Source organism: Terasakiella sp. (assembly GCF_048267425.1).
GTDB lineage: Bacteria > Pseudomonadota > Alphaproteobacteria > Rhodospirillales > Terasakiellaceae > Terasakiella.
The window spans coordinates 1-53750 of sequence record NZ_JBLWXN010000014.1; the positions used below are offsets into that span (position 1 = coordinate 1).

48 protein-coding genes, 1 tRNA gene and 1 pseudogene are annotated in these 53750 nt (G+C 48.0%); 15 read left to right on the top strand and 35 right to left on the bottom strand.

Features of this window, described 5'->3' with window-relative positions; translation table 11 throughout:
• Positions 1-502: 502 nt before the first annotated feature.
• Positions 503-1864, top strand: coding sequence for a peptidoglycan DD-metalloendopeptidase family protein (locus tag ACN0VA_RS16265; RefSeq protein ID WP_417822179.1), 1362 nt, complete (start codon positions 503-505; stop codon positions 1862-1864).
• Here ACN0VA_RS16265 and ACN0VA_RS16270 read toward each other — a convergent pair.
• The 3 genes from ACN0VA_RS16270 to clpB all read right to left on the bottom strand — a co-directional run bounded on the left by ACN0VA_RS16270 (position 1847) and on the right by clpB (position 5657).
• Positions 1847-2212 (bottom strand): flagellar biosynthesis regulator FlaF, encoded by a 366-nt coding sequence (locus ACN0VA_RS16270; protein WP_417822180.1) that lies wholly within the window; start codon positions 2210-2212, stop codon positions 1847-1849. The genes ACN0VA_RS16265 and ACN0VA_RS16270 overlap by 18 nt on opposite strands.
• Positions 2213-2224: 12 nt before the next feature.
• Positions 2225-2986: a flagellin gene (locus ACN0VA_RS16275; protein ID WP_417822181.1), complete on the bottom strand. Its 762-nt coding sequence runs from the start codon at positions 2984-2986 to the stop codon at positions 2225-2227.
• Positions 2987-3065: 79 nt separating this feature from the next.
• On the bottom strand, positions 3066-5657 hold the full coding sequence (gene clpB, locus ACN0VA_RS16280) for an ATP-dependent chaperone ClpB (RefSeq protein ID WP_417822182.1): 2592 nt from the start codon (positions 5655-5657) through the stop codon (positions 3066-3068).
• Positions 5658-5853: 196 nt separating this feature from the next.
• Here clpB and ACN0VA_RS16285 point away from each other — a divergent pair, with 196 nt between their 5' ends.
• From ACN0VA_RS16285 to ACN0VA_RS16300, 4 genes are all read left to right on the top strand, one after another.
• Positions 5854-6312, top strand: a complete 459-nt coding sequence (locus ACN0VA_RS16285; protein ID WP_417822183.1) for a c-type cytochrome — start codon at positions 5854-5856, stop codon at positions 6310-6312.
• A gap of 48 nt (positions 6313-6360) precedes the next feature.
• On the top strand, positions 6361-7185 hold the full coding sequence (locus ACN0VA_RS16290; RefSeq protein WP_417822184.1) for a c-type cytochrome: 825 nt from the start codon (positions 6361-6363) through the stop codon (positions 7183-7185).
• A gap of 2 nt (positions 7186-7187) precedes the next feature.
• Entirely contained in the window at positions 7188-8084 is an 897-nt protein-coding gene (locus ACN0VA_RS16295) for a LysR family transcriptional regulator (protein ID WP_417822185.1), read from the top strand.
• A gap of 86 nt (positions 8085-8170) precedes the next feature.
• Positions 8171-9103 carry an AEC family transporter gene (locus tag ACN0VA_RS16300; protein ID WP_417822186.1) on the top strand — a complete coding sequence of 311 codons (933 nt, stop codon included), beginning with the start codon at positions 8171-8173 and terminating at the stop codon, positions 9101-9103.
• A 59-nt stretch (positions 9104-9162) separates the two neighbouring features.
• Here the strand turns inward: ACN0VA_RS16300 and ACN0VA_RS16305 are convergent, their stop codons facing one another.
• From ACN0VA_RS16305 to ACN0VA_RS16355, 11 genes and pseudogenes are all read right to left on the bottom strand, one after another.
• Complete coding sequence (locus ACN0VA_RS16305) at positions 9163-9945, bottom strand: DUF4167 domain-containing protein (RefSeq protein ID WP_417822187.1); 783 nt, start codon at positions 9943-9945, stop codon at positions 9163-9165.
• 207 nt (positions 9946-10152) lie between these two features.
• Positions 10153-11004, bottom strand: a complete 852-nt coding sequence (gene prmC / locus ACN0VA_RS16310) for a peptide chain release factor N(5)-glutamine methyltransferase (protein WP_417822188.1) — start codon at positions 11002-11004, stop codon at positions 10153-10155.
• A gap of 15 nt (positions 11005-11019) precedes the next feature.
• Complete coding sequence (gene prfA, locus ACN0VA_RS16315; protein ID WP_417822189.1) at positions 11020-12093, bottom strand: peptide chain release factor 1; 1074 nt, start codon at positions 12091-12093, stop codon at positions 11020-11022.
• A 9-nt stretch (positions 12094-12102) separates the two neighbouring features.
• Complete coding sequence (gene hemA, locus ACN0VA_RS16320; RefSeq protein ID WP_417822190.1) at positions 12103-13365, bottom strand: glutamyl-tRNA reductase; 1263 nt, start codon at positions 13363-13365, stop codon at positions 12103-12105.
• A gap of 11 nt (positions 13366-13376) precedes the next feature.
• Complete coding sequence (gene hisS, locus ACN0VA_RS16325; protein ID WP_417822191.1) at positions 13377-14627, bottom strand: histidine--tRNA ligase; 1251 nt, start codon at positions 14625-14627, stop codon at positions 13377-13379.
• A 2-nt stretch (positions 14628-14629) separates the two neighbouring features.
• Entirely contained in the window at positions 14630-15736 is a 1107-nt protein-coding gene (gene ispG, locus ACN0VA_RS16330) for a flavodoxin-dependent (E)-4-hydroxy-3-methylbut-2-enyl-diphosphate synthase (RefSeq protein ID WP_417822192.1), read from the bottom strand.
• Between the two features lie 112 nt (positions 15737-15848).
• Positions 15849-16784 carry a RodZ domain-containing protein gene (locus tag ACN0VA_RS16335; protein WP_417822226.1) on the bottom strand — a complete coding sequence of 312 codons (936 nt, stop codon included), beginning with the start codon at positions 16782-16784 and terminating at the stop codon, positions 15849-15851.
• 63 nt (positions 16785-16847) lie between these two features.
• A pseudogene (locus ACN0VA_RS16340) lies at positions 16848-17087 on the bottom strand (helix-turn-helix domain-containing protein); the annotation flags it as partial.
• Between the two features lie 69 nt (positions 17088-17156).
• A complete protein-coding gene (gene ptsP, locus ACN0VA_RS16345; protein WP_417822193.1) occupies positions 17157-19421 on the bottom strand; it encodes a phosphoenolpyruvate--protein phosphotransferase in 2265 nt (754 codons plus the stop codon).
• Between the two features lie 13 nt (positions 19422-19434).
• The gene (locus ACN0VA_RS16350; protein WP_417822194.1) at positions 19435-20457 is read right to left on the bottom strand and encodes an NAD(P)H-dependent flavin oxidoreductase; all 1023 of its coding nucleotides are present in this window, start codon (positions 20455-20457) and stop codon (positions 19435-19437) included.
• Positions 20458-20480: 23 nt separating this feature from the next.
• Positions 20481-21707 (bottom strand): aspartate kinase, encoded by a 1227-nt coding sequence (locus tag ACN0VA_RS16355; protein WP_417822195.1) that lies wholly within the window; start codon positions 21705-21707, stop codon positions 20481-20483.
• A 253-nt stretch (positions 21708-21960) separates the two neighbouring features.
• On the opposite strand from ACN0VA_RS16355, the gene ubiG reads away from it, so the two are divergent.
• Positions 21961-22701, top strand: a complete 741-nt coding sequence (gene ubiG, locus ACN0VA_RS16360) for a bifunctional 2-polyprenyl-6-hydroxyphenol methylase/3-demethylubiquinol 3-O-methyltransferase UbiG (protein WP_417822196.1) — start codon at positions 21961-21963, stop codon at positions 22699-22701.
• A gap of 26 nt (positions 22702-22727) precedes the next feature.
• On the opposite strand, the gene ACN0VA_RS16365 is transcribed toward ubiG, so the two are convergent.
• Complete coding sequence (locus ACN0VA_RS16365; RefSeq protein WP_417822197.1) at positions 22728-23120, bottom strand: VOC family protein; 393 nt, start codon at positions 23118-23120, stop codon at positions 22728-22730.
• 125 nt (positions 23121-23245) lie between these two features.
• Between ACN0VA_RS16365 and ACN0VA_RS16370 the strand changes: the two genes are divergently transcribed.
• Both ACN0VA_RS16370 and ACN0VA_RS16375 read left to right on the top strand, forming a co-directional pair.
• Positions 23246-23470, top strand: a complete 225-nt coding sequence (locus ACN0VA_RS16370) for a hypothetical protein (RefSeq protein ID WP_417822198.1) — start codon at positions 23246-23248, stop codon at positions 23468-23470.
• An 84-nt stretch (positions 23471-23554) separates the two neighbouring features.
• Positions 23555-24781, top strand: coding sequence for a hypothetical protein (locus ACN0VA_RS16375; RefSeq protein WP_417822199.1), 1227 nt, complete (start codon positions 23555-23557; stop codon positions 24779-24781).
• Positions 24782-24840: 59 nt separating this feature from the next.
• On the opposite strand, the gene ACN0VA_RS16380 is transcribed toward ACN0VA_RS16375, so the two are convergent.
• Entirely contained in the window at positions 24841-27261 is a 2421-nt protein-coding gene (locus ACN0VA_RS16380) for a bacteriohemerythrin (RefSeq protein WP_417822200.1), read from the bottom strand.
• Positions 27262-27522: 261 nt separating this feature from the next.
• The gene (locus ACN0VA_RS16385) at positions 27523-28011 is read right to left on the bottom strand and encodes a DUF1178 family protein (protein ID WP_417822201.1); all 489 of its coding nucleotides are present in this window, start codon (positions 28009-28011) and stop codon (positions 27523-27525) included.
• Between the two features lie 154 nt (positions 28012-28165).
• On the opposite strand from ACN0VA_RS16385, the gene ACN0VA_RS16390 reads away from it, so the two are divergent.
• A complete protein-coding gene (locus ACN0VA_RS16390; protein WP_417822202.1) occupies positions 28166-29620 on the top strand; it encodes a M48 family metalloprotease in 1455 nt (484 codons plus the stop codon).
• 243 nt (positions 29621-29863) lie between these two features.
• Here the strand turns inward: ACN0VA_RS16390 and ACN0VA_RS16395 are convergent, their stop codons facing one another.
• The 4 genes from ACN0VA_RS16395 to ACN0VA_RS16410 all read right to left on the bottom strand — a co-directional run bounded on the left by ACN0VA_RS16395 (position 29864) and on the right by ACN0VA_RS16410 (position 32835).
• Positions 29864-30478, bottom strand: a complete 615-nt coding sequence (locus tag ACN0VA_RS16395) for an FMN-dependent NADH-azoreductase (protein ID WP_417822203.1) — start codon at positions 30476-30478, stop codon at positions 29864-29866.
• Between the two features lie 103 nt (positions 30479-30581).
• Positions 30582-31505: a hypothetical protein gene (locus tag ACN0VA_RS16400; RefSeq protein WP_417822204.1), complete on the bottom strand. Its 924-nt coding sequence runs from the start codon at positions 31503-31505 to the stop codon at positions 30582-30584.
• A 30-nt stretch (positions 31506-31535) separates the two neighbouring features.
• Complete coding sequence (locus ACN0VA_RS16405) at positions 31536-32474, bottom strand: radical SAM protein (RefSeq protein WP_417822205.1); 939 nt, start codon at positions 32472-32474, stop codon at positions 31536-31538.
• Positions 32475-32565: 91 nt separating this feature from the next.
• On the bottom strand, positions 32566-32835 hold the full coding sequence (locus ACN0VA_RS16410; protein ID WP_417822206.1) for a hypothetical protein: 270 nt from the start codon (positions 32833-32835) through the stop codon (positions 32566-32568).
• Positions 32836-33048: 213 nt separating this feature from the next.
• On the opposite strand from ACN0VA_RS16410, the gene ACN0VA_RS16415 reads away from it, so the two are divergent.
• Together ACN0VA_RS16415 and ACN0VA_RS16420 are read left to right on the top strand one after the other, a co-directional pair.
• Positions 33049-33122, top strand: a tRNA-Gly gene (locus tag ACN0VA_RS16415).
• Positions 33123-33237: 115 nt separating this feature from the next.
• Positions 33238-33954, top strand: coding sequence for an FkbM family methyltransferase (locus ACN0VA_RS16420; RefSeq protein ID WP_417822207.1), 717 nt, complete (start codon positions 33238-33240; stop codon positions 33952-33954).
• Here the strand turns inward: ACN0VA_RS16420 and ACN0VA_RS16425 are convergent.
• The 10 genes from ACN0VA_RS16425 to cobA form a co-directional block, all read right to left on the bottom strand.
• Entirely contained in the window at positions 33948-35177 is a 1230-nt protein-coding gene (locus ACN0VA_RS16425; RefSeq protein ID WP_417822208.1) for an O-antigen ligase family protein, read from the bottom strand. The two genes, ACN0VA_RS16420 and ACN0VA_RS16425, sit on opposite strands and share 7 nt — an antisense overlap.
• 130 nt (positions 35178-35307) lie before the next feature.
• Positions 35308-36873, bottom strand: a complete 1566-nt coding sequence (locus ACN0VA_RS16430; protein ID WP_417822209.1) for a cytochrome D1 domain-containing protein — start codon at positions 36871-36873, stop codon at positions 35308-35310.
• A 13-nt stretch (positions 36874-36886) separates the two neighbouring features.
• Positions 36887-38053 (bottom strand): heme d1 biosynthesis radical SAM protein NirJ, encoded by a 1167-nt coding sequence (gene nirJ / locus ACN0VA_RS16435; RefSeq protein ID WP_417822210.1) that lies wholly within the window; start codon positions 38051-38053, stop codon positions 36887-36889.
• 22 nt (positions 38054-38075) lie between these two features.
• Positions 38076-38561 carry an Lrp/AsnC family transcriptional regulator gene (locus tag ACN0VA_RS16440; protein WP_417822211.1) on the bottom strand — a complete coding sequence of 162 codons (486 nt, stop codon included), beginning with the start codon at positions 38559-38561 and terminating at the stop codon, positions 38076-38078.
• Positions 38558-39028 carry an Lrp/AsnC family transcriptional regulator gene (locus tag ACN0VA_RS16445; RefSeq protein ID WP_417822212.1) on the bottom strand — a complete coding sequence of 157 codons (471 nt, stop codon included), beginning with the start codon at positions 39026-39028 and terminating at the stop codon, positions 38558-38560. The genes ACN0VA_RS16440 and ACN0VA_RS16445 overlap by 4 nt, the downstream gene beginning before the upstream one ends.
• Positions 39025-39546 carry an AsnC family protein gene (locus tag ACN0VA_RS16450; RefSeq protein WP_417822213.1) on the bottom strand — a complete coding sequence of 174 codons (522 nt, stop codon included), beginning with the start codon at positions 39544-39546 and terminating at the stop codon, positions 39025-39027. The genes ACN0VA_RS16445 and ACN0VA_RS16450 overlap by 4 nt, the downstream gene beginning before the upstream one ends.
• A complete protein-coding gene (locus ACN0VA_RS16455; RefSeq protein WP_417822214.1) occupies positions 39534-40034 on the bottom strand; it encodes an Lrp/AsnC family transcriptional regulator in 501 nt (166 codons plus the stop codon). The genes ACN0VA_RS16450 and ACN0VA_RS16455 overlap by 13 nt, the downstream gene beginning before the upstream one ends.
• Positions 39991-41175 carry a cytochrome D1 domain-containing protein gene (locus ACN0VA_RS16460; RefSeq protein WP_417822215.1) on the bottom strand — a complete coding sequence of 395 codons (1185 nt, stop codon included), beginning with the start codon at positions 41173-41175 and terminating at the stop codon, positions 39991-39993. Before ACN0VA_RS16460 ends, ACN0VA_RS16455 begins: the two co-directional genes overlap by 44 nt.
• Complete coding sequence (locus ACN0VA_RS16465) at positions 41172-41516, bottom strand: c-type cytochrome (protein ID WP_417822216.1); 345 nt, start codon at positions 41514-41516, stop codon at positions 41172-41174. Before ACN0VA_RS16465 ends, ACN0VA_RS16460 begins: the two co-directional genes overlap by 4 nt.
• Positions 41476-42282, bottom strand: coding sequence for a uroporphyrinogen-III C-methyltransferase (cobA, locus tag ACN0VA_RS16470; protein ID WP_417822217.1), 807 nt, complete (start codon positions 42280-42282; stop codon positions 41476-41478). Before cobA ends, ACN0VA_RS16465 begins: the two co-directional genes overlap by 41 nt.
• Before the next feature lie 311 nt (positions 42283-42593).
• On the opposite strand from cobA, the gene ACN0VA_RS16475 reads away from it, so the two are divergent.
• A complete protein-coding gene (locus ACN0VA_RS16475) occupies positions 42594-43352 on the top strand; it encodes a CbiX/SirB N-terminal domain-containing protein (protein ID WP_417822218.1) in 759 nt (252 codons plus the stop codon).
• 2 nt (positions 43353-43354) lie between these two features.
• On the opposite strand, the gene ACN0VA_RS16480 is transcribed toward ACN0VA_RS16475, so the two are convergent.
• From ACN0VA_RS16480 to ACN0VA_RS16490, 3 genes are all read right to left on the bottom strand, one after another.
• A complete protein-coding gene (locus ACN0VA_RS16480; RefSeq protein ID WP_417822219.1) occupies positions 43355-43750 on the bottom strand; it encodes a cupredoxin domain-containing protein in 396 nt (131 codons plus the stop codon).
• A 94-nt stretch (positions 43751-43844) separates the two neighbouring features.
• Positions 43845-46604, bottom strand: coding sequence for a NapC/NirT family cytochrome c (locus ACN0VA_RS16485; protein ID WP_417822220.1), 2760 nt, complete (start codon positions 46602-46604; stop codon positions 43845-43847).
• 144 nt (positions 46605-46748) lie between these two features.
• A complete protein-coding gene (locus tag ACN0VA_RS16490) occupies positions 46749-48359 on the bottom strand; it encodes a cytochrome D1 domain-containing protein (RefSeq protein ID WP_417822221.1) in 1611 nt (536 codons plus the stop codon).
• Positions 48360-48886: 527 nt separating this feature from the next.
• Here ACN0VA_RS16490 and ACN0VA_RS16495 point away from each other — a divergent pair.
• Complete coding sequence (locus ACN0VA_RS16495; RefSeq protein WP_417822222.1) at positions 48887-49663, top strand: substrate-binding periplasmic protein; 777 nt, start codon at positions 48887-48889, stop codon at positions 49661-49663.
• A 13-nt stretch (positions 49664-49676) separates the two neighbouring features.
• On the opposite strand, the gene gph is transcribed toward ACN0VA_RS16495, so the two are convergent.
• Positions 49677-50345, bottom strand: a complete 669-nt coding sequence (gene gph, locus ACN0VA_RS16500; RefSeq protein WP_417822223.1) for a phosphoglycolate phosphatase — start codon at positions 50343-50345, stop codon at positions 49677-49679.
• A 102-nt stretch (positions 50346-50447) separates the two neighbouring features.
• On the opposite strand from gph, the gene glmU reads away from it, so the two are divergent.
• Both glmU and glmS read left to right on the top strand, forming a co-directional pair.
• Positions 50448-51782: a bifunctional UDP-N-acetylglucosamine diphosphorylase/glucosamine-1-phosphate N-acetyltransferase GlmU gene (gene glmU / locus ACN0VA_RS16505; RefSeq protein ID WP_417822224.1), complete on the top strand. Its 1335-nt coding sequence runs from the start codon at positions 50448-50450 to the stop codon at positions 51780-51782.
• Between the two features lie 24 nt (positions 51783-51806).
• The gene (gene glmS, locus ACN0VA_RS16510) at positions 51807-53630 is read left to right on the top strand and encodes a glutamine--fructose-6-phosphate transaminase (isomerizing) (protein WP_417822225.1); all 1824 of its coding nucleotides are present in this window, start codon (positions 51807-51809) and stop codon (positions 53628-53630) included.
• Positions 53631-53750: the final 120 nt, after the last annotated feature.

A 53750-nucleotide genomic window follows, 5' to 3' on the forward strand; every position in this document is an offset into this window, starting at 1 on the left:
TCAGGAGCAGCGCCCCGTCGGTGAAGCCGGGTTATAAAGACCTCAAACCACCCTGTAAACACCTTTTTTCAAAAAAAACGAAAAAACTCATTAATTTCACATAAGCTATTGAATTTAAAGAATATAATCTTTAGCGCTAAAACCACTCCACACGGTGCAAGAATTAACAAAAGGTTACTTTTTACCGTATATCCCATATTCCCTCTCATATGACGCAGGAATCAGCCGCCCGATGATATACAAAGTGTCATATCTTTATTCTTCTATTGATAGAGATCATGGGCGCCGCTTTTTTTCTGGTTTAGAAACCCTTCCTTAATAAAGCCTCATTAGAATAAAACCCAAGGGATTCAATGGATCGAATCCACTTGACAACTGAGCCTTGTACACTCATTGTCCTTGACTGTTTTGTGACACAAGGCCAATGACGGGGCTTTATATATAAAAGATAAACGACTGTCGGACGCCAATGATTAAACGATCACACAGGGGATTTCGAAACATGATACGCCGCCGCTTACCTTTGACGGCCATCATCTCTTCAAGCTTGATCGCAGGTGGGCTCTTTATGCTCGATCTGCCACAAAGCGAAGAGACACCGCAACTTCGCTTGCAGGCACCGGTTACACAGACAGCCCATGTCGAAACACCGACAGTAACAGTCGGGTCCATCGCCAATGCCGCCATTCAGCAAACACCGACAAGTGAACCGCGCAAGCAACTTCCTGAAAGTTATGTGCGTACACTGGAAGTCGGTAGCGGTGATACGCTGATGAAAATTTTGCTGGAGGCCGGCATCAACCGAGGTGACGCCTATACAGCTATTGAAGCGTTGCGCGAAGAATACGACCCCCGTCGTTTGCGTCCAGGACAAAAGATCGAAGTAACCTTCCAGCCCGGCTTACATGAAGATATGCCGCACAGCTTTGAAGAAATGCGACTGAACACCGGTTTTAATCATAATGTATATGTCTCACGCGAAACCGGCGGCGTTTATAAAGCCCATGAAGAAGTCAAAGATCTGGTCACCACATTGCGCCATGCAGAAGGCACAATTGATTCCAGTCTCTATGTTGCCGCAACCGATGCTGGCTTACCGGCTTCTCTTTTGATGGAATTTATCTTTGCCTACTCCTTTGATGTCGATTTCCAACGTGACATTCAAAAAGGCGACCGTTTCCAGATCATGTATGAAGAAGTCGCCACAGAAGACGGCAAACATAAAAAAGTCGGCAATATTTTATTTGCAAGCCTGAAGACCGGTGGCCGTGCATTACCGATTTATCGCTATGAAGATAAAGACGGCCGAGTTGCCTATTATGATGACCAAGGCAAAAGCGCACAAAAAGCCCTGATGCGGACCCCGATCAATGGCGCACGTTTATCATCCGGTTTTGGCAAGCGACGCCACCCGATCCTTGGGTATTCCAAAATGCATACCGGTATTGATTTTGCGGCCCCGTCCGGCACACCAATCTTCGCAGCCGGCGACGGTGTCCTGGATTATGCCGCACGCAAAGGCGGTTATGGCAAATACATTCGTATCCGTCATAATTCAGAATATCAAACCGCTTATGCCCATATGCGCGCTTTCAAAAAAGGTATGTACAAAGGCAAACGGGTGAAGCAAGGCGATATCATTGGTTACGTCGGCACAACAGGTCGTTCCACCGGCCCACACCTTCACTATGAAATCATCAAAAATGGTCGTAAAACCAACCCATTACGCGTTCGTATGCCTGCCGGAAAGAAACTAGCGGGTCAAGAGCTGGATCGTTTTCTTGCGGTGAAAAGCAAATTCGAAACAGAATATGCAAAATTGGCACCGACAACTTCTATTGAACGTCTAGCCAGTGCCGAGTAGGCCCGAGGCAATCTGATAGTTCACATCAATAAGCCCCTGAAGCTTTTGCGGATGGGGCTTTTTTGCGACATCATAACATGTACGATCCACATAAAGACTGAGCGAAAGCAGATTCGTACGGATATCCTCGCTCAAGTGATGGTTCGGTTCTTTCAGGTCCGCCTGCACAATGGTCCAGAGCTTACGGGTATAATCCAGAGCTTCCATCAACAGTCGGCGATTGCCATCAAATTCCTGTGCCTGTTTTAAAAGCTGAACGGCTTTCATAAAGGATTCGCCTTCCAGCGCACGTCCTTTCAAACCGTTTTTATGGGTTTGCTTGTAAGCATCGTATCCGGTTTTAGTCATTCAAAAATACGCTTAAAAAAGTCCCAGAAGCAGGCTTTCACCTTGCGCTAAAATCTTCTGTCCCTGAAAAGACAAATCACTGCGCACTTGCGCGGCCAACAATGTTGCTGCATCTTCATTCAAATCAGCATTGACCAGTTTGTCGACACCATCTTGCAGAATATTGCTTAAATCATCGGTGAAGTTTTCACGCACATTGGAAATAGCGATATCAACCGCATAATCAGATTGCGTACTGCGCACCTGAGAAACCGCACTGTTGACCGAGGCGATTGCCGTGTCGATATCACTCAGTGTCGCAAACCCATTATAGTCGGCATTGGCATCACCGATATTGAGGTCACTCACCGTATTGGATGCGATTAGATTTTTACCGAGAAAAGTTGCGTCACCAACCAAATTGTTAATCTGATTTCGAACTTCATTAAACTGATCGGAAAGTGCTTGGCGTTCCTGTGCAGATTCAGCTGATTTCGCAGCCAGTGCGATCCCTTCCAACTGTTTTCCGAATTTTTCAACCGTATCCAAACCCAGAACCGAGGCTTGGTACCCCCCTTGTTCCAGTTGAAGCGCACCTTTTGCATTCCCAAGATCACTTACACGATCAATAAGGGCCTTGGCACGAAAATAATCGGCAGGGTCGTCATTGGGCTGACTAACACGCAAGCCTGTCGAAAGACGATTCGATCTTTCACGACTGACTTCCGCAATATTTTGTGTATTGCGGACATTGCGGCTAAAAGCTGTGCTTAGAAAGCTGACTTGTTCGACCATCACTTCATCTTTCACCTAATTCGTACCATTAGAATAGCAGAATTAAACAAAAAACATAAGTGATGGCCGTCACAGAGCCTTAAAGGTCGGCGGCACTGCGCCCATTTAGGGTCAAGCCTGCATCATCCGCCCCAATTTGTACGGTCGTTCCATCCTGAATACGTCCTTCCAACATCAAAACAGCCAAAGGATTCTTCAAAGATTTTTGGATCACCCGTTTTAAAGGACGTGCCCCAAAGGCCGGATCATATCCGGCATTGGCCAACCAATGCAGGGCATCTTCGTCCAGTTCCAGCACGATTTTGCGATCACTTAGCAAGCTTTCCAGTCGTTTCAACTGAATATCGACGATACCCGCCATATGTTCGCGGAACAGGCGGTGGAAGAGAATCACTTCATCCAATCGGTTATAAAATTCCGGTCGGAAGGACGCGCGCACCACCTCTAAAACCTCTTCGCGAATTTCGGAAGAATCATGTCCTTCTTCCTGTGCGGCCATAATTTCGGCCCCTAAATTCGACGTTAGGATAATCAGAGTATTTTTGAAATCGACTGTACGGCCCTGACCATCGGTCAAACGTCCCTCATCCAATACTTGCAATAAAATGTTAAAGACATCGGGATGTGCCTTTTCAATCTCGTCAAACAGAACCAATTGATAGGGACGACGGCGCACGGCCTCGGTCAAGGCACCGCCTTCTTCATATCCGACATAGCCCGGGGGCGCACCGATCAAACGGGCAACGGCATGTTTTTCCATATATTCAGACATATCAATGCGCACCAACGCATTTTCATCATCAAACATGAATTCTGCCAAGGCTTTGGTCAGTTCTGTTTTCCCAACCCCAGTCGGCCCCAAAAACAGGAACGATCCAATCGGTCGGTTAGGGTCCTGTAAGCCTGCGCGTGAACGGCGAACCGCATCAGCAACCGCTTGCAAGGCCTCGCGCTGCCCAATCACCCGTTTTGACAATTGGTCTTCCATAAGCACGAGCTTTTCACGTTCACCCTGCAACAATTTATCTACTGGCACACCTGTCCAGCGCGATACGACCGAGGCAATATGTTCTTCACGTACCGCCTGCTCCATCGTGCGTTCCTGCTGCGAACTTTCCGCAAGACGTAATTTTTCTTCTAACGCCGGGATTTCGCCATACAAAAGTTGTGAGGCTTTTTCCAGTTTGCCTTCTCGTTGGGCGATTTCAACATCAATGCGGGCCTGTTCCAAAAGTTCTTTCACTTTGGTTGCATCGGCCAAGGCGTCTTTTTCCTCACGCCATGCTTTTGTCAAGGTCCCGGATTTAATCTCAAGGTCTTCCAGTTCGCTGACAATATCTTCCAGACGATCCTGCGAGGCTTGATCACTTTCTTTTTTCAGGGCTTCGCGTTCAATTTTCAACTGAATAATACGACGATCCAACTCGTCAATTTCTTCGGGCTTGGAATCAACTTCCATACGTAGGCGAGAGGCGGCCTCATCCATCAAGTCAATCGCCTTATCCGGTAAGAAACGGTCCGTGATATAACGATTTGACAATGTTGCAGCCGCGACCAAAGCCGTATCGGTAATACGAACCCCGTGGTGCAATTCATACTTTTCCTTAATACCGCGCAAAATGGAAATACTGTCTTCCACTGTCGGTTCCGACACAAAAACAGGCTGGAACCGACGGGCAAAGGCTGCATCCTTTTCCACATATTTACGATATTCTGCCAAGGTCGTCGCACCCACACAGTGCAAATCCCCACGTGCCAAGGCTGGTTTCAAAAGGTTGGATGCATCCATTGATCCTTCGGACGCACCTGCCCCGACCAAAGTGTGCATTTCATCGATAAACAGAATAATGTCGCCATTTGCCGTGGCAACTTCTTCCAAAACAGCTTTTAAGCGTTCTTCAAATTCACCGCGGAATTTGGCCCCGGCGACCAAAGCGCCGAGATCAAGAACAAGCAATTGTTTTTCAGCCAGACTTTCCGGCACATCGCCTTGCACAATACGGTTGGCTAAACCTTCGACAATTGCGGTTTTCCCAACACCGGGTTCCCCGATCAAAACCGGGTTGTTTTTGGTCCGGCGCGATAGAACCTGAATCGCACGACGAATTTCTTCGTCCCGCCCAATAACCGGGTCAAGCTTGCCGGCAGACGCTGCTTCAGTCAAATTGCGAGCATATTTTTTCAAGGCATCAAAGTTGTTTTCTGCATTGCGTGAAGTTGCTTTTCGTCCTTTTCGCATAGCATTGATGGCACCGTTGAGATTTTGCGGTGTCACACCTGCTTCTTTCAACGCATCACCACAAGGTGTCCCTGTGGCCAAGGCACATGCAAGCAACAACATATCGGTGGTGACAAAATCGTCACCTGCTTTGTCTGCAGCTTCTTCTGCTTGTTGTAACAGTTTGGCGATTTCACTGGACAGGTAAAGATTACCCGCCCCGCTGCCTTCGACCTTGGGGATGGCGCTCAAGGCCCGTTCAATCGCTTTTTTTGCGACTTTCGGTTTTCCGCCAGCGGCTTCAATCAAGCCAAAAGCGGCCCCTTCTTCGTCATCAAGAAGGGCTTTGAGCAAATGCTCAGGTGTAAAACGCTGATGGTTTTCTCGCAAAGCCCCCTGCTGGGCAGCTTGCAGGAATCCTTGCGCACGTTCAGTATATTTTTCAATGTTCATGGTCTCAAACCTTTTATGGTGATCGACTGCTTTCCAACCCGGTCCTTCTTAAGAAGCAACAACTTGTGGGAAACCTCTGTCGGTTTAAGTTCTAAAATAGAATATGTCTCAAGCGTTGCATTGCGCAAGGTATGTTTTTCTGGCAAAGTTTACAGCGAATTAGAATAACCTTAAAAATGCTTATACGAGGCTCAACATGTTTCACAAAACACTTGCAGTTTGCACCATCGGCGCCACTTTTCTCGCCCTTTCAAGCGCCTATGCGCATGACGGGGCAACGGGTGTGATCAAAGAACGCATGGACCTGATGAAGATCATCGGCAAAAATACAAAGATGATTGCACCCATGGCAACAGGGGGCGCGGATTTGGATATGAAAGCCGTTGCCGCAGGGGCAGCAGCCATTTCGGAAGCCGCCAAACAGGTTGCAAGCAAGTTCCCTGAGGGTAGCCTTTCCGAAGAATCTGAAGCCAAACCAAATATCTGGACAGATTGGGCAAAATTCAGTGGCCTGATTGAAAGTCTCGCCGCAGATTCTGCTGTCCTTGCCATGTCCGCCTCCAAAGGCGATGAAAGTGCAATTTTACCGGCGTTTGGTAAAATGACCGGCAACTGTAAAACCTGTCATACTGAATTCCGTCAAAAGAAAAATTAAGGCATACTGCCTATCATATTTTAATCACGACCAATTCGGATAGACACGATGAAACGCACCGCCCTATTCCTGATTCTATTTTGCCTGCTGGCTTCCCCGCTTCATGCCGCCGGAGATGCTGAAAAAGGGAAATATATCCTGAATATGGGCGGCTGCATTTCCTGTCACCACACACCAAACCAAAAAGATGCAGATTTAAGCGGCGGACTGGCCATTAAATCCCCATTCGGCACTTTTTACGTACCGAATATCACACCAGACCCCGACGTCGGGATCGGTGGATGGAGTGATGACGATTTCATTGCAGCAATGACCCAAGGCATTTCCCCGGACGGATCACATTATTACCCGGCTTTTCCTTATACTTCTTATACCCAAATGACGCGTCAGGATCTTTTGGACCTGAAAGCCTACCTTGATACGGTAGCGCCGTCTAAAAATGTCGTCCCCGAACACGACATCCCCTTCCCGTTTAATATGCGGTTTTTGATGATGGGATGGAAAATGATGTTCTTTGATGAAGGAACATTTACACCAAACCCGAATAAGTCGGCCGCCTGGAATCGAGGGGCCTACATCGTCAATGGTTTGGCCCATTGCGGAGAATGTCACACGCCTCGTAATAGTTTGGGTGGCAGCGACACATCCAAAAAATTTCAAGGTAATCCAAACGGTCCTGATAAAGAAAAAATCCCCAACATCCGCCCGAAAGGATGGGAAGAGGGCGACTATCGCACCGCCTTGCGCATAGGGATGACACCGGATGGTGATTTCCTTGGCGGGTCTATGGGACATGTGATTGCAAAAACCACATCAAAACTGACCAAAGACGACTTAAACGCTGTCATCACCTATCTTATTGAATTTGAATAACCATGTCGATCCGCGCCCTAAGAACGCTGATTGCCATTGATAAATATGGCAGTTTTGCTGCAGCGTCCCAAAAACTGGGCCTGACACAAGCCGCTGTCAGTTTGCAAATCAAAAAACTGGAAGATGAATTTCAAACCGAAATTTTTGACCGCAGTGGACATAAACCGCATTTAAACACCAAAGGACAGACCTTATTAAAAGAAGCTCGTCAGATCGTCGCACAGTATGACCGTCTAAAAGGGCTCCTCCATCAAAACGAATCGTTCAGTGGCCCCTTGATTATTGGTTCCATCAACACGGTACAAGCCGCCCCCCTTCCCATCGTTATTCGTGAAATTCAAGACAGTCACCCCAACCTGCAAATCAGCATTAAAACCGGTTTATCTGCGGAATTGACACAGGCTGTTGAAGCTGGACAGCTGGATTTTGCCATCACCACCGCCCCACAAATTATTTTACCGACAACAATGATATGGCGCCCTTATTTCGACGAACGTTTTTTCGTCCTCGCCCCAAAAGATTTTGCGGAAGAGACCCCCGCCGGTTTGTTGTCAAACCATCCTTATGTCTGTTTTGACCGTCAAGCTTGGGCCGGACAAATGGTTGAACAACGCCTCAAACAAGATGGCATTGTCACGCAGGACGGTATGGAACTCGATTCTCTAGAGGCTACAATTAAAATGGCACAAGCCTCGCTTGGTGTTGCGGTTGTTTCCTTACCTGATCATCGTGCCCAGAAATTAACCCAAACGATGAAAGTCGTTCCCTTCAGCGATCCGCCACTTTATCGCAGTTTAGGATTGATGCATAAAAAGGAAAGCCCGTGGTGGTATATTATTGATACCTTCTTCCAGTCCCTACAGCATCACACCGCCGCACCGAACTTAAATTATTTTTAACAAATTCGTTAATTTTATAAACTTTTATTTAATTGATAGTTCTCGTACTACTGGCTTCCCCCTTCCCTCGTGATTTGAGGCCAGATATGCTCATCACCATCAATGCCCTTATGCCCATACTCAGCCTGATTGCCCTTGGGACATTTTTAAAGCGCACGAATTTTTTTGATCCTCACCTTTGGCCCGCTCTTGAAAAACTCAGCTATTATGTACTGACGCCTATTCTGCTGGTTTATGTGCTTTCCAGTAAAAGTCTTGATCAGATGCCTTGGAAAGAAATTGCTCTGGCGGTTGATATTCCCATCCTTCTGGCTGCTTTTGTTTTCTGGCTCAGTCGTTATCTCGGTCCGAATATCAGTGCGGAACGTTTTACCTCCCTGTTTCAGGGTGGTGTGCGTTTCAATACATTTGTTGGCTTGGCGGTTGCACAGGAACTATATGGAACACAAGGTCTTATTATCGGCGCGCTTGGTGCCGGATTTATGATCGTGCTCATCAACCTGTTATGTGTAACCACCTTTTCTATTTCCTTAAACCGGGGCACCAATATCTTCAAGACCGTCATGTCACAGATCATCCAGAATCCCCTGATCATCGGATGTGTGATCGGCCTTCTGTTAAATTTTTCCGGTTTAAACATACCGACGGCCTTGTCCAAAACTTTGGAAGTCATTGGCCGGGCCAGCCTGCCTGTTGCCTTGATGACGGTCGGGGCCGCATTACAATTTAAAACTCTTTATAAAAACAAAGGTTCATCCTTCTTTGTCGGTATTATTCAATTCTTGTTTAAACCCGTCAGTACCGCCGCTTGTTGTTACTTCTTTGGGCTTAATGGCATCACGGCAGCAACATTGATTTTATTTCTATCGACCCCTACTGCCCCGTCTTCCTATATTTTATCACGTCAATTAGGCGGGGATCACGAAATGATGGCGACGATTATCACGCAACAGACCTTGTTCGCTTTCTTATCCTTGCCCGTCACCATTTGGCTCTTGCAACATTTCATCCCCCAGTAAAAAACAAAACGCCCGATCAAAAGACCGGGCGTTTTTTTATATTCAAAAGCAGCATACGTTTAGCTGGCTTCTTTTTCCGTATCCGTAGAAGCATCCGCATCATCAGCTTTTTTACGGCGTGTGCGGGTGGTTTTCGGTGCATCGGATTTTGCCGTTGTCGTTTTACGGGTCGTTGTTCGACGCGTTGTCGTACGGCGTTTCGGTTTTTCTTCAACCTCGCCAGCCGGTTCATCTTCGTTGGACTGACTGTCCACATCAACCGGGCGAGCCAGGAAATCAGGGACCGCGTTGCTACCGCCCCCTAACTTGGGCTTGTCGTCTTCCACTTTTTTACGTATTGTCGTGCGACGGGTCGGTGCGCGGCGTTTCGGTTTTTCTTCTACCGCTTTTTCTGCTGGCTTTGGCGCAGCATCCGCCGAAGCATTGCTGTCTTCTATATCGACTTTAACGGATTTTGTGACGCGTTCAGCAACATCTTTTGTGTCGTCATTGCCATCATCTTCATCAGTTTGAACATCATCATCGGCGCTTTGCGCCTCAAAGTTTTCATCCTGTTCCGGTTTCGGCTTGGGCGCATATAAGGCTGCAATGCGACCATAATGGTCTGCATGTTGGAAAAGACTTTCCGCCAAAACACGATCACCGGCAGAAATGGCATCTTTTGCCAATTGCAGGTATTTTTCAAAAACCTGTTTGGCTGTCCCGCGAATACGTCCCTGAGGACCATTACTGTCGTAATTCTGGTTACGGTTGCCACCATGATTGTGACGGCGATTGTTGTTATGGGTATGGCCCCGGCCACGCCCACGACGATTGGTTTGATTATTGGAACCTTGTCTCATGGATCCTGATATATAAAAAGAGATAACCCATTTCCAAAACAAGGTGGATTCACCTACATCTGCTCTTCTTAGGAGCGCGACGATATTGTTTTGGAAGTCTTTGCTAAATGACGGAATACCAAGAGCCGACAGTTTCCCCGAGCGGCTTTCCAATGTGTCCGTTACAACCCCAACCTATAGAGGTTTCAGTTGTTTTCCAAGCCTTTTTTAAAGTTTTTTACGAATTATTACACATCGTTCTATTCCAGCCAGGTCTTTTGGCCTTTCCAAAACGCAAAAACCGACTTTTTCCATCAGTTCAGAAACTGCATTCCCTTGATTTATACCAATTTCCACAACCGCCAATCCATCCTCATGCAGCACGTCAACCAAGGCCAAAGCCAATTTGCGATAATCATCCAAGCCATCCGGCCCTGCAAACAAAGCGCTGTACGGTTCAAATTGCACGACTTCCGGCGCTAATATCTCTTTGTCACTCAGCGCAATATAGGGGGGATTGGATAAAATGAGGTCAAATTTTTCAGAAATGCCTGCACCCCAATCGCCAAGTCGGAAATCACTACGTGATTCCAATGCCAGATTTCGTGCATTTTCTTTCGCCACCTCAAGGGCAGCCGGGCTGATATCCACACCAAGACCGCTTGCCTGTTGATATTCAGACAAGACACTCAACAACAAACACCCCGTCCCGGTCCCCAAATCCAGAACACGCAAATTTCGCATCATATCCGGGATGTGATGCAAAACAGCTTCGATCAAGGTTTCACTATCGGGACGCGGAGTCAGCGTATCTTTCGTTACTTTAAACGGCAGGCTCCAGAATTCCCGCTCCCCTAAAATATGGGACATGGGTTCCCGGCCTTCCCGGCGTTTGAGCAACGTTTCCAGACGATCCATATCGTCTTGGGAAATATCGCGTTCCGGGTAACCGATCAGGATTTGCGTTTCCACCCCAAGCACATGACATAAAAGAAGACGGGCTTCAAAGCGGGTATTTTCAATTCCGGCTTTGTCAAGCCGTTCACAAACCATCTGTATCGCACGGGCAATCGTGGTCATAATCACCGACCTGTTTTATGAAAGTTCCGCCAATTTCTGCGCCTGATCTTCGGTAATCAAGGCATCGATCACTTCATCCAGATCACCTTGCAAAACTTCATCCAATCGATAAAGCGTCAGGTTAATCCGATGGTCGGAAATACGGCCTTGCGGGAAGTTATAGGTGCGAATGCGTTCAGACCTGTCCCCGGACCCCACTTGATTTTTACGATCCGCTGCCCGTTCCGCATCCAGTTGCTGGCGTTCGTGATCATACAATTTTGCCCGCATCATTTTCATCGCCTGATCCTTGTTTTTGTGCTGGGACTTATTGTCCTGACACTGTGTCACAAGACCGGTTGGAATATGGGTAATCCGTACCGCAGAATCGGTTGTGTTGACGTGCTGCCCGCCAGCCCCTTGGGAACGGTAGGTGTCAATACGCAAATCTTTTGCTTCCACCTTGATATCCACATCTTCGGCTTCGGGTAAAACGGCAACCGTGGCGGCGGAAGTATGAATGCGCCCACCGCTTTCCGTTGCCGGGACACGCTGCACACGATGTACACCGGATTCATATTTAAAGCGGGCAAATACGTTTTTCCCGGTAATATTGGCCGAGACTTCTTTAAACCCGCCGATACCGATTTCGTTGACATCCAACAGTTCGAACTTCCACCCCATGCGTTCAGCGTAGCGCTGATACATGCGGTAAAGATCCGCGGCAAAAAGCGCGGCTTCATCCCCGCCCGTACCGGCACGAATTTCAAGAATAGCATTCTTTTCATCAGCTTCATCTTTGGGCAGCAACATCAATTGAACGTCGCGTTCCAGTTCCGGCACGCGTTTTTTCAAATCGTGATACTCGGCTTCGGCCAGCTCTTTCATATCCGCATCACAATCCGGATCCGACAGCATTTGTTCGCACTCCGCCATTTCGGCCTGAGCATTGCGCAAGGCATTCACCGCTTCCACAACAGGTGTCAGTTCGGCATATTCCTTGGACATTTTCGTAAATTCAGACGCATTCAAAGACGAGGCATCCGACATTAACGCCGCAAGTTCCTCATGCCGGTTGACAACCTGGCTTAGCGTTTCCTGAAAACTCATTTTTTACCTTCAATCTTTCTTGAGGAAAAGTCGTTCGACAAGATCGCTTGCCGCTTCCCACTCTTTCTTTTTCTTAACAGCCGCGAGTCCACGCAGTTCTTCGCTGGGTGTGTGGAGCAAGCGGTTAATCAACAAACGGGTGGCCTTATCCGCATCATTTGGGTGCAAAACCAAGACAGCCTGACGTTCTGTTTCAAATCGATCCCGCAAAGAACTAACCAAGGGAACCGCCGTGCGTTCTTCCTTGCCCCGGAAGAAATCGTGCAAATCCTTGTCCAAGATAGAAGAAGCCGCGCGTGCTTCGGCTTCGCGTGAGGCACGGCCTTCCATCGCGACACGTTCCAGATCGTGAAGGTCATATAAAAACGCACCGTCCACATCGTTCACCGCAGGATCCACATCGCCGGGAATGCCCGTGTCGATCAGGAAAATGGGTTTATTTTTTCGGACCTGCAAGGCCTTGGATACCATATCGGCACTTACAACACGGGTCCGTTTATTCATTGAGGTCACAATGATATCGGCCTCGCAGGCCAAGCGATTACGATTGTCGAAATCATCAAAATGACAGGACAAATGTCGCGCAATCCGTTGCGCACGTCCCGCAAAGGAATGGATGCAGGTAAAATCGTTCAATCCCGATTCAATCAGGTTTTGCGCGGTTAACTCCCCCATATCGCCCGCCCCGATTAACAGACCCCGGCAACGGCTCAGATCGCCATGCAATTCCTTGGCGATTTGAACTGCAACAGACGCAATGGAAACCGGACGTTCGCCCACCGCAGTTTCTGTACGCACCCGTTTCGCCGTTCCATAAGCGGCCTGAAAAATACGTTCCAATTCCGAACCGACACTGCCAGCTTCCACCGCCAGACGATGGGCGTCTTTCACCTGCGCGACGACTTGGGGTTCCCCCACCATCAAACTGTCAAGCGAGGCGGCAACCCGAAAGATATGGCGGACGGCCTCTTCGCCTTCATGTACATACAACTGGCTTGCAATGGTATGGCTATCCAATTCGGCGCGTTCTGCCAAACGGGCAACGATCAGTTCGTGCGCGCGGGCCGGATTATGATCAACGCAATGGACTTCCACCCGGTCACAAGTTGACACCACAAGGCATTGCTCCACCCCGTCGTCTTTCAACTTATCCAGAAAGGGAATGACTTCCGGCTCGTCCAGAAACAGACGATCACGCAAAGCAAGGGAACTGGAACGATGGTTCGCCCCAATCACCAAAACTTTCGCATCACTTGAAAACAGACCAGCCATCGGATTTTCAATTACCCTTTTGCACGTTCAATCAAAGCAGGCAGTCCATCCACAGAAACCTGAACCTGATCACCTGTGTTTAAATCGCGGAACATCACCTCGCCTTCGTTACATTCCGACATCCCTACGATGATTGCAACAAAAGCATTCAGTTTATTCGCTTTATTCAAACGTTTCTTAAAATTCCCGCTATAGCCCTGTTCGACAATATAACCTTCTTGGCGTAAACGATTGGCAACCAGAAAGGCTTCATCCTGATGTTCATTTGCAGCCGGGATCACCATGATCGGGCGCGGCAATTCAACCTTGTCGTCACCCAGCATCAAAGCCAGACGTTCCACACCGGACGCCCATCCCACACCGGGAACCTGCGGCCCACCCATCATTTTAATCAGGCCATCGTAACGCCCACCTGCCAAAACCGTTCCTTGTGCCCCCAATGTATTGGTCGTAAATTCAAAGGCAGTATGGCAATAATAATCCAAGCCACGTACCAGACGCGGATTTTCCACATAAGGGACACCCAGCATATCCAGCCCACGTTTCACTTCGTCGTAAAAAGCCTGAGATGTTTCGTTCAGACATTCACCCAACAGTGGCGCATCTTTTACAATTTCCCGATCACCTTCATCTTTGGAATCGAGAATACGCAGCGGATTGGTCACCAGACGTTTTTTGCTATCTTCGGATAACTTATCTTCAAACTGACTGAGATACGCCACCAACTTTTCACGGTACGCATTACGGCTTTCGCTATCCCCCAGACTGTTCAGTTCCAGTGTCACCACATCTGCGAAACCCAGTTCTTTCAGGAAATGATATCCGGCAGCGACCACTTCAATATCGGCTTGCGGGCTATCGACACCGATCAGCTCAATCCCGACTTGGTGGAACTGACGCTGGCGCCCCTTTTGTGGACGTTCATAACGAAACATCGGGCCGTAATAAAAATGTTTAATCGGCGTTTCCTGTTGCAGCCCATTGGAAATGAACGAACGGCAAATCCCGGCTGTTCCTTCTGGGCGAAGCGTAATCTGATCGTCACCCTTGGTCACAAAGGAAAACATTTCCTTGGTTACAACATCCGATGTCTCACCAAGCGTGCGTGAAAAAACTTCGGAGAATTCGAAAATCGGGGTAAGGACCTCGTTAAAACCATAACGCTCACAGATCGAGCGCGCGGTTTCGCTCACATGACGATGCAATGCGCGCTCTTGGGGAAGGAGATCGTAAGTGCCTTTAACAGGTTGTAATCCAGCCATGATTATTCTTCTTTCTGTGCTTCGATTTGTGCAGCTTTTTGTTCAACCAACTGCACGATATGGTCAATCATTTCTTCACTTGAGGTGTTATGATCGGGTACACCACCGACATAAACTTTGTGGCTTCCGCCCCCCCCCCCGGTCAAACCGATATCGGTTTCACGCGCTTCACCGGGGCCATTTACCACGCACCCGATGATAGACAATGTCAAAGGTGTGCGAATATGTTGCAAACGTTCTTCCACAGCCGCGACCGTTTTCACCACATCAAAGCCCTGACGGGCACAGGATGGGCAGGAGACAACCTTGACCCCACGGGTACGTAAACCCAACGATTTCAAAATATGGTAACCGACTTTAACTTCTTCTACCGGGTCGGCAGACAATGAAACACGCAGCGTATCGCCAATACCCGCCCACAACAGGTTACCGATCCCGATCGATGATAAAACCGTCCCGGCCTGCAATCCACCGGCTTCTGTAATCCCAAGATGCAAGGGATAATCACAGGCTTCCGCCAAGCCTTGATAAGCTGCGACACCCAAAAAGGCATCAGAGGCTTTCACGCTGATTTTAAATTCGAAGAAATCATTATCTTCCAGAATGCGGGCATGATTGAGCGCACTTTCCACCATCGCTTCGGGGCAGGGCTCGCCATATTTTTCCAGCAGGTCTTTTTCCAGTGACCCGGCATTCACACCGATGCGCATGGAACAGCCATGATCTTTAGCCGCCTTAACGACTTCGCGCACACGCTCCGCAGACCCGATATTGCCCGGATTGATCCGCAGGCAGGCCGCACCGGCCTCTGCTGCCTCAATCCCGCGTTTATAATGGAAATGGATATCGGCAACGATCGGCACATTGACCTGTTTGATGATATCCTTCAGGGCGGCTGAGGAGGCTTCATCGGGCACCGAAATACGCACGATATCAGCACCAGCTTCTTCCATTGCCAGAACCTGACGAACCGTTGCATCAACGTCGGTGGTCAATGTATTGGTCATCGATTGCACCGAAATCGGCGCATCACCACCAACCAACACATCGCCGACACGAATTTGGCGGGACTTCCGACGGATGATATCTCTATAAGGGCGCACGGACATAGCGATCAAAGCTCATCACAATTAAACAGAATGCGCCTTATAGCTTATATTTTAGGCTAAAAAAAGGACTGATATGTCTTGGCGGTATGCAAACAGGTCAACGGGGAAAGGTTTAACTTTCCACAGCCTTCCCCGCCAATAATTTTTCCGGGTTGATCTGCACTTTACGGCGGACTTCACCGGCTTCACCAATCGAGGGCACTTTCGTACCATCCACATAGATTTCAAGTCCCCCCGCATTCCCTGTGCGCAAGATTAAACCCGGTGTTTGCGGGATTTGATATTCTTCACCTTCGTTTAAAACCTGTGTATGGATCACGTTGCCATCCGCGTCCGTGACTTGAATCCACGAATAATCAACCGCTTTCAACATCACTTTTTCAGTCATAACTTGCGGCTCAGCGGGCGCTTCATTTTCAACGGCAGGGGTCGCAGGGGTTGAGGTTTCTTCTACTTTTTCCTCAGTCACCGCGGGTGTTTCTTCCGTTTCAACTGCCGGGGCTGTCAATGTTTCAGCTTCAACCTCAGCCGAAACTGCCGCAACAGTCTCTTCAACTTTTTCTTCTACCGTTTCCACCACTTTTTCAGCAGTTTCTTCAACGACGTTTTGCGGGGCTGCCTCTTGTTCCGCTTGTTCTTGCGCTACCACCTCGTCATTGACTTTTTCATTTAGCTTGACGGTTTCAACAACTTGTTCCGTTTCTTTGGTTTCAGCCTTTGCTTTTTCCAAAGATTCCATCGCTTTTTGTGCCATATCCTGTGCGTCGGTTTCACTGACCTGCTCATTGGATACAGAAGGTGCTTGCTCCCCCATCCGCGATTCTTGTGCGGTTTCTACGGGTGCGGGCGCCTCTTCTTGCTGACCATTTTTAACACGGTCCATCATTTCAGCAAATTTAGCGGGCAGATCAGGCACCAATTCCGCAACACTACGATCTTGCGAGGATAAAAAGTACCATCCCCCATAAGCCGCCGCCAAAACAACCAGACCAATCATTATAATGGCACCGCCCGGTACGGACTGTTCCGTTACCGGAGAGGGGAACATCAATTCGGAACGCCCTTCAAGACCGTCAACTTCCTGTTTGAAACGTTTGACGACCTCGTTTGAATCAAGGCCTAAATGTTCCGCATAGGCACGAACAAACCCGACAACATAGGTTTTGCCCGGCAATTCGTCGTAACGTCCCCCTTCGATCGCTTCCAGATAAATGTAGCGAATTCGCAAGACTTGGGAAATAACCTGCAGGTCCTGACCAGCACGTTCACGCGTCGTTTTCAGTAATTCACTGACGCCCGGCCCCGTAAATACCGGCTCCTGTTGTGCATCACGCCCTTTATTTCTCATCATGGCTCCTCAAGTCCCAGACCGATTGAAGCTTACACTATATGCGCTTTTTGTTAACAATCTGTATATGGATTACAACGCGATGTCACGGTCTTTCGCAAATTGACGCAGAACAGGCCGCAAACTGTGATGAGACGTACCGACTTGTTTGTGCAAAAAGTTTTCCAATTGCGATAAAGTCAGGGACCGGATCATCATTTTTACAGGCCCGACGGATGAGGCCGACATGGATAATTTACGAAATCCCAAACCAACCAGCACCATTGCATCCAACGGGCGCCCCCCCATTTCACCACACAAGCTTAACGTCACATCTGCCTTATTGCATTTATCGACAACCGTTTTCAACGCATTCAACATAGGCGGCGACAAGGTATCATAACGCCCTGAAATACGGGGGTTCCCACGATCAACCGCATAGAGGAACTGGAACAAATCGTTTGATCCAACAGACAAGAAATCAATTTTTTCAAGCAGGCTGTCCAACTGAAACATCAAAGAGGGCACTTCCAACATCACGCCAACATTTACACGTGAGGGCAAACGATGACCTTTGATACTTTCGCGTTCAATTTCCATATCCAGAAGACGGCGCGCTTGTACAAATTCGGCAACTTCTGCAACCATCGGGAACATCACGTTCAATTCCCGCCCGCCGCAAGCCCGGATCAAACCGCGCAATTGTTGACGCAACAAGTAAGGACGATCCAGCGTGACACGAATGGCCCGCCAGCCCATCGCCGGATTTTCTTCCCCATGATTATTCCAGTAGGGCAGCACCTTGTCTCCACCCGCATCCAACGTGCGAAAGACAACAGGCTTACCCCCTGCTTCGTCCATTATTTTTTGATACAATGAAACTTGTGCTTCTACACCGGGAATGTCGGACCGGGCCATGAACGGTATTTCAGTACGATAAAGCCCAACCCCGTCGGCCCCGACTTCTTTAAGATGTTCCAGATCAACCAGTAAGCCTGCATTCACGTTCAACGAAACAACCACACCGTCTTTGGTGACCGCGGGCTTATCACGTAAAGCCGCATAGACTTCGCGTTGGCGAATACGTGCCTTCACATTATTTTTAAAGGCAGATAAAACATCTTCACCCGGACGAATAAAAATCTGTCCATTATTGCCATCTACGACAATAGGGTCGCCCGCTTCGATGCGTGACAGAGCACTTTTAACTTGCCCGACGACCGGAATATCCAGCGCACGCGCAATAATCGCCACATGGGATGTCGCCGATCCTTCTTCCAAAACAAGGGCGCGCAGTCGGGTACGATCATAATCCAGTAATTCCGCCGGTCCCATGTTTTTGGCAACCAAAACCGCATGTTCAGGAATATCTTCGGGGGAAAGTTTTTCAACCCCGACCAGATGTTGCAACAAACGGTTGGCCAAATCCTGCAAATCATTGACGCGTTCGCGCAAATAAGGGTCTTGAACCTGTGCCATACGGGCTTCGGTATCATCGTGAACCTTTTGCACAGCGGCTTCGGCGGTCAGACCTGTTTTAATCGCCTCGCGAATACGACCCAGCCAGCCAGCATCTTCGGCAAACATACGATAGGTTTCAAGAATATCGCGATGTTCATCATCCAGACTTTCCGACGATTGCAACATATCATCCAATGCCCCGTGCATTTCGCTTAAGGCATTGCGCAAACGTTCCAGTTCCGTTTCCGGGTCTTCGGCAACAAAACGTGTGATGACCACGCGGGCTTCATGCAAAATTGCATCGCCCATCCCGATCCCGGCATTCAGGGCCGACCCTTCCAGACGCAACGGCAACATGGCGATACCGTCGGTGGGCAGGGTTTCTTCTTTTTTAATCAGTTCACCACTGCCGACCAGTTCGCCAATAATCATGGCAACAGTTTGCAGGGTTTCGACTTCTTCTTCGGTGTAATGACGTTGCGTCTTGTTCTGGATTACCAGAACCCCAAGGACGCGCCCCATGCGTAACAAGGGAACACCCATCATCGAATGATAATCTTCTTCCCCCGTTTCCGGGCGATAGACATATGATGGATGATCTTTGGCTTCTGACAGGTTCATCGGTCGGCCCGAGGCCGCGATTGCCCCGACAACCCCTTCACCAACCCGCAAACGGGTCAGGTGGACCGCATCCAGTTTCAACCCCTTGGTCGCGAACAGTTCCAAAACCTCGCCCGCGCGCATAATGTAGATGGAACAAACTTCCGCCACCATATCGGTCGCGACAATATTGGTCACCAATTGCAGGCGCGTTTCCGCCGTCGCATCTGCTGCCATAACGGAGCGCAGGCGCGACAAAATTCCTTTTGGGGCGAGTGCTGAACGACCGGGGATCATAACCTGATTGCGATTAGGTCGATTGACGTGTCTCTAGGACGGCACACGCCTGTTCGACCAATTCCTCCAAAATTTCCAAAATGGGTTGTTCTTTTTTCACCATGCCGACGGACTGTCCAGCCATAACCGAACCAAATTCCACATCACCATCAATGGCCGCACGTTTCAAGGCACCCGCCCAGAAATGTTCAATTTCCAACTGAGCCGCACCTTTTTCAAGCTCGCCATTATTGAATTTTTCAATAACGCGGCGCTGTGTCGCCATAAATTCCTCAGTCCCTTTATTGTTCAGGGCCCGCACGGGAATAACCGGGAAATTCGGATCAATTTGCAAGGTTGTCATCGCATCCTTGGCTCCGGCCCGAATAAATGCCTTTTTGAAATTCTCATGGGCAATACATTCATGGGCACAGACAAAACGCGTCCCCAACTGCACACCACTTGCCCCCATTTCCAGATAGGACAACATCGCTTCACCGCGACCAATGCCACCGGCAACAAAGATCGGCACGTCTTTTATCTGCGGCAAAATTTCCTGCGCCAGAACAGACGTCACAACCGGGCCGATATGCCCCCCGGCTTCCGCCCCTTCAATCACCAGCGCGTCTGCACCATTGCGGATCAATCGTTTTGCCAGAACAAGGGCGGGTGAAAAACAAATCACCTTTGCCCCAAAATCTTTTACCTGTTTGATAGATGCCCCACTGGGCAAACCGCCTGCCAGAACCACATGAGTGACCGCGTGTTCCTTACAGACGTCAATCAACTGGTCCAGTTGAGGGTGCATGGTAATGAGGTTCACACCAAACGGCTTGTCGGTCATTGCTTTGGTCGCTGCAATTTCAGCAGACAACAATTCCGGTCCCATAGAACCGCCCGCAATTACACCGAAGCCACCGGCATTGGACAAAGCTGACACCAGATTTCTTTCCGAAATCCAGGACATCGCCCCGCCCAGAACGGCAAATTCACAACCGAGGAAATCTTTCCCGCGTTGCCACAATTTATCCAGCTGTTGTCTGGCAGCTTCGCTCATTACCCTACCCCTTATTTTCGTTTTTATTCTTGATCAGCATCCAAGCCATATGCAGAGTGCAACGCACGGATGGCCAGTTCAAGATATTCTTCCGCAATCAAGACAGAAACCTTGATTTCAGATGTTGTGATCACCTGAATGTTGATCCCTTTTTCAGCCAACGCGCTGAACATTGTAGCCGCTACCCCGGCGTGGGTTCGCATACCGACCCCCACCACAGAGATTTTAACCACATCGCTGTCGGAGATCATACGCTCATAGGCAACATCGTCTTTGCGTTCTTCCAACAACTGGATGGCACGTTTCAGATCACCGCGCGGCACCGTAAAGGTCATATCGGTTTTCTGGCCATCTTCAGAAACGTTCTGAACGATCATATCAACGTTGATAGAGGTATCGGCCAGCGGACCGAAAATACCGGCAGAAACACCGGGGCGATCGGCAACACCGATCAAAGTGATTTTCGCTTCATCGCGTGAATAGGCGATGCCGCTTACAAGTTCTTGTTCCACGATTTCATCCTCCCCGCAAACCAAGGTTCCGGGCTTATCTTCAAAACTGCTTAACACTTGCAGGCGCACATCATGTTTCATCGCCATTTCCACAGAACGGGTCTGCAGAACCTTGGCGCCGAGTGAAGCCAGCTCAAGCATTTCTTCGTAGGTGATTTTGTCGAGTTTACGCGCTTTGGCAACGATGCGCGGATCCGTCGTATAGACACCATCCACATCTGTGTAGATATCGCAACGATCCGCTTTTGTCGCCGCTGCCAATGCAACGGCAGACGTATCAGAACCGCCGCGTCCCAATGTGGTCACACGGTTGTCACTGCCGACACCTTGGAAACCCGGCACAACGACAACTTCGCCGTTTTTCATTCGCGTGTCGATTTCCTCGGTACCGATTTCTTCGATACGTGCTTTTGCATGAACACTGTCAGTACGGATTGGAATTTGCCAGCCCTGCCAAGAGCGTGCAGCAACACCCATCGATTGAAGAACGATAGCCAGCAGACCCGAAGTAATCTGTTCGCCGCTGGACACAACCACATCGTATTCACGGGCATCGTACATGGGCGATGCATCTTCGCAATAACCGACAAGCTGGTTGGTGACACCGGACATGGCCGAAACAACGACGGCCACTTCGTTCCCTGCATCCACTTCGTTTTTCACGCGTTGGGCGACATTCCTGATCCGGTCGAGGTCGGCCACCGAAGTGCCGCCAAATTTCATTACGATCCGAGCCATTTGAAGAAATGTTCCTTAAGGCGAAAGTCAAAAAAGGATAAGTCAAATGCGACGCCTTAGCGTGCGCGCGCTATACATACTCTTAAACATGTTATTTTTGCAAGCCAAATACAGCGTAAAATGCAGCTCTTTAACATGGTTCCACCCCCTGAGTTTACACAAATCAGTTCATTTTTTCATTTAAGACTGGCAAAGCCAAACCTGCACGTATAAATAAACGGATAGAACAGGCGAAAAAGACTGGAGCAATCACATGGCCTCTACGACAGTCAACCCGGAAGAAGTGGCATGGTTCACCGCTATTGCGGACGAATGGTGGGACCCGAACGGAAAATTCCGCCCGTTGCATAAATTCAATCCAACACGCTTGACCTTTATTCGGGAACGCCTCTGTAATCATTTCGGACTGGATGCCAGTGCAGACCAGCCGCTTAAAGGATTGCGCATTCTCGATATCGGGTGTGGCGGTGGTCTAATCTCAGAACCGCTGTGCCGCATGGGGGCCGAAATGACCAGCATCGACGCCGGGGATAAGAACATTAAAACCGCAACCGTCCATGCAGAAGCCGGCGGACTAGATATCAATTATCGTTGCGTCTTCCCCGAAGACCTTGCCAAAGAAGGCCAGCAATTTGACGCCGTTATAAATATGGAAGTCATCGAGCACGTTGCCGATATTGATGCCTTTCTTGAGGCATCCTGCGCCCTTGTTAAACCGGGCGGCGCCATGATCGGAGCAACTCTAAACCGCACCATCAAATCTTTTGCTATGGCAAAAGTCGGGGCTGAATATATTTTGCAATGGTTGCCACGTGGCACACATGATTTCAACAAGTTCGTTAAACCCGGTGAATTTGCTGACGGCTTGCGCCAAAACGGGTTAAACGTCATTCAGATGAAAGGCATGACCTTCAACCCGTTACGTGACAGTTGGTCTCTCACCGACGATCTCAGTGTCAATTACTTGTTGTTTGCGACAAAACAAGCCACCTGAACGAGGGCAAACAAGAGACAGCGTCATCACCGACACGGGGTAATTATGCCAATCGGTGCGCCGCCTTTATCTTGCAACACCGCAATACGGCCAACCTCCGGGATATCAAACGGACCGAAATAAATCTCGCTTTTTTCGGACTTGGCAATTTTCAAACACGCGTCCACATTCGCCACCTGAATATAACCGAGCCAATGCGGCGGTATGTCCGATGTAAAACCTTTTTGCTCGTTCATTTCAAACATGCCGGCGACGACCTGCCCCCCCGTTTTACACAAAAAGTAAGGGGTATCTCCCTCTTCCATCGTCAGTGCCTCATATTGCCACCCCAAAAGTTTATGATAAAACGTTTTGGTTTCTTCAATATTTCTCACCCGTAATTCATTCCAATAAAACGAACCCAGTACATTGGCGTCCATCAATTTATCCTCATTATATAAAGGGGAAAGATTATTCTAAAGACTGGCCCGAAAAACCTGTACAAGCAAGAACAGTTCCTCAAAATAACCGAAGAACAATAGATATCACAATCAAGGATTAAATGATGGCAAATTTAACAAAACTCACAGGGCTAGAAGGGGAATGCGTCCTCGTTCGTCTGGATCAGATCGCCTGTGCCTATCCATCGAATCTTTATGGCGCTGGTGACGATAGCAATGAATTTGATGTTGAAACATTAGCCTGCACACGGCTTTCCATGATTTGTGGCGATGTCCTGCATGTGATCGAAAGCCCGGAAGAAATCCTCGCATTGGCACAAGCGCAATAATACCAAACTCATCTGCAAGACTTGCGCAAAACACCTATTGCATGCATCATAATGCAACCTCTCCCTTTTTAAGTGATGATTAGCATGCGTATGATATTTTTCACCGCCTTTCTTTCTTTTTTTATTCTCACTGCGACATGGGCGGCAAATCCGCTCCCTAAAATAAGTGAAAACCAAATCACCGTCTCCGGTGTATCGTCCGGTGCGTTTATGGCGCAACAACTTCATGTCGCCTATTCCGATATATTTTCGGGCATGGGATCTGTGGCTGGCGGACCGTTTTTTTGCGCGCAGAACATGCCGCCCAGTGACATCGCAACCATCAAACAGCAGTGCATGATGGGAATCGGCGCCGATCTCACGGCGACTACCTATATTGATAAAGCCGAAACCCTGTCCGCAAATGGTCAAATCGCCCCGGTTGCAAATTTAAAAGACGATAAGGTCTTTATCTTCAATTCCCAAAGCGATCAGGTGATCAACCCGCTTTTGGGCAATGCGTCACGCCTGTTCTATAATCATTTCATTGAAAACCAAGGGAGCAATATCAAAGCCTGGGCCTATATCCCGACTTACGGTCCCTTCTATCCGGTTGCCCACGGCATGCCCACCGCCAAAAGCATATTTGATAAATATGAAAACCTTGGCGATGCCGCCCTTCCCTGTGCCCCGTCCAATTCACAACAATATAGCTGGTTTCCCAATCAGTTTATGCGCGGAAATGATCCGTGGATGTATCATTGTAATTACGGGTTTGTCGCCGGATATGATCTTGGCAAAGATATCCTGTCCCATCTTTATGGCAGCATGAAGAGCCCGACGGATATCAAAGCAGAGAACCTCTATTCCTTTGCGCAAAAAACATATGTGGATGATCTCAACAGTGACGAGGCCTTAAACGATCACGGGATCGGCTCGACCGGGTATGCCTATATCCCGGATGCCTGTAAATCCGGGGAGACAGATTGTAAGCTTCATGTCGCCTTGCATGGGTGTCAGCAATTCCCCGAATGGACCTTCACCGGCAAAGTGGGGTCAGCTGTATCCGGTCAGACAATTACCTTTGGCGACCTCTTTTATAAAAACATTTATAATGGTTTGGCCGAAGCCAACAATATCGTCATGCTTTATCCACAAGCACACAACATCGGAACAAAGGAAGCTGACATCAACCCTTATGGCTGTTGGGCATTTTGGGCCTTGTTTGATGATGAAACCCAAACCTATTACACCCGAGAAGGCCGTGAAATGAAAATGATTGCCAATATGGTCAATGCATTAAAAAACGGCACTTTACCACTCTCACAATAAAGAAAAAGGGCGTTTACCGGGTCACCGGATACGCCCTTTTCTTTTTTCAATTAGACAAATCAAGCTTTTAAAGTTTCAGCCAGTCGTTTGTCGTGCGACAAAATGTGATTGACCCACCAGCTCCCCAGCAAACCTGTCAGGGCAACTTCACCAGACATTTCACCTGCTTTATAACGTGCATACATGTTTTCCACACGCAGACAGAAGGCCTCATGCGCCTGTTTATGTTCATCATAAAGGGGGTAAGAATGATCCTGCATCAATTTTTCTTCTGCGGCAAAATGGGTTCGGGTGTAATCCTGTAACTCATTAAACGCCTGATCGATATCTTCCCGTGTGGCATTGGTTTTCATAAACTTATAAAGACGGTTCACCATCCTTAACAGCTGTTGATGATCATTATCAATTTGCGTAATCCCAAAGGCGAGATCGTCGGTCCATTCCACCAAATTCTTGTCGTGGCTCTGTTTATCGAACTGAACTTTTTGCAAGAAATCGGTTACTTTCTCGCGCAATACTTCAGCCTGTGACGACAGGGCGCGCGACGCATCCCCGATATGATCAGATGCTTTTTCTGCCCGTTCTGCAGATTCAACCACATGCACAATTTCAGAAGAGACATTCTGCGTTCCCGTCGCGGCCTGTTCCACATTGCGGGCAATTTCGCTGGTGGCGGCACTTTGTTCTTCCACCGCTGCGGAAATAGAGGCCGAAATCTCGCTCACCTGACTGATAGAACGAGAGACACTGGCAATCGCCCCCACTGATAGAGAAGTAGAGGCCTGCACCTCAGCAATTTGTTTGGCAATTTCTTCCGTTGCTTTGGAGGTCTGGTTGGCCAGCGTTTTGACTTCCTGAGCCACAACCGCAAACCCTTTGCCAGCGTCACCAGCGCGCGCTGCTTCAATCGTCGCATTCAAGGCCAACATATTGGTCTGATCCGCAATATCGTTAATCAAACCGACAAATTCACCAATTTTGGCGACATTGTCTTCCAAGACACTAATTTTGTGTGACGTATCGGTGGCTTCTTGTACGGCCGTCAGGGCCGTATCGGATGCGGACGACACCTGGGTTGAAATTTCACCGATGGAGGCGGAAAGCTCTTCTGCCGCACTCGCCACCGTTTCCACATTTGTCGAGGCTTCTTCTGCCGATGCGGCCACGGCCGCTGACTGTCCTTTGGTATTGATCGAAATTTCATTCATTTCAGCAGAGGTTTCACGCATGGTGGTGTCCGCACTGGACAGGCCGTCCAGGACTGTAATCATCGTCAATTCAAAATCGTGAATGTATTCTTCCAACAATTTTTGGCGACGCAGTTTTTCTTCCTGCTCTGCTTGTTTTTCCTGATTGAGGCGTTCGGCTTCAATCATGCCGTTTTTGAAAACTTCGACAGAATGCGCCATTTCCCCAATTTCATCACCACGCTCACTTCCTTGAACCGCAATCGTCAAATTGCCTTGTGACAAATTGCTCATAACCGCGCTTAGGCTCAAAATTGGTTTCGTGATGCCTGCGACAATACGCAACACAATCACAAAGGTAATCACCAACAATAGAACGGTGAATACACTCGTCATATAAAAAGCGGTTTGCGCATCACTTCGAACGCGTTCCACCAATCCGACGAGGTCTTCGGCAACTTTATTTTCAACCGTTTTTAATAAGTTGATTTTTTTGGTAATCGTATCAAACCAATAAGGGCCTTCGATCCGTTGCGTTGTCCCCGTAACCGGACTTTCAATGGCAATCTTGCGCATGCGCTCAACTTCATCGACGTCCTTGCCTTTAACAGTATCGATCATAAATTGAATTTGCGCGTTACTTGCAAAGATTTTGAAACGGCTCAGGAAGGTTTCCTGCATGGCTATCAATTGTAAAAACTTGCGATAAATAGCAGGCTTGAACTCGCCGGCACTAAACCCACCAGAGCCCATCGCCCGTTCAATCCCGGCACGTTCTTTTGCCTGTAAAAAGGCCGTATAAGACGCAATTGCGCCTGTAACGGACGAATCATTGCTCAGCACCGCCATTTCTTCCACAATACTCAGGAGTTTTGCAATCGTCGGCGTGTAATACCCTGCCATTTGCGGCACGGAGAACTCCAATTTTGTGACTTTGTCCCGGCTCGCGCCCAATTGATCTAAGGCTTTCTGTGCAACATCAATTTTCGTTTTTAAAACTTCGCTGTAATCCTGAACTGGAAATTTCTTTAACGCCTGCTGGAGTTGACCAAAACGGATATCGCTTTCTTTGCGCTGATCGGTAAGCTTGGTTTGAAACTTCTGGCCCTTGCCCCCGATAAATCCCGCAGATGTACCACGTTCTTTCTGCAATTCATGGACCAAGGCACTGATCGTTGGAGCCAACTCAGCCAGCGTCGTCAGTTTTTCCATATCTGCAACAATCTGGCGTTTTTCGACAATGTTGCCGCCTGCAAAAAACAGCAACCCAATCACAGGAAGAACCAGCGCCAAAATGATTCTTGAACGAATTCTTATATTACTCAACACAGAGATACCCTCCTCCACCAGCCAGCAGATACATTATCTAGGGACTATATCACTTACTTCAATTATTATAATTAAAAAATATAATCAAATAATACATAATACTGCAAGAGAAACATTACTTACAGTTGTCCCTCATAATACAGTTTGAAAAATAATGTAAGACTAAATTCGCCTATTTTTTTTATGGAAGTCAGAGGGCCTTTTACTAAAATTTGCAGATTAATTTTAGTTTGCCTGTTTTTTATCCGATGACTTGGGCAAGGTCAGAACCTCAATTCCCTCATCACGTAATTCCTGCGTTTCTTCCGGGGATGCTTCGCCATAGATATTGCGTTCTTCGGCATCACCGTAATGGATAGCACGGGCTTCTTGTGCAAAATCTTCACCGACATAATCACATGTTTCTTCTACATGCTTTTGCAGCTTATTGACCACTTCCATAAAGGCATGCGCCGCATCTTGAGGGTCAGTCCCTTCCCGCATATCATCAGCAGCTTTTTCCGCCGCTTCAATCGCCAGTTCGCGCCCGGTTGAGGCAACACTCTCTTTATGCGACGCAATCGCCGGTGCCATCACCGCCTTGCGAATATTATCGTTGCTACAGAAAGGACACAGGACCTCACCGGCTTTGACCTGTTCATCATAAGCGGCACTATCGCGAAACCACGCTTCAAACTTATGGTCATATTCACAAAGGAGGTCGTAGCGAATCATATTCAAAAACCCGTGATATAAACAACAAGGCTGCGGTTTAGCCTGTTTTGAGGTCAGGAACAAGAAAAATACCGTCAAACGCTTTGATTTACGTGCGTTTCAGCTTATCTTTACCGAGAACATTCAGACTCAAAACCATTTTTAAACGGTCCGCATGAAGCCTTTTATCCTTTTTAGCGTTTTCGCCCTGCTTGCAGTGTCCACCTCCGGCTGCTCGGTCAATCCGGCAACCGGGAAAAGCAGTTTTACCGGCCTGATGTCGGAACAACAGGAACTCAATGTTGGAAAACAAGAGCATCCGAAAATTCTCAGACAATTCGGTGGCGCTTACGACCACGCGGCTATTACACGCTACGTAAACGATTTGGGCCAACGTCTCGCAAAAGAATCTGAATTGCCGAACCTGAAATGGACATTTACGGTTCTTGATGATCCCATTATCAATGCTTTTGCCTTACCCGGCGGCTTTATCTACATCAGTCGCGGCCTCATCGCATTGGCAGAAAACGAGGCAGAGCTCGCCGCCGTCCTTGGCCATGAAATCGGTCATGTGACCGCCCGTCACACCGCCCAACGATACAGTAAATCGGTTCTAACCGGTGTCGGCGCGACTATTTTGGGGGCTGTTATCGGTGGTCCTGCGGGGGATATCGCCAACTTTGCCGGTCAAGCCTATCTCGCAAGTTATTCCCGCGACCATGAAATGGAAGCTGACATGCTCGGCATTCGTTACATGACCAAACTGGGGTATGATCCCAAAGCCTCCGCCAGCTTCTTTAAAAAGCTTGCCCAACATACCGAGCTTGAAGCCCGCATGAAAGGTGAACAGGGACAGCAATCACATTATTCCATTTTTGCCTCCCACCCTGACACACGTAAACGGATCGCCGCATCCTCCAAAATTGCGCAATCTTACCCACCGGAGCTGGACTTCCTAAACCAAAAAACCTATCTCGCCTTGATCAATGGTATTGCTTATGGTGAGAGTATTAAACAAGGCCTGATTGATGGTCAGACCTTTGTTCATCCCGATTTACGCATCCGATTTAGTGTTCCCGATGAATTTCAGTTGGTCAACAAACCAGACATGGTTGTCGCCACAGATAAAAATGGAAATGCCATTGTCTTTACAATGGGTAAAAAAGGGTATGGCCGCCTTACAGCTCACAAATATCTGACAGAGATCTGGGCCAATAAATATAATTTACGCGAACTACAAACCCTAGACATTAATGGACTGGACGGGGCCACCGGGTTGGTGCGCATCAAAAATTCCAAAGGGGTGCGGGACCTGCGTTATCTGGCGATTGTTGATGGCAATGAGATTTTCCAATTCCAGTTCCTCACTCTGCCCAATATGACAGAAGCGCTGGCCCTGCCATTTCGCAAAGTAACCTACAGCTTTGAACGTCTGTCTCAACGTGAAGCCAACGCGATTACGGGGTACCATATCACCCTTTATCGTGCTGGTAAGAAAGACAGTATCGCCTCGTTAGCGCAACAAATGAAAGTCGAAAAGTTCAAAGAAGACTGGCTCAAAGTCCTGAACAAGGAGACCTTAAGTGACGGCTTACAAGCCGGGGAAACCTTAAAACTAATCACAAAATAAAAAAGGCAGGGGCTAAAACACCCCCTGCCCTCAGTTTATAGACAAAGCCCCTAAACTGTCATCCCCGACCCTGATCGGGGATCCATATTTATCGCATGAGCAATCTTTAACTTATTGATTTCAAATGGATCCCGCATCAAGTGCGGGACGATTTTTGTTTCGCTAGTTATCCAAAACACTTTGTCAACAGCCTGAAGGGAGGGGTATAAAACGCCCCTCCCTTTGGCAGAATACGGGTAAACTTTAAGCCGCCAATGCTTCTGAAATTTTCTGTGTTGCGCCCGCAATGGCCTGCGCCGCAGCTTCTTCGCCCATCGCAATTCCATTGGCTTGGATCAAGGTCACATTCTGAACACCGATAAAACCAAGAACTGTTTGCAGATAAGGCAGGACAAAGTCCATATGCGGGTATCCGTTTTCGGAATAATCCCCACCACGTGCGGCAATCACATAAACCGGTTTATCTTCGACCAAACCGACCGGCCCGTTCTCGGTATATTTGAACGTTTCACCTGCGCGCGCAATATGATCGATATAGGCTTTCAGGGTTGAAGGGATACCGAAATTATGCATCGGTGCACCGATCACCACACTGTCTGCATTTTTAAATTCAGCAATCAGTTGTTCAGATCGTTTGGCATGCGCAACCTGTTCTTCTGTACGATCTTCAGCTGGTGTGAAAAAAGCGCCCAGAATTTCACCATCCAGATGGGGCAAGTTCAACGCGGACACGTCACGTTCGATAACTTCAGCACCATCATGGGTCGATTGATACTGTTCAACAAACGCTGCCGCCAATTGACGTGTTACAGATTTATCGCCCATCGGGCTGGAATGGATCACAAGCAATTTAGACATTTTTAAACCTCATAGGAATGAAACTTCGATTGCCAAGAGGATGCCTTGTTTCTTTAAAATCGATAATATGGGGATTTAGAAAATGATTGTTTCCAAATTTTATTCAGTGTTGCACCATCGTTTCCAGTAAGCGACGCGCATAATTTATTTCCCGCCAAACATCACGCGGGATAGTATCCGCCTTAAAGGGCGTCAGTTCGATTGCGTCCAGTTCAAAGTTTTCTTTCGCCACTGCAATTGTATCGGCCAACGCGATACCCATCAATTTGTTAACCTGTCCAGGCCTAATCATTCCATCCTGTGGCTTTAAAGCCAGAACGCCGCCGGTTAAGTGCGTCTTGTACTTCTTCACATAAAGATGCAGCGCATCAATATAACGATAGGTTTCCTGATAAACATGTGCGGGAATAATCACGTCATCGTCAGCCAGTGTCCGACGGCGAATATCGGAGCAAACATCCAAACGACATAACTTTTCCGCAAGACCGGCAACTGCGTACGCCCGGCGAAAAACATGACCGGGCTGAACGGTCGGCGCCCCCATTTTTAATAAAAACAGATCCATACGTTCCAATGCATAGAACACATCCAAGGGTTCACGTTCCCCATGTTCTTTATAATATTGATTTTCAGGGATCTTAAAATATTCAAGCAGTCGTTCAATCCGTTGATGCATGACTTCCAATAAATCTGCAACATCCTTTGGTGTATAAGGTCGTGCCAGAATTCGGTGGATCGGCGGTACTTTGACGCCATTTGCCCGCACAATCGCCGCTAATTTCAATTCAACATCCAATGCCAGTTGATAGACATGACGCGGTTGAATCGCGTTATCCATAAGTTCGGACGTGACTTGAATGGCGAAATCACTCCGCATATTATGGCGGAGCAACGTCACTAGACCTTCGTTTAAGTGCTGGACTTTGGAATAAACATCTTTGGGCTGGACTTCCTCAGCTTGACACGTCCCTATCCACAAGACGGTCAATGCCAAAATAATGCCAACAGTGCCGCCCAGCGTTTTCATATTCTTGCCACATAATCCCTTTTTCCCCTGTTAATTCTTACTACAAGAACCACCACCAAGCACACAAAATTTTGCACAATGAGGATGATTAAGGGCCACAGGGCCACCCGATGTTGATAAATGCGTTCCCATTTCAAATTTAGGGTCATAGGGTAAGAGCGTACACGGCACGACTTTCGCAACGCTGTCCCCTTTGCGTCGGATGACCATGCGTGACGTTGCACACATCATTGCATCGGGACGAACCCCCAAAATGTCCCAACACGCTACCGTAATTTCCGGCACATCCGCTTCGATGTCCATTTCGGGGAACAAAACCAAGGCCGAAGGGTCCGTTGCATTAAGCGAAATATTATATTGCGCAAACATGTGGCCATACCCGACCCGCGCGACGTCTTCGCCTTCCTGCCATAATGTGCGCCCGGCAACCGCCAATTTAAATTCATTTTGGGATAACCAGCATAAGCCCTCAATCATCATATCCCAACTCTGGGCGCCGCGCAGTTTCTCGTGATCTTTTGCGCGGTAATGATCGACCGAAACACGTATCCCTAATTTGCATCCATATTTTTTCTTCAACCCCAACAGTGCTTCTTTGTGATGATGTAACGGCTTCATTGCATTGCTCAGAACCAAGACATCAAACCCTTGATCTAAACAGAGGGTCAGAATCTCGATAATCTGTGGGTTCATAAACGGCTCACCGCCGGTAAAGCCGATTTCCTGAACCGTCATACTCTGTGTGACAATCTCATCAAGGAATGTTCGTACATCATCCGTTGTGATATAGGCTAACCGATCATTTGTCGGACTGGAGTCCATGTAACAGCCCTGACAGGACAAATTGCACAAGCTGCCCGTATTAAACCACAAGGTTTCCAGCTGTTTTAAAGCGACATGCGCGCGGGTTTCCCCTTTTGCCGTTATCTCGGGGTGTTCAAATTTTGTATAGGGTAACGGGCTATCCACGGGGCGTTCCTTTTTAAACTATCTGTCTAAAAACTACCCTGATCAAGAGTTCGGACCAATTCAAAAAAACGTGAACACCCCCAAAAAAGCACTACATGGAATAATCGCCAACAATCAGAACAATAATCACGACGACCAGAAGAACAATTTGCGTGTAATAAAGAAAAGTCAAAAACCCGCGCGCACGTTTTTCAACACACATTTTATATTTGGGGTAGGCAACCCAGCGTGAGATAAAAGATCGTTTATCCGTCTTATCTGTTGGAAATTCTGAGAAAAACAATTTAGCAATCACAGCAATCAGGAGCAATCCTGCAAGTAGAACCGTCACAATATAGGCCTGAAGAATCATAGGATGCATCACTTTTTATCTGTTTCATTTGGACGTGATCCTAAGAAGGTCCTCCCCCCTTCACCTTGACGCTGGATAATTCTCTCATAATAAAAACATCATGGTTCATATCTTTCGAAAGAATGCAGGTTACCCATTTAGCTAAACAAGCATTTATTTTTCATAAGACATCAAATTTCTATTGAAACCGACAGCCCCCTCCATTAAAACCTTTTTGGTCAAGCGGGCGTAGTTCAATGGTAGAACGACAGCTTCCCAAGCTGTACACGAGGGTTCGATTCCCTTCGCCCGCTCCAAATCTTCTCGATTAATTTGAATTATATTCACCCGGCTTCCAGAGAGTTGAGCGGTTGATTTACGTCTGCACACCCTATATACAGTGTTTTTCTGGGGGATGCTGGGGCCATCATCATGTTTAGTGAATTTAAAAAGAAATATATCAAGAACACATATCTATATGATTTATATCGTAGCTTTAGATATGGCACCTATCATAAGGCCTATTCATTCTGGGCAGAAGATTTCTGGGTAGATAAGGCCACCGCCAATATTGATAACGGCACCTATGTCGATGTCGGATGTAATCATCCGGTTTTAGGGTCCATTACCTACCGCTTATTCCAGCGTAACTGGTCCGGTATAAATATCGATTTTGACCAAAAAAATATCGACCTTTGCAAAAAATATCGTCCCCGTGACAAATCCTTCTGCTGCCCCATCTCTGACAATGAAGCAGATGTAGACTGCTACAGTTTTGATGCTGGCAATGTCCTCAACACACTGGACAAAGATGCGGCGGATGAGTGGGCGGAAAAAATGGGCAAGCCCTATAATGTCCGCACCATGAAAACCCGGACGCTAAACGGCATTTTAAAAGAAGCAGGAATTCAATCCATTGATTTCTTGAACATTGATGTCGAAGGGTTTGAAGATCAAGTCTTTAAAGGCTTTGATCTTTCTAAATACGCGCCCAAACTGATCGCCTGTGAAATCCACATCATTGATTTGCGGGAAATGGACCAATCATGGTCTTATAATCATCTGATTGAAAATGGTTATACCCTGATTTCAAAGATCGGGCCGACCTGTATGTTCAAACGCAATGACTGTGACGATATTTTTTACTGATCTGCACACATTCTTTCTTGATCAACAAAAAATTGCATTAAGAACAGACCGCAGGCAACAAAGTATGAGACCTGCCACCACATGCTCCAATAAGAAAAGTTAAAAAGGCCGGTCCCCCAGTAAACTGCATTTACGGCAATAAAACCCAACATGGCAAAGGATGAGGTTGTTAAATAAACGCGCAAAGATTTAATAAAAATCCAACAGACCATCATCACAAACGGGATCGCCCCGATAACTCCACCATCCAAGATAATTTCTACGATCCAGTTATGAGGGTGACTGGGTAAAGCCTGTACATCGGGAAAAGATTCCAAGGGTGTATTGCGCTGTGCCATATAATCCAGCAAAGACATTTCTGCCATTGGATGATAGTTCGATGCATTCAGTCCAAAACCGACCCAAGGGCTATGTTGGACAAGATCAAAGGAAAACATCCAAATCAATTGCCGGTGCAGATCCACCAACCAGACCGGAACAGGTGTCAGCGCGCTATTGACACGACTGCTCATCAACATTTGATCCGGCAACCAAATAAGCGCAGCAGCAATCCCGCCAGCGACAATAAATCCAACCCATATCAAATGTCGAAAACGATTTTGCCGATCCGCGAATAAGATCAGCACCCCACTGAGCGCAACCAGTAAAAGTCCCAATAAACTGACTTTAGAAGACATCAACATAATATGGGTGACGCATAAGCCGATATTGGCAATACCCAGTATTTTCCAGATATAGCTATGTCGGGTCGCAACGATGTATAGGCACGCCGGAATTGTTAGAACAAAGCCATTGACCAAGGCCTTGGGCAATCCCTTGGACAGAAACAGCGCCGCAAGCATCACAATAAAGATCGATGTTACGAGACTGTAAAGCGCAATTTGCAAGCGGTGTCGTAAACAAAACAGGATATAGAAGATCAACCCCGCCACAACAAATGTGCGCGCCCATGCCTCAGCCGACAAACCGATCCGCAGGGAAAAAGGGATATTCACCGCCAAGGCCAGAGCAACAATACCGATCCCACCCATCAACCTTTTGTCCAGATAAGGACGCAGCGCGTGAACAACTTCACGATGGTTGACACTGATGAGCGTTAGGATCAAAGCAAGCCCCAGAAAAATACCGATCAGCGCACGCCCCATATAGAGCGAAGCAATCGATGCACCTAATAAAAGGGCAGCGGCATTCAATCGCATCTCTTTGGAAAATAGGGCAGTCATTCTTACGGCCTGTGTTGGTGAAACGTCTCAACTTAGTAAGTTGTCCACTGTCCGTGATCAAGAAAAAAAAGAAGCGGCTAAAGAAAGACCCTAGCCGCTTTTGCAAGTTTGACAGTGGTTGATAGAGAGGTTAATGGCTTGTCCCGGCAGAATAGGAAATCTTGTTCCAGACGTTATATTTGCCCACCGGTTTTTTCATCGGGATGCGTTTGACTTCTTCAAATGTTTCAGCGTCATACACAACAAGTGCGCCGTCCATATCCCAAACTGAGACCAGTGCATATTTGCCATCACGGGTGAATTCCACATGGGCATTGGTTTTACCCGGCTGCGGGTTGATGGTTTTCACAATTTCCAGTGTGCGCTTATCAATGATATGCAAAAGATCACGATCTTTACCAAAGAAGACATCGGTCCAGGCATAAGGGGTGTTTTCATGGGATCGCATGAAAAAGCCCGGCCCCTTGGTCTTGATCGTTTTAATCGTGTCCCAGCTTTCCATGTCGATGACACTGATCTTGCCTTCTTTCAGGTGCGGGGTGGCCATGACGGGTGTCCCCTTGTAATTCCATGTAATGCCAGACCCCAAATGCGGCATTCCTGCCAAATCAAGGTTTGCGATTTTTTTCCCGGCATCCAGATTGTAGGCAACGCCATGCACCCCGTCACGAGACGCCCCAAAAACATTGATGTAATCCTGATCAAAGAAGAAATCGTCGAGATAATCATCCAGCTCAATCCGTTTATAGCTGAGTGTCCCGGTCTGCGTGACTTCGACGTCTTTTTCCTTACCGCGATAATCATGGACAAAGGTACCATATTTCGGGTCTGCGTCCGGGTCGTAAGTGATTTCCCAAACTTCTTTCATATCTTTAAGGGCAGCAATAAAGCTTTGACGGGGCGGCGCATTATAAACCGCACTCACACGCGATGAGTTCCCATTACCGTCCGAAACATCAATATATTTAACGGGTTCAAGGGTCTCTGCTTCTAAAACCACCAGAGAATGCGGCAAGTAGTTCCCGGCAATGACCCATTTCCCATCACTGGACACTGCAATATTGCGCATATTCACCGCAACACGGATTTCTGCCACCAATTGCAGGGTATAAAGATCATATTTGGATACCCAGCCATCGCGTGATCCCAGATAGACGAAACGTCCATCCGGTGAGTATTTCGCCCCGCCATGCAGAGCGAAACGTGATTTAAACCGCCAAAGCGGTTCAAACTTGTCGCCATCCAGAATGGTCACACTATGATCACCTGTTTCCACCACCGTAAACAGGTTTAAGGGATCGGCATCAAACACAGGCTTGCCCGGAAGTCGCGACGGGATGACATGGACTTCGCGGGTTTCTTTCATCTGGTCGATATCCCACGTCGGCAATTTGCCCAACGGGGTATAGATAAAATCAACCAAAGCCTTGATCTCTGCTTCGTTTAACTGTTCCTCAAACGCGGGCATCTGTGTGGCGGCACGACCATTTTTAATGACACTGACTGCGCTTTTCTTACGCAGGCGTTTCAGGTTTTCCGGTAACAAAGCCGGACCAATAGCCCCAAAACGGTTCAATCCGTGGCAGCTTGCACAATGTTCTTTAAAGACCTCTTCCACATTAACGTCACTGGCGTTTGCGTTAAACGACAGACTGGCCGCCAAAATGGCTGTTGCCCCAAGGAATTTTTTCATCATTTTTTCTTAACCCTTATTCTGCTGCCGCATCTTTGCTGTTCGGCAAGCCGATTTCGTCATCACTCAAATAACAGCCCGGATCTTCGGTCCAGTAATCATTGGTTACACGGTGTGCACGACAACGTGTATTGCCGTTACACACATCAAGATAAGCACATTCTGCGCACCGCCCCTTAACCGGGCGCGGGCGCTGTTTCAGGCCGGCCATTAACGGATCACTTGTGTCGTGCCAGATCTCACCAAAAGCGCGTTCTTTCACATTGCCAAGTTTATGATGCCACCACATCGTATCAGGATGGACATTACCTAGATTGTCGATATTGGCAACGTTCTGACCCGAGGCGTTTCCGCCCCACTGGATCAATTTTTTATGAAAATGTTCGGCCTTATCCGGGAAATTTTTGCGCACCCAATGCAGCATATACACCCCGTCGGCATCGTTATTGCCGGTTGTCACTTCCAGCTCGCGACCTTCTTGCAGATTTTGCCAGCACAGATCAAACAACAGATCCATTGCCCAGCGGGTATGTTGGAAATAGGCATCATCGCCCTTATTCTTATTTCCGCGCCCAGCATAATTCAAATGCGACAGATAGAACTTGTTCACATCTTCTTGTTTCAACAAATCTAGGATTTTGGGAAATTCTTCCACATTGTCTTCGGTCAGGGTGAAACGCAAACCGATTTTAAGATTACGTTCGCGACAGAGGCGAATGCCTTTCAGTGCCTCCTCATAGGCGCCCTCTTTCACACGAAAAGCATCGTTTACCGCCCCGATCCCATCAATACTGACACCGACATAATCATAATTGATGCGCGCAATATCATCAATATTGTCTTCAGTGATCAACGTCCCGTTACTGGAAAGGGCCGTATAAAAACCCATCTCTTTAGAGCGTTGGGAAATTTCAAAGATATCCGGGCGCATCAAGGGTTCGCCACCCGACAGGATCAAAACCGGGACACGAGCCGCTTTCAAATCGACCATTGTATCGAAAACTTCCTGTGTACTGAGTTCACCGCGAAACGGTTTATCAACAGACCCAGCGTAACAATGTTTGCAGCCCAGATTGCACTGGCGCACCAGATTCCAAATGACAACCGGTCCCGGTGGATCGCGATGTTCGCGCGCCTCGCTCGGGCTGACCAATTCCTTCATCATGGCGGAAATTCGAAACATGTTTCTGGTCCTTTTCTTTCGTTCAGGCGATACGCAAGCCGGTTTTCTTCAGTATTTTAGAACTGAACAAAACTTCATGGCCGCGATCATCCTCGCCCAGCATCTGCGCAATCATTTCGACACGCTTCATGCAGGTTTCTTTATCTTTGCCATGCACCATAGCAAAAAGATTATAATTCCAGATCGGTTGATGACGCGGGCGTTCATAACAATGGCTGACAAAATCCAGCGCACCGATTTTCTCCCCGATCTCTTTAACCTTTTCATCCGGGACATCCCATGTGCTCATGCCATTGGCGGTATAGCCCAGCGCGTAATGGTTGGGCACCGCCCCGATGCGGCGGATAACACCAGCATCCAACATGGCATTCAATCGCTGGCGAACCTCGTCACCGGACAGACCGATTTCAGCCCCGACAGCCTCATAAGGGGCTTCCACCAGGGGCAAACCTTCCTGTGTCGCCTTGATGATTTTACGATCGGTTTCGTCCATTTGCCAGTTGCTCATACGTCGAACCTCAGACCGATAAAAAATTCCTGTTTCTTCGGCATGTTATAGACTTGATAGCCGGTCGCCTCGGTAATTTCGTGGCAGCATTCTTCTACACGGTCCGGTGTTTCCGTTGCTAAAACGAACCACATGTTCAGTGCATGTTCACGTTTGTAGTTATGGGCCACTTCGGGAAACGCGTTGACGATGTCATTCACCCGATCAAAATCATCTTCGGGGATGGACAAGGCCGCCAAAGTCAAGCCCCCGCCCATACGTTCGGCATGATACATCGGGCCAAAACGTGACAAAACGCCGCTTTCACGCAACCGGGTCAATTTGGCAAGGACAGTCTTTTCATCACTGCCCAGTTGCACAGCCACATCGTGAAAGGGACGTTCAGATACCGGAAAGCCGTTTTGCAATTCATTGATGAGCTGGCGGTCCAGATCATCCAATTCTATCGGATCTATTTTGCGTCTCATTGTGCAGCCCTTTGTAAACTGGCAACATCTGCCGGACGACAGTCATTATAACGGGCCCCGCGTTGTTTAAAACGCCGCGTGCTAAACAAAATATCACGTTTGACATCTGCCAAATCATTTTCGCGCACCAACTGGTCCACATGTTGTAAAACATGGGTGCGGTCTTTGGCATGGATCATACAGAACAAATTATAAGGCCAGTCGGGAAAACGTTTATTGCGTTCATAACACAGGGTCACGAAATCATATTGGCTAAAGGCATGACCGATTTCATCGATACGTTCAATCGGAATTTCCCAAACACACATCCCATTGCAGCGATAACCCAATTCATGGTGGCGCACAATCACGCCAAACCGTTTCAGCGTTCCGTTATCCAGCAGGTCGTTTAAGCGTTCGAGTACAAATGCTTCTTCCATCCCCAATTGATCGGCAATCACTTTGTAAGGTTCTGCGACCAAAGGAAGTCCGCCCTGCAAGGCTTCTAAAATGAGATAATCTTGTTCTAGGAGTGCCATTTTAAATCGAACCCTAAATCAAGGTGAAAATCTTTTAACATACGTAAGACCAGAACTTGTAAACCGGTTGCCTCTTCAATTTCCTGAACGGCGCGGTCCAGCGCAGCCTTGGACGAGGTATTCAGAACAAACCACATATTATAATCATGTTCACGTAAATAATTGTGGTTCACATCGTCACGGGCGTTGATATAGGCCGCAACCTGTTCAATTTTATCTTCATCCACCTGCAACGCCGCCAAGGTACTGGCCCCGATACTGCCGGGTTTTACGATCGCGCCAATCCTCGACACATGCCCGCTGTCTTTTAAACGAGACAAACGATCAATGACCTCATCCTCGTCAATTCCCAATCGGTTTGCCACCTCCAAATAAGGGCGTGAACACAAGGGAAAACCACGTTGGAAATCATTCAATAGATGTTTGTCAATCTCGTCCATCATCTTACAGGCCGATCTTGTGCGCACGATCAGTAAAGAAAATGCCACTGGGTTTAGTTGCTTCGATTGCACCAATTTTTTCAAAACTGTCAGTACGATAGATATCAACCCGGTTTTCATCACGCACCGACATCCAGACCTTTTCACCGCGCGGTGTAAATTCCATATGCAGCACGCCTTTGCCGGGTTTCATTGTCTTAATGATTTTAAGCTGCTGTACATCAATCACCTGAATGGTATCGTTTTTTGGAACCGAGAAGTTCACCCAAATATATTTCCCACCCGGTTGTGCCATTGCAAAGATCGGCTGACCATGAACAGGGATGCGCCCAACCTCTTTCCAAGTCGTTTTATCCAACACCAACAATTCGTGACGCCCTACCGCAGGTAGGAACATTAAATCCCCAGCAACCGCCCAGCCTTCCAAATGTGGCATTTTATAAACGGGAAGCTTTTGTTCCCCTTTGCCGTAATGATCCAAAATGCGCTCAACCCCTTTGGCTTCATTCCACAGGTCCAGTTTTGCCAAACCATCTTCGCCAAACAGGCCTGCCACATAATAACGACCATCAGGGCTGATTAAGGCATCATAAGGGTTGGTGCCGATATCTTTAAATTTCGTAATCGCCGGGGTCAGGCCTTTTGAAAAATCAAGTTTCCAAATTTCGCCATCATCCCACAGGCTAACCATGAAGATATTGCCCGGCGCATCCGCCAACCCCACGGTTTTGGAACCATCATTTGCGGGAATGTCAGCAACCATTTCCAATGTTTTTGCATCGAAAACACGCACACCACCCGGTTCATAGTTGGAAACCGCAACCAATTTGCCATCCTGAGAAATCGCACCACCGATGGAATTGCCGCCTTGAATAACCCGTTTAACCAATTCACCTTTCAGGATATCCACTTTGCTGAGGCCACCATCACGCCCAAACACATAAGCATAACGCGCATCACGGGAATAAACAGCCGAAGCATGGGACAAATCGCCCAGCCCATTCACCCGCGTAATTGTCTCGTCCTTGGTGTTATCAACGACCAGAACAGAGCCCGTCGCCCGTTCAATCACAATCCCCATATCGCCGGTGCCGCGTACCAGACCATCGCTGGCGCAAGCTGACAACAACAAAGCACTGCCGAACAAACCGGCTGTTGAGATTTTTTTCAGGTGTTTAAAGAATTTCATTGTTTTTTCAATCCGTCGCGCAATTGCTTGATAAGGAAATAGGCTTCTTCTTCTGCGATAATTGCTTTCCACGGCGGCATCGCCGTTTCAGGAATTCCGTTCAATATAATATCGGCGAGGGTTTCATCTTCCATCGCTTCCAGACGTTCTGGCAATAAGGGGGAACCCAAACCACCTGTGCGTTTCAAGCCATGACAAGACCCACAGTCCTGCTCCAGAAAATTGAGCAACTCCGCCTTTCTGTCTTGTGCGATTTCGGCCTGTGCCGCCCCGCAAAAGATCAGGACGCCACACAATGCTTTAACACATTGCGCAAAGGGTCTCTTCAGATGTAACATCATTTAAATCCAAGCCATTGTCTTGCCAGTTCAGGGTTTCAGCCAAGGCGACGACCTTCCCGATAATAAACAAAGTCGGCGGGCAGAATTCAGCTGCCATCACTTCGTCATAAACTTTATCCAGTGTCGAAATAATTTGACGCTGATCTTGCGATAGTCCTTTTTCAATCGCTGCAACGGGTGTACTGGCTGGCAAACCATGCACAATCAGTTTTTCAGAAATCAAACCGATGCTGGATACCCCCATATATACCACAAGCGTTGTTTGGTCACACGCAAGGCTCGCCCAGTTTAAAGCCAGATCTCCGTCGTTACGACGATGACCCGTCACATAACGTACCCCGGTAGAATACCCCCGATGGGTCAGCGGAATGCCGTTAATACTGCTGCATCCTTGTGCCGCCGTAATACCGGGGACAACCTCAAACGCGATACCATGCTTCAGCAGATGCTCGGCTTCTTCACTACCACGCCCAAAAATATAAGGATCGCCACCTTTCAGGCGGACCACCTTGCGGCCTTGCTTCCCCAGACGTACCAAAATATCATTGATCTCGTCCTGAGAATGATGATGGTTACCCGGCTGTTTGCCCACATAAACCCGCGTGGTATTAGACGGAATCATATCCAAAATTTGATCGGAAACCAGACGGTCAATTACGACCACGTCGGCCTCGGATATCAAACGATGTGCCTTTACTGTCAACAGATCGGGATCCCCCGGTCCGGACCCCACCAGAAACACATTTACATCAGCGTAGGTCGTCACTTTTGCCACTCCTGATAAACACGCAAAGTCAGGAAAAATTCCAGTCTTGCACCCGCCCCCCAAAGGCTTCGTTCATGGTCTGAATTTTTATCACGCCCGGCGCTTAAAAGTGTTTGATGTTGATCAAAGCAAATACAAAATAATTAGAAAATACAATATATCTATCTGATTAAATTGATCTATTTAAATAACAGTATAAAAATTATGGAAAAATAACTCTATCAGGGCAAAATTTAACCAAGCTCAAATCTTTTCAAAAAAAGACAAGCGATAATCTGACTCCTTTAATCTGAAGGTAGGAGGGGGAGAACATGACAAAATCGGGCTTGCATGTCGTTGTCGTCGGGCACGGGTCAACCAAGCGACCGCACGCGGCAAATTCCACCCATGACCTTTCACGTTTTTTGTTCCATAGTAATCATTTCAATGCGGTGCATTGCGGCTTTATGAAACAGGAAATGAAAGTCCGTGCCTTGTTGCAATGCCTGCCCGATGGGATTGATCTTGAAGTTCTGCCGCATTTTGCCGCAGCCGGGGCCTTTGTCAACGACCACCTTCAATCCTGCTTAGAGGTCGAACGCAAACGTTTTCGTAGCGCGCGCATTCATCGCCCGCTTGGCCTTCATCCCGGCATTTCGCGCCAGATTGCCATGAAAGCCAAACAACATCACGCCGATGATGTCATTATCGTTGCCCACGGATCCAGTGTCAGTGCAGGCCCGGCTTTGACCGCGCAAAACCTGTGTCGTGATTTATGCGATCAGGGCATTTCCACCCATGTTTTATTCCTGTCCAACAAACCGCAATTAAACGATTGGCGTGACCTGAAACTGGGCCGCAATGTCTTGGTCTGTCCGATTCTGGCCGGACGAGGCACCCATCTGTGCGAAGATGTTCCCAATGCTTTTTCACTGGATGATATTCCACGGGCAGGTTTGCCCTATATCGTCGCCGGGCATTGCATCACGTTTGACTATCCCCTGATGGATGCACGTCTTTTGGCTGATCTGGCTTTAGAAGACCTCAGTCCTGCACAACAACCTGGCGATGCCGCCCGACTGTTATCCTGATTTTACTCGACCGTCACGCTGCCACGCATACCTTCACGTTCCCAGTGGGGGCCGCACAGGTATGGGTATTCGCCTTTTTCTGTGAACGGGAATTCCCAAAACTCAACAGGGAAGAAACGTTCGCTTTCTTCTTTGCCTGCCTCTTTTAACCAGACGCTATGACTTGTGCGCTTATCCACATTGACAAAACGCACGGTGGTTCCGGCTTTTACGGTCAGTTGTTTGGGGCAAAAGTTATAGTTATAGAGCTTTACAACGCTCACACCCTCATCCGACGGTAACTCGCTTTTCACTTCCTGATATCGTGCTTCAGCCTCTTCGCAGACATCACCAGCCCGTGCGGAACCGATCATCATCACACCCGCAAGCAACGCAAATGCGAACGTTTTAGATAACATATCTCTCTTCCTTTCCAGTTGGTAAAAAACAAAAAACCCGACTGAGAGTATGAAGTCTCAGTCGGGTCTATGCAAGATCAGCTTTTAAGTAAACTTATTTTTGCATCACTTTGATTTGTGCATCAGGGCTGTCCAACTGCATCTTATATTCCAAAGATACATGGTGGAAACGAGCATTCGTATGGTCATCGTGAATAGCGAAACCAACCATATACTCTTTACCCGGTTCGAACGATACATCGCCCACTTCGTTGGAGATCAACGGACGTTGCATTGTCACAGTCCAGACGCCGTCTTTCAGTTCAGCTTGACCTGTAACGTCGACACCTTTACCCATCACGCGTTGTTCAAGAACGTAACCGTTTTCAAACTGACCGCCGTTTCCACTTTTGAAACGCATCAGATCAAGGAAAGTTCCGTCTTTCAACAAAGCATCAATCTCTTCCTGAGATTTCAGCTTGTCCCACGCACCACGCGGTTTACCGCCACGTCCTTTGTATTCGAACTCGGTACGTGTTTCATTCAGGTACTTGGTAATGCCTGTGGACACATCCAGACGGCTGGCCGCTTCGCCTTCCGGCTTTTCGGGTGCATCCGGCATATAGCGGCTGTCATTATGACAAGTTGCCCAACATCCCGCTTGCGCGCCAAAGAACTCTTCCTTCATGGGCGAGATCATCATGGCAAGCTTGACCTGATTGTCTTTATCCATTTTGCCACCATCGACAAATGGTGCAGCATTGTCTTCGCCCGTATCTTTCCAGGAAACTTGGAAATATACGTTTTGTGCGTCGTGTGCTGCTTTGACTTCGGCTTGAATAGAACCTGTCTTGCCCGGGATCGGGGTCGGTTCAGCTTTTTCACCACCAACGATCTTTTTACCCATGTCCGGCTGTTCTTTACCATGACATTCTGAGCAACGATCACCGATTTTGGCAACCGCACGCGCACCACCGTGATCTTTCCCACGGAAGATCCATTCCATTGAAGCTTGGCCCGGGTAGAACAACGGTACTTTCAATCCTTCAATACCAGCCCAGTTCACAGAACCACCGGCTGCGCCCCCCGCAGCAGCGGGTGCTGCTGCAGAAGAAGCTGCCTTGCCTGCACCACCAGCCGGAGCTGCAATGGTGATGGCATTGATCTGTGCATCCGGGTTGTTCAGACCGAGATACCAATCGATAGAGACATGGTGGAAACGGGCATCTGTAAAGTCATCATGGATGGCAAAACCAACTTTATAAAGCTTGTCGCCTTCAAATGAAACGTCACCCGGTTTGTCAGAGCTGAGTTTACGCGTCATATAGACCACGTTTTTACCGTCCACTTCTTCGTGTACGAACTCGACACCTTGACCACCGGTCATAACACGTTGTTCCAAAACATGACCATCTTCAGACGTTTTGGTTCCGCTGTTATAGCGCAACAAGTCCAAGAATAGGCCATCTTTTAGCAAAGCATCAATCTCTTCTTGAGGTTTCAGCTTGTCCCACGCACCACGCGGCTTACCGCCACGACCATTAAATTCAAACTCGGTACGGGTTTCGTTCAGGTACTTTGTAATGCCTGTGGACACATCCAAACGGCTGGCGGCTTCGCCTTCCGGTTTTTCCGGTGCATCCGGCATGTAACGGCTGTCATTGTGACATGTCGCCCAACAACCGGCCTGTTCCCCAATTTCGGACTTACCGGAATTGATCATCATCGCCAGTTTGAACGGGTTTTCCGCATCCATTTTGCCACCGTCTACAAACGGTACCGGTGTATGCGGGTTAGAAGCCCATTCGTAACGCATATAAAGATTATTGCCGTCGTTTGCCGCTTTGACGTTCATTTTGATCGCCGCTGCTTTACCCGGAATCGGTGTGGCTTCCGCCTTTTCACCGCCGACAATTTTCGCCCCCATTGCAGGAACTTCTTTGATATGGCATTCCGCACAACGATCACCAACTTTGCGGACCGCACGGGCACCGCCGTGATCTTTACCACGGAAAACCCATTCCAGCGAAGCCTGCCCCGGATACATCAGATCAACATCGGTACCGGGAATGGCGTCCCATGCAACACCTTGTGCATTGCCACCGCCAGTGGCCGTACCTGCTTTTTCCGCTGCTGCGCGTGCCGCAGCTGCCTTGGCAGCAGCTTCTTCAGCAGCTTTTTTCTTGGCTTCTTCTTCCGCTTTTGCTTTAGCTGCTTTTTCCGCCGCAATACGTTTCACTTCTTCGCGTGGATCAAGAACGTCCAGACGCGCCGGGTTCGGCTTACCGTCATAGAATGTTTCTTCATCTTCGATCAATTGATGAACGTTACGGTGGGCAATACCTTTGTGACAATCAATACACGTCATGCCTTCTTGTTTGGCATTCTGGTGCTGCTTCCACGCACGTGCTTTTTGCTTCTCATCTGTCATCGCATCCCATGAGTGACAGTTGCGGCACTCACGTGAATCGGTTTCCTTCATCGCTTTCCAAACGTTTTTGGCCAACGTCAGACGTTTGGCTTCAAACTTGTCCAGCGTATTAATCTCACCGGTCAACCAATAAAGAACTTCTTTGGACGCTTGGATTTTACGTATAATTTTGTAAACCCAGGGACGCGGAACGTGACAATCCGGGCAGGTTGCCTGCACGCCTGTACGGTTCTTATAGTGAATAGTCTGTTGGTATTCCGGATAAACTGCCTGATCCATTTCGTGACAGGTTACACAGAATTCCATCTGGTTGGTTGCTTCCATTGCCGTGTTGAAAGCACCCCAAAAAACAATACCGCCGATAAAGATAACAACAGCACCAATAAGGCTGGCACCTAGAATCTTCATCTTCGACAGGCGTGAAAGAAAGCTACCCTCGGCCATCGATCAATCCTCAAAGTAGGGGTGAACGGGAAAGAATAATTCCCGTGTAAATGCTAGAACTATAATATAATGAATTCGTTTGAAAAAGGCGGGCACAGATAATGAAATGTGCCCGCCCAAATCAGTTCACGATATGCCTGAAGATCAGGTTACGTGGTGTACACGGTTGTAAACGTTGAATTTACCAGTCGGAGTTTCCAGACCTTTGATACGTGCTTTCTCTTCGAGAGTTTTCGTATCGTAAACAACGATTTCACCGTTCAACCAGTCAGCTTTACCGCCACGAGCCCATACGGATACCCACAGCTCAGAACCGTCTTTGTTAAATTCACCGTGCAGCGCGATAGATTTTTCACGATCGGTTACGCGGATTGTTTTAACAATTTTACGAGTCTTTTTGTCCAAAATTTGGATAGACTGCTGAATTTCCGGTTCCGGGTGTTTCGGCTGATCCATGAACACATACGGAGAGTTCGGGTGTGTACGGATGAACAGGCCAGCACCGTCAGTTTCGGTTTTGTAGCAAGTTTTCCAAGCTTGATCAGGGTGACCTTCCGGATCGTTACCCCAAACAGTGATCATACCTTCACCGATGTGACCAGTTGCACCAACCGGACCACATTTTTCGTCAGTCCAGTTTGCGCCCGGACCCGGGTGCGGCATTTTACCTGTTTCGAGAGAACCTACGAACTTACGAGTAGTCGTATCGAAGAATTCCATACGGTTAGACGCGTTCGCAGCAATTTGGAAGTATTTCTGAGACGGATCAAAGAAGCCATCGTGCAGGAACTTGTGAGAGTCCATTTGCTCGATACGCAGGTTGTCCAGATCAGAGTAATCAACCTGCCAAACTTGACCCAATTCTTTAACCGCAACCATCCAAGTCGGTGCATGCGGCGTGTTGTAAATCGCAGCAACACGTGCTTCGTTTACGAAGGCACCGTCAACGTTTACACCACGTGTGGAAACAACTTTCAACGGCTCCATAGTTACAGCGTCAGAAATAACGAAGTGCGGCGGCCAGTAACCACCCGCAATAACGTATTTATCCTTGAAATCACCATAGTGAGAAACAGCGATGTCACGCGCGTCGTATGCAACTTGAGATTCAGCAACAACTTGCGGCGGATCCATCCAAAGATCGATTTTGTTTTGCTTACCATCACGACCGATGGTGTACCAGAAACGACCATCAGAAGTTTCTTTGGTTACGTGTACCGCATAACCCGCGTCAAGTTTGGACAGAACTTCTTTGGTGTCACCATCGATGATGGCCATTTTACCAGCATCACGAAGAATAACGACGAAGAAGTTTTCCCAGTTACGACCGTGCATCGGTTTTTTAACGTAATCTTCAGGCTTCACGTAAATCTTTACGCTTTTCTTCATTTGCTCCAAAGACATTTCAGCCGGTTTCGGCGGAGTCATTTGGATGTAAGTTGCCAGCTTGGAAATCTGATCTTTAGAGAAAATATCATCGAAGTTGTTCATACCGCCTTCGGTACCCAGTGTGATGATTTTTTCCAGACGTTTTTGACCGAGTTTCTGAGTCGCTTTCGGCTCAAGGTTTTTACCTGTCGCACCCTTACGCTCAGCACCGTGACAGCCTGCACAGCGTTGGAAGTAAAGCAGCTTGGCTTCTTCGAAATCAGCTTCAGACAGTGTAGGTTCTGCGGCACTTACGGCGGAACCCATGCCGAACATAAAGCCGGCAGCGAGTCCCAACACTGAAGTACCAAATGCAAACTTACGCATTTCATTGCCCCCAATATAGGTTAATAAAAGTCCAGTCGGCTCAGGTCATCTCGTCTGTTTGTGCCCAAGCAAGCTGGTCCTGTTAATTCAAACAGTGCGTCATGCTTACATAGACCAAACCCTGATTCCTTTACGTTGATCAAATGTGGCGAAAAAATGATATCTGGATGTATCCTCATTTGTACGAGGGTTAAAAAGCACTCTTTCAAACTGTTATTTTAAAACGGAAACAGTTAAATAAAAAAGCTAGGTTATTGATATAAATTAACTATTAGATGAAAAATTGGTTTGCCATAGAAATTCTATGAAGGAAAAACCATTTCCAAAAACCATCTTTTTCATATGGAAAAGCCATATTTCACAGCCACTATTTTGTAAAAACATGCCTTGCTGCGAACAAAATTTCATAATTTTTTCAAAAAATAGATAGAAAGATACAGACCCTTAAAATTTCTCTGCGAATCACTTGGTCAATCCAATATCCGAGTGTTATCCTATTTGACTGTAACCTTAAAGTGAGCCGTTGAATGCAACGAACAGCCGTGATCCTTGCCCTACTCTTTCCAGCCACACTTGCATGGAATACGGACGGTTTGTCTCAAGACTCAAATCAACCAAATCCGGCAAACGTCTTTCGCATCGTCTACGCCAATAACTGGAACCCCATTTCTTATATTGAAAACGGCAAAACCAAAGGGATTCTGCCTGATCGCGTAGAACATCTATTGGGACAGATTATGGGTATGCGCGTTGAACACATTGCAGTTCCCTGGGGGCGTGCACAAAAAATGATTCGTGACGGCGCCGCGGATGCTTTTATCACAACAGTGACGCCGGAGCGTCTCACCTACAGCACACCGACACAAGACAGCCTTTTTTATGTGCCGTTTGTTCTGGCGACCCTGAAAGAGAGCGCCGCAGATCAACGACTGAAATCTCCAGATAATTTAATCCCTGTCATGGGATCGACTTTTTGCGATGTATTAGGAAACGGTTGGGCAACGCAATTTTATCAAAACAAACCTGTAAAAGTTCACTACGCCCCAACGATCGAAGAATGTTTAAAAATGTTACAGGTTGGCCGGGTCAGCGGCATTGTTCATGCCCAAGCTGTTGTCAAACATTATGCCGACATCATGGGATTGGGAAAGACCATCCATATATTCCCAACCCCTGCACAATCCAGCCCTACCTTCCCTATTCTGGTCTCAAATAAGTCTGTTTGGAAAGATCGTTTCCTGAAAGAGTTCAACAGCCGCTTTTCTCAAAAGCTGGATACGCAAACGATTGAAAAGAAAGAATAATAGAGAACACCTTTCACAAAGTCGCAAGGGCATCCGGAAGATCACAAAAACGATCAATAACGATATCAGCACCGAGTTCCTCAACCGAAACTTTTCGATACCCATAAGAAACCGCCACATTCAACATAGAAGCCTGCTTCGCCGCTTCAATATCATTTGGGCTATCGCCGACCATAACCGCTTCGCATGCAGATAACTGCATCCTCTCCAGAACATGAAAAATCATTTGCGGGTGCGGTTTTTTATGCTCCAACTCGTCTCCCCCAACGACAACGTCAAAGAAGTCTTGAAGCCCCAGATCTTTTAACAGATTTAAAGTCGGGCGACTTGGCTTATTGGTGCATAATGCCAGACGCAGGTTCTTTTTTTGCAGTTGGTGCAAAGTGGGAACAACCCCCTCATATATACGGGTCTCATCCGCTTCATGGCCTTCATAAAACTCGAGAAACGCTGTTGTCAGGCGGTCAATTTCTCCATGGTCAACATCAACAGCTTTCCCGCTCGCCCGAAAGGCGCGTTCCATCAACTTTGCTGCCCCATTGCCGACAAATGTCATGGTTTCTTCAATTGTAATCGGACGATACCCATATTGAGCAAGCACTTTATTACAGGCTGTGCGTAAATCGGGTGCACTGTCAATCAACGTACCATCCAAATCAAAAATAACTGCTTTTAAAGGCATTTGTAGCATTCCGTAACAATGTTTGAGTTTGCTCTTGCCCCTTTTTAGGCTTAAAAAGGCATTGAACCAAGTGCTTTCAACATCGAACGACTCCAAAATATTATGTCAAAATCTGCTGCCATCGTTCTCGCTGCCGGCCTCGGCACCCGTATGAAGTCTTCCAAACCCAAAGTTCTGCACCCTTTGGCGGGTCGCCCTATGGTCAATCATGTCATTGCAAATCTGCAACGCGCCAGCGTCGAAGAGGTCGTCTGCATCGTTGGTCCCGACATGCCAGAACTTGAACAAACAGTGGCCCCACATAAGACAGCAATACAAAAAGATCGCCTTGGAACCGGGCATGCGGTCCTTGCCGCAAAAAACGTCATGTGCGGTGATGAAGAAAATATTTTAATCGCCTTTGGGGACACCCCCTTAATCACTGATCAAACCTTCCACGCTATGCTGGAAGCGCGAAAACGTGCCGATGTGGTCGTTCTGGGTTTTCGCCCTAAAAACCCCGGCGCTTATGGTCGCCTTATTGTCGATGCGCAGGACGAATTGCAAGCCATTGTCGAATTTAAAGATGCCAATGCAGAACAACGCGCCATCACCTTGTGTAACTCGGGTGTTATGTGTGTGAATGGTAAAAAGCTATTTCCTTTGCTGGACCGCATCACCAACGATAACGCTGCTGGCGAATATTACCTGACCGATATCGTTGCTTTAGCCCGTGAAGACGGTTTGCATTGCGGTGTGGTTGAAGGGGAAGAAGATGAGCTTCTGGGGGTAAATTCCCGTGTCGAGCTTGCCCGTGCAGAAACCATCGCCCAAGACCGCCTGCGCCATCACGCGATGGTCAATGGCGCAACCCTGCTCGACCCCGCCTCTACACATTTTAGCTTCGACACCCGCTTGGGCCGTGACGTTGTCGTGGAACCCAACGTCTTTTTTGGTCCCGGCGTAAATATCGGCGACAATGTTACCATTAAGGCCTTTTCTCATCTGGAAGATACCAAGGTTGGCAACGGCGTTGTCATGGGGCCCTACGCACGCTTGCGCCCGGGAACCGACCTGCATGATGATGTCAAAGTCGGAAATTTTGTTGAGATTAAAAAGGCTGTGATCGAAAAAGGTGCCAAGGTCAACCACCTCAGCTACATCGGTGATGCCCGCGTTGGGACCCAGGCCAACATCGGAGCCGGTACGATTACCTGTAATTATGACGGCTTCTTCAAATATCATACGGACATCGGCGCAGGGGCCTTTATCGGGTCCAATACCGCCTTGGTTGCCCCTGTCAAAATCGGTGACAATGCCAATGTCGGTGCAGGTAGTACCATCAGCAAAGACGTTGAAGCAGGTGACCTTGCCTTAACGCGAGCCCCGCAAAAAAACTTCGTTGGCTGGTCCGATAAGTTCCGCGCCAAACAAGCCCTTCGCAAAAACAGCAAATAAATATCTATTATAGAGTATATCAACATGTGTGGAATTGTCGGTTTTATCGGAAAACAAGAAGCCTCCCCTCTTTTGGTTGAAGGACTAAAACGGTTGGAATATCGCGGATATGATTCCGCCGGTATTGCAACCCTCAGCGAAGGCAAGATCGAACGCCGCCGTGCGGAAGGAAAAATTTGCAACCTCCAAAAAACGCTCAGCGACACTCCGGCCACCGGCAATGTTGGTATCGGCCATACACGTTGGGCAACGCATGGCATTCCCAACGAAACCAATGCGCACCCGCACGCAACCCAGAAAGTGGCTGTTGTCCATAACGGTATTATCGAGAATTTTCAGGAAATTCGCGCTGAACTGGTGAAAAACGGCTATCACCCGCTGTCAGAAACCGATAGCGAAGTTGTCCCCTTATTGATTACCTATTATCTGGATCAAGGGGCAACCCCGCGCGATGCCGTCAGCAAAACCTTGAAACGCCTTGAAGGGGCTTTTGCCCTTGGTATTATTTTTTCCGGCGAAGAAGACCTTCTCATCGGGGCACGGCGCGGCAGCCCCTTGGCCGTCGGGTTTGGCGATGGTGAAATGTATCTGGGATCAGACGCGATGGCGTTGGCCCACCTCACCAAACAAATCGCCTATCTTGATGAAGGTGATTGGGTCATTTTAGGACGTGATCAGGTGATCTTTCTTGATGAAAACGATCAGGAAGTTCAACGCGACATCAAAGAAAGCGCCATGTCCAGCGCCTTGATCGGCAAAGGGGATCACCGTCATTATATGCTAAAGGAAATTTACGAACAGCCGCAAGTCATCGGCGATACCTTATCGACCTTTTTCAATCCGACGGCACAGACCATTTCCATGCCGGATTTCCCCTTTGACCTCAAAGACATTCCCCGCATCACGATTGTGGCCTGCGGCACATCTTTTTACGCCGGACTGGTCGCAAAATACTGGATTGAGCAATATGCCCGTATCGGGGTCGATATCGACGTTGCTTCGGAATTTCGTTATCGCGAGGCCCCCATGCAGGAAGGCGGCCTTGCCCTGTTTATTTCTCAATCCGGTGAAACCGCCGATACACTGGCGGCATTGCGCTATGCCAAATCACAAGGGCAGTCTATTCTTTCCATCGTCAATGTGCCGGAAAGCTCGATGGAACGTGAATCAGATGCCGTGCTTTTGACCCACGCCGGGCCGGAAATCGGTGTCGCCTCCACCAAAGCCTTCACCACACAATTAACCGTTCTCGCTTGCTTTGCAATCTCTCTTGCCAAAGCCAAAAAGGCAATTAATGTTGATTGTGAAGCACGGCTTTGCCGGGCAATTGCAGAAGTCCCGAGCCGCACGGCAGAAGTCCTCAACCATGACGAAACCTTGCGCAGCATCGCACAAAACGTTGCCGAAGCACGCGACGTTCTCTATCTCGGGCGTGGGTCCAGCTTTCCGATCGCAATGGAAGGGGCGCTCAAACTCAAAGAGATTTCCTATATTCATGCCGAAGGTTATGCCGCCGGGGAAATGAAACATGGCCCGATTGCATTGATTGATGAAAATGTGCCGATCATCGTCATTGCACCGATGGACAGCAACTTTGAAAAAACCGCCTCAAACACACAAGAATCCGTGGCCCGCGGCGGCAAGGTCATTTTCATGGCCGACAAAGAAGGCGTCGAAAAAATGGCTGATCATTGCGTCGCCACCGTGACCATGCCCGATGTCGACCCATTTGTTGCCCCGATCCTATATTCTATCCCGGTCCAACTGCTGGCCTATCACGTCGCCGTTCACAAAGGCACAGATGTAGACCAGCCCAGAAACCTCGCCAAATCCGTCACCGTGGAGTAGTTCCAACGGGGGCAGATAAGGACTTTTTAGGTCTACTACTGCCTATTTTTTCATCGCAGGCCAAAGGTGCCATGAGTTCGATTGTTAGATCGTGGCACTTCGCTTGAGCGTCATATCGGA

Excerpts from the sequence above, each read along its gene's own strand:
- ACN0VA_RS16265 (WP_417822179.1), top strand. The coding sequence starts at position 503 with ATGATACGCCGCCGCTTACCTTTGACGGCCATCATCTCTTCAAGCTTG.
- ACN0VA_RS16270 (WP_417822180.1), bottom strand. The coding sequence starts at position 2,212 with ATGACTAAAACCGGATACGATGCTTACAAGCAAACCCATAAAAACGGT.
- ACN0VA_RS16275 (WP_417822181.1), bottom strand. The coding sequence starts at position 2,986 with ATGGTCGAACAAGTCAGCTTTCTAAGCACAGCTTTTAGCCGCAATGTC.
- clpB (WP_417822182.1), bottom strand. The coding sequence starts at position 5,657 with ATGAACATTGAAAAATATACTGAACGTGCGCAAGGATTCCTGCAAGCT.
- ACN0VA_RS16285 (WP_417822183.1), top strand. The coding sequence starts at position 5,854 with ATGTTTCACAAAACACTTGCAGTTTGCACCATCGGCGCCACTTTTCTC.
- ACN0VA_RS16290 (WP_417822184.1), top strand. The coding sequence starts at position 6,361 with ATGAAACGCACCGCCCTATTCCTGATTCTATTTTGCCTGCTGGCTTCC.
- ACN0VA_RS16295 (WP_417822185.1), top strand. The coding sequence starts at position 7,188 with ATGTCGATCCGCGCCCTAAGAACGCTGATTGCCATTGATAAATATGGC.
- ACN0VA_RS16300 (WP_417822186.1), top strand. The coding sequence starts at position 8,171 with ATGCTCATCACCATCAATGCCCTTATGCCCATACTCAGCCTGATTGCC.
- ACN0VA_RS16305 (WP_417822187.1), bottom strand. The coding sequence starts at position 9,945 with ATGAGACAAGGTTCCAATAATCAAACCAATCGTCGTGGGCGTGGCCGG.
- prmC (WP_417822188.1), bottom strand. The coding sequence starts at position 11,004 with ATGACCACGATTGCCCGTGCGATACAGATGGTTTGTGAACGGCTTGAC.
- prfA (WP_417822189.1), bottom strand. The coding sequence starts at position 12,093 with ATGAGTTTTCAGGAAACGCTAAGCCAGGTTGTCAACCGGCATGAGGAA.
- hemA (WP_417822190.1), bottom strand. The coding sequence starts at position 13,365 with ATGGCTGGTCTGTTTTCAAGTGATGCGAAAGTTTTGGTGATTGGGGCG.
- hisS (WP_417822191.1), bottom strand. The coding sequence starts at position 14,627 with ATGGCTGGATTACAACCTGTTAAAGGCACTTACGATCTCCTTCCCCAA.
- ispG (WP_417822192.1), bottom strand. The coding sequence starts at position 15,736 with ATGTCCGTGCGCCCTTATAGAGATATCATCCGTCGGAAGTCCCGCCAA.
- ACN0VA_RS16335 (WP_417822226.1), bottom strand. The coding sequence starts at position 16,784 with ATGTTCCCCTCTCCGGTAACGGAACAGTCCGTACCGGGCGGTGCCATT.
- ptsP (WP_417822193.1), bottom strand. The coding sequence starts at position 19,421 with ATGATCCCCGGTCGTTCAGCACTCGCCCCAAAAGGAATTTTGTCGCGC.
- ACN0VA_RS16350 (WP_417822194.1), bottom strand. The coding sequence starts at position 20,457 with ATGAGCGAAGCTGCCAGACAACAGCTGGATAAATTGTGGCAACGCGGG.
- ACN0VA_RS16355 (WP_417822195.1), bottom strand. The coding sequence starts at position 21,707 with ATGGCTCGGATCGTAATGAAATTTGGCGGCACTTCGGTGGCCGACCTC.
- ubiG (WP_417822196.1), top strand. The coding sequence starts at position 21,961 with ATGGCCTCTACGACAGTCAACCCGGAAGAAGTGGCATGGTTCACCGCT.
- ACN0VA_RS16365 (WP_417822197.1), bottom strand. The coding sequence starts at position 23,120 with ATGGACGCCAATGTACTGGGTTCGTTTTATTGGAATGAATTACGGGTG.
- ACN0VA_RS16370 (WP_417822198.1), top strand. The coding sequence starts at position 23,246 with ATGGCAAATTTAACAAAACTCACAGGGCTAGAAGGGGAATGCGTCCTC.
- ACN0VA_RS16375 (WP_417822199.1), top strand. The coding sequence starts at position 23,555 with ATGCGTATGATATTTTTCACCGCCTTTCTTTCTTTTTTTATTCTCACT.
- ACN0VA_RS16385 (WP_417822201.1), bottom strand. The coding sequence starts at position 28,011 with ATGATTCGCTACGACCTCCTTTGTGAATATGACCATAAGTTTGAAGCG.
- ACN0VA_RS16390 (WP_417822202.1), top strand. The coding sequence starts at position 28,166 with ATGAAGCCTTTTATCCTTTTTAGCGTTTTCGCCCTGCTTGCAGTGTCC.
- ACN0VA_RS16395 (WP_417822203.1), bottom strand. The coding sequence starts at position 30,478 with ATGTCTAAATTGCTTGTGATCCATTCCAGCCCGATGGGCGATAAATCT.
- ACN0VA_RS16400 (WP_417822204.1), bottom strand. The coding sequence starts at position 31,505 with ATGAAAACGCTGGGCGGCACTGTTGGCATTATTTTGGCATTGACCGTC.
- ACN0VA_RS16410 (WP_417822206.1), bottom strand. The coding sequence starts at position 32,835 with ATGCATCCTATGATTCTTCAGGCCTATATTGTGACGGTTCTACTTGCA.
- ACN0VA_RS16420 (WP_417822207.1), top strand. The coding sequence starts at position 33,238 with ATGTTTAGTGAATTTAAAAAGAAATATATCAAGAACACATATCTATAT.
- ACN0VA_RS16425 (WP_417822208.1), bottom strand. The coding sequence starts at position 35,177 with ATGACTGCCCTATTTTCCAAAGAGATGCGATTGAATGCCGCTGCCCTT.
- ACN0VA_RS16430 (WP_417822209.1), bottom strand. The coding sequence starts at position 36,873 with ATGATGAAAAAATTCCTTGGGGCAACAGCCATTTTGGCGGCCAGTCTG.
- nirJ (WP_417822210.1), bottom strand. The coding sequence starts at position 38,053 with ATGTTTCGAATTTCCGCCATGATGAAGGAATTGGTCAGCCCGAGCGAG.
- ACN0VA_RS16440 (WP_417822211.1), bottom strand. The coding sequence starts at position 38,561 with ATGAGCAACTGGCAAATGGACGAAACCGATCGTAAAATCATCAAGGCG.
- ACN0VA_RS16445 (WP_417822212.1), bottom strand. The coding sequence starts at position 39,028 with ATGAGACGCAAAATAGATCCGATAGAATTGGATGATCTGGACCGCCAG.
- ACN0VA_RS16450 (WP_417822213.1), bottom strand. The coding sequence starts at position 39,546 with ATGGCACTCCTAGAACAAGATTATCTCATTTTAGAAGCCTTGCAGGGC.
- ACN0VA_RS16460 (WP_417822215.1), bottom strand. The coding sequence starts at position 41,175 with ATGAAATTCTTTAAACACCTGAAAAAAATCTCAACAGCCGGTTTGTTC.
- ACN0VA_RS16465 (WP_417822216.1), bottom strand. The coding sequence starts at position 41,516 with ATGATGTTACATCTGAAGAGACCCTTTGCGCAATGTGTTAAAGCATTG.
- ACN0VA_RS16475 (WP_417822218.1), top strand. The coding sequence starts at position 42,594 with ATGACAAAATCGGGCTTGCATGTCGTTGTCGTCGGGCACGGGTCAACC.
- ACN0VA_RS16480 (WP_417822219.1), bottom strand. The coding sequence starts at position 43,750 with ATGTTATCTAAAACGTTCGCATTTGCGTTGCTTGCGGGTGTGATGATG.
- ACN0VA_RS16485 (WP_417822220.1), bottom strand. The coding sequence starts at position 46,604 with ATGGCCGAGGGTAGCTTTCTTTCACGCCTGTCGAAGATGAAGATTCTA.
- ACN0VA_RS16490 (WP_417822221.1), bottom strand. The coding sequence starts at position 48,359 with ATGCGTAAGTTTGCATTTGGTACTTCAGTGTTGGGACTCGCTGCCGGC.
- ACN0VA_RS16495 (WP_417822222.1), top strand. The coding sequence starts at position 48,887 with ATGCAACGAACAGCCGTGATCCTTGCCCTACTCTTTCCAGCCACACTT.
- gph (WP_417822223.1), bottom strand. The coding sequence starts at position 50,345 with ATGCCTTTAAAAGCAGTTATTTTTGATTTGGATGGTACGTTGATTGAC.
- glmU (WP_417822224.1), top strand. The coding sequence starts at position 50,448 with ATGTCAAAATCTGCTGCCATCGTTCTCGCTGCCGGCCTCGGCACCCGT.
- glmS (WP_417822225.1), top strand. The coding sequence starts at position 51,807 with ATGTGTGGAATTGTCGGTTTTATCGGAAAACAAGAAGCCTCCCCTCTT.